This window comes from Parashewanella sp. 2210YD4-3, assembly GCF_056591735.1.
This window is the reverse complement of sequence record NZ_JBWQOG010000005.1, coordinates 1-57,671: the sequence shown is the minus strand read 5'-3', so window position 1 is coordinate 57,671 and position 57,671 is coordinate 1. Positions and strand designations below refer to the sequence as shown.

The window sequence follows — 57,671 nt, the reverse complement described above, 5'->3', positions numbered from 1 at the left end:
GTACGTGGAGTTGAGCAGCTTAAAGAGCAAATTCGCTTTATTCATTACCTAGAAAAAGAAGGTAAGTTAGACAGAGCATTAGAATTCTTACCGACAGAAGATGAGCTTTCTGAGCGTCTTGCTGCAGGGAAGTCTTTAACCCGTCCAGAGCTTTCTGTACTTGTAGCCTACGCTAAGATGGTGTTGAAAGAGCAGTTGGTAACGCCTGAAATCACTGAAGACGAGTTACTCAGTAAATTGCTGGTTGCTTATTTCCCTAAAAAGCTGCAAGAGCAATATACTGAAAAGATGACGGCTCACCCTCTGCGTGGTGAAATCATCGCAACTTCATTGGCTAACGAGCTTGTAAATAACATGGGGCTGAACTTTGTTCAGCGTATGCAAGATGAAACCGGTGCTTCTGTTGCTGAAATTGGTATTTGTTATACGATCGCCAGTGAAGCATTTGGCCTTAATGAACTGATCAAACAGATCGACGAGTTAAATTTCGTTATTCCTGCAATTGTTCAAGGTGAAATGCTACATCAGTTGCGTCGTAACTTACGTCGCGCATGTCGTTGGTTCCTACGTCACCGTAACCGTAGCCAAAGCATTCAGCAAACTATTGAGTTCTTTAAGCCTGTTGTTGATGATTTACGTGCAAACATTAATAACTACATGACTGAAGCTGAAGTTAAAGAGCTATCTGATGATGTTAATTCACTTATGGCGGAGAATGTGCCAGTTGAAGTTGCGAAGAACATTGCTTACTTAAGCACTGTGTTCTCTGGTTTAGATATTGCTCAAATTGCTGATACTAACGATAAGCCGTTAGCCTTGATTTGTGAAACATACTTCAGATTAGGCGCTCGCTTAGAGTTGCATTGGTTCTTAGTACAAATTACTAATCAGCCTGTAACAAACCACTGGCAAGCACTAGCAAGAGCTGCTTATCGTGAAGAGCTTGATTGGCAGCAGCGTTCGTTAACGTCAGCAGTATTGCTTGGTTGTGATAATGAGTGTGAAGCTGATACTATTATCACCGCTTGGATAGATGGACATCAAAAATTACTTGAGCGTTGGAATCACATGTTGGCTGATTTCAAGAGTTCGCAAGGCCACGAATTTGCGAAGTTCTCTGTAGCGTTAAGAGAGTTAAGTCTCCTAGTGCTGCAATGTGAAGGTAGTAAATAATAAATAAAAACAATAATAGCCCTGGCGATCGCCGGGGCTTTTTTTGGCTGAGGAAACCCTATGATTTACAATTTAGCTAAAAAGTTCATGTTCAATATGGATGCTGAAAAAGCGCATGACTTAGCATTAAGCTCGTTAAAGAATACAGCTAACAGCCCACTAAGCTGCTTCTATAGTCAGAGCTTACAGTCTGCTCCTGTAGACGTTATGGGGCTTAGTTTTCCTAACCCTGTTGGCTTGGCGGCAGGTTTAGACAAAAACGGTGAAGCTATTGATGCGTTTGCAGCTATGGGCTTTGGGTTCGTCGAGGTTGGTACTGTTACACCTAGGCCACAACCAGGTAACGATAAGCCGAGGTTGTTTAGAATTGAAGAAGCGGAAGCAATAATTAACCGAATGGGATTTAATAACCATGGTGTTGATTATTTAGTCAAAAATTTGATGGCTGTAAAGTCTGATATTATTGTTGGCGTGAATATTGGTAAGAATAAAGATACTCCAGTAGAGAATGGAAAAGATGATTATTTGATTTGTATGGAAAAAGTTTATCCGTATGCTTCTTATATTACAGTGAATATTTCGTCACCGAATACACCTGATCTACGATCGTTACAGTTTGGTGAATTATTGGATGATTTATTATTTTCTTTAAAAGAAAAACAATCTGAGCTCGAAAATAAATATCATAAGTATGTACCTTTAGCTTTAAAAATTGCACCAGATCTTGATGATCAAGAAATTAATCAAATTGCTAATTCATTGATCAAAAATAAATTTGATGCTGTGATCGCAACAAATACGACTTTATCAAGAAATGGTGTCGAAGGTTTAAATAATGGAAATGAAAGTGGGGGACTAAGTGGTAAGCCTCTGACTGATGCCTCAACCTTAATAGTCCAAAAGCTTGCAGTCGCTTTGAATGGGACCATGCCTATTATTGGAGTAGGTGGTATCTCATCAGGACATGATGCGATGGCTAAAATTCAAGCAGGAGCAAGTTTAGTTCAAATTTATTCCGGATTTATATATCAAGGTCCTCCATTAATTGCCGATATAGTAAAAAGATATAGATCAAGTATTTAATATGATCTTATTTTTGATCTAAATATAAAATTGCGATCAAACTAGATCTGTTTGATCGCAATTTTAAAGTTTAATTTTTTCTCATATAAATAAAAATAAAGTTTTGAAACTGAATAAAATTTAGACTAATATGTTCTCGTATATTAACCATTAGGTAATTATTATGTTATTTATGCCAAAAAGGGATTGGCAGTGGAAATATAATGATCAACATGAAGTATTAAGTGTCTTGCTTGGTGATGAGGTTGAATTTTTAACACCTTATTATAAAAAGCAATTGATACCGGATGCGCTAATGGATGTTAAATTTGATGTAAAACATGCTAAGTTCTATCTAGATCTAATAGACAGACTACAGAAGGCACTTAAGACATCAGATGCTGGTTTAGTTCAAATAGTGCTGAATGCAACCGCAGCACACTTCATGTTACAGTCACAAATGCCAAAGTCTTGGTTTTTTAAGCCAAGTAGTACCTGTGTGTTTAGTGAAAACGGTAAAGTTTTTACACTAAGAACTGAAATGAACAATGAGAAGCTATTAGTATTAGCCGTTGACGCTGGGCTACAGTCTACTTGTGTCATGGTTTTATCAGCTGAATGTGCCGTTTCTGATAAAAAAACTCTAAAACAGTTTGATGTTATTAAAGTTATGAATGACCGTTTGTCACCACTTCAAGCCCAAAAACATACTGCAGCAGCCTAATAGTATTTATAAAAGTTCCCTAGCTGCTGCATTTACTTCAATTAATCTTCTTTAATTCCTTTTATAAAATTATTTGCTTTATATTCAGTCGCTTACGAAATTTCTCTTTTTGTTTCAGCCCTCATTCAATTTACTTAATTTAATCTAGTTCCCTTTCACATAATGTAATATCAGGTTAGGAGAGCCTATGTTGTCATTTAGATTCAGTGATGCTTCAACGATTATCTGGATTCAAAGCAGTATCAACATTATGGTTAAGTTACTGAGGTATAATGCCAATGTCAGAGAGTAATCAGCAACCTGTAAGTAAAACCCGTTCTTTTGCCACAATATGTTTAATCGAAGTGTGGGAACGCTTTGGTTTCTACGGAATGCAGGCGTTAATCATTTATTTTATGATCCAACGCTTAGGCTTTGAAGATACGCGTGCCAATTTAGTTTGGAGCGCAGCAGCAGCACTTATCTATGTATCACCAGCTATCGGTGGTTGGGTAGGTGACAGAATATTAGGTACTAAACGAACCATGACCTTAGGGGCCATTATACTAAGTTTGGGTTATGGCCTAATGACTATCCCTACATCGAATACTTGGTTTCTCTTTTATTCTCTTGGCGTTATTGTTGTTGGTAATGGTTTATTTAAGCCTAACGCCGGTAATATTGTACGTATGATTTACCATGGTGATGACTCAAAAATTGATAGTGCGTTCACTATTTATTATATGGCGGTTAATGTTGGCTCTACGGTTTCGATGCTGCTTTCACCTCTCATTAAAGAGATCTTATCTAAAAAATATGGTGTTGATATAGGTTGGCACGGTGCTTTTAGTGTGTCATGTGTCGGATTGATCATTGGTTTAGCACAATACTTCGCAATGAAACCTTCATTACAACTATATGGTTCAGAACCTGATCAAAAGCCGCTTAACGTAATGAAATTACTTGCTGTTTTAGCTATGTCGTGTGTAACCGTTGTTGCATCGGCTTATATTTTAAATTACGAAACATTAGCGCGTTTATTTGTATACGGCGCCATCACGGTCATTTTAGGTATTTTCATCTACTTGATCTCAAAGAGTGATCACAAAGAAAAAGCCGGTTTAATTGTAGCCTTGATTCTTACGGTCCAAACAGTGTTTTTCTTTGTGTTTTATCAGCAAATGTCGACTTCACTGGCTCTATTCGCTTTGCGAAATGTTGATGCGAACTTTTACTTGTTTGGTTACAAATTATGGACATGGCAACCTGCACAATTTATGGCGCTGAATCCTATTTGGATAATGCTGCTTAGCCCAATACTTGCCTGGTTGTATAACTGGGTGCATCAGAAAAATATCAATTTCCCAATAGCGGTCAAATTTATGCTTGGCTTTGTTGTTGTCGCATTGGGTTTCTTTATTTTTGGTTTCGCAGGACAATATGCCGTAAATGGTAAGACAACCTCTTGGGTTATGATTTGGGGTTATGGTGCATATTCATTAGGTGAATTATTAGTGTCAGGATTAGGACTCGCAATGATTGCTCGTTATGCTCCAGCACGAATGGCTGGATTTATGATGGGAGCTTATTTTGTGGCTTCAGGCAGTTCACAGTATCTTGGAGGTATTGTCGCTAATTATGCTAGTGTACCTAAAAACCTTACCGACCCGTTGCAATCTTTACCAATTTACACTGATTTATTTACCAAGCTAGGAATCGCGGCAGTGGTTTGTACTTTAATCTCATTGGCTCTATTACCTAAAATGAACCAGCTCACAAAAGAGCATCAAGCGAATAATTAACATCCACTTGATGTCATGCTATAGCCACTTTTCTGTGGCTATTTTTTTAAGTTAAATTTGATTAGACTCCTGATTATATGAGTAAACTTGAAAAACACCGTATGATTGGGATCTGGAAAAAACTATAACTTATAGAACCAACCTGAAATTCTTATTACTAAGGCACCATCTTCATTCGAGAAAGAAATTGTGTTTTTTTTGTAACAGACGAAGAGTCCGTTATCAGTTTGTCTAAATTTTTGAATGAGTATACTGAAAAAGATCCTATTATCTGGCTAGCTTATCCCAAAAAGCCTTCTAAAAAATATCAGAGTACCATTAGTTGTGATTCGGGGTGGGAGTCTATTGGGAAATGGGTTTTGAAGGTGCTCGTCAAGTTGCTATCGATGAAGATTGGTCTGCACTTCGTTTTCGTAGAGTAGAGTGTATTAAATCGATGAAACGAGATCCAAAGGGTGCAATGAGTGTTCTAGATAAATCTAAAACTCAGAAATAGTGATATTCGCTGATAGAAACTATTGCTTAAAATATTTTAAAAAATGAATTCAGAGTGAAGAGACTTAAATAAGGAATATATAAAAGGGAGTGGTTGCGGGAGCCGGATTTGAACCGACGACCTTCGGGTTATGAGCCCGACGAGCTACCATGCTGCTCCATCCCGCGTCCGGATGTTGAATACGATTTTTTTTAAACAATTGGTTGCGGGAGCCGGATTTGAACCGACGACCTTCGGGTTATGAGCCCGACGAGCTACCATGCTGCTCCATCCCGCGACTGATTGTAAATATATATTAAAAATAATTGGTTGCGGGAGCCGGATTTGAACCGACGACCTTCGGGTTATGAGCCCGACGAGCTACCATGCTGCTCCATCCCGCGACTGATTATAAATATATATTGAAAATAATTGGTTGCGGGAGCCGGATTTGAACCGACGACCTTCGGGTTATGAGCCCGACGAGCTACCATGCTGCTCCATCCCGCGACTGATTATTTTCTAATGATACTCATTTAATTTTTTTAATTAAATTGGTTGCGGGAGCCGGATTTGAACCGACGACCTTCGGGTTATGAGCCCGACGAGCTACCATGCTGCTCCATCCCGCGACTGTATCATTGCTCTGAGACCAACATACCATTATCAGTTTCAATAAAACTTCAATTGGTTGCGGGAGCCGGATTTGAACCGACGACCTTCGGGTTATGAGCCCGACGAGCTACCATGCTGCTCCATCCCGCGTCCGTCTCTAAAGCGGGGTGGACTATAACGATGTGGTCGTTACGTTGCAAGGGGTATTTCATAAATATGAATCGCTTGCTTAAAAATGGTGCAATCTGACTTTCTTTTCTGAAAATTATTCAAATTTAGCCTTAACTACCGATTTTCTTATTAACTCTTTATGTTTTAAATGATTGAGCAGGTATAATGTTTGGCATTATTTTATGGTGTTGAAGTACCACATGTTTGAATTTTTTGCAGCGGCCCCACGAGGCTTTGAATATAGCTTAGCTCAAGAGTTAACTCAGCTAGGCGCTACTGACGTTAAAGAAAGTGTTGCAGGGGTTTATTTCTCTGCGGATTTAGAGCTTGGCTATCGCATTACTTTATGGAGTCGATTAGCCAGCCGAATCGTACTCATTTTGCAAAAAGTGCCATGTAACAATCCAGAAGAGCTTTATGACTCTGCTTATTGTATTGATTGGCCAAGTCACTTTTCTAATAGCAGTACCTTTAGTATCGATTTTCACGGGACGGGTGGTTTTATCAAAAATACCCAGTTCGGTGCGTTAAAGATCAAAGATGCAGTCGTGGATCGTTTTCGTGACGATGGCGAAGTACGCCCAGACGTAGCTCGTAGTCACGCTGATTTTCGTATTGATGCCCATTTTCGTCGTGGCAATTTGACCATTGGTATTAATTTTTCTGGTCCTGCGTTACATCAACGTGGTTACCGTGACAATACTGGCGCTGCACCATTAAAAGAAAGTTTAGCGGCCAATATGCTTGCGAGAAGCGGATGGTCAAATGAACCTACTGATTTACTGGATCCATTTTGTGGTAGTGGCACGATTTTGATTGAAGCAGCAATGATTGCATCAGATGTCGCACCAGCATTAAATCGTTTCCACTTCGGATTTAAACATTGGCGTCGCCATAAAGAAGAAATGTGGGACAGCATTTTAAAAGAAGCAGAAGCAAGAGCATCTCGTGGTATTAATCGCTGTTCAATTAAATTCTTTGGATCAGATTCTGATTCAAGAGTATTAAGTATTGCTAAGCGCAATGCCAAGAGCGCTGGAGTGAGTAGTTTAATCGAATTTACTCAAGCTGATGCGCTTGAAACGATGCCTCCAGTTGAAACGGGAACTTTAGTGACCAACCCACCTTATGGTGAACGTTTAGGGACTAAAACGAACCTTCTTCAACTCTATTATCAAATTGGCGCTCATCTAAAACAAAACTTTGGTGACTGGAAAGTTGCCATGTTGTGTAGTGAGATTGAATTACTTTCTGCGCTTAAGCTTAAAGCCGATAAGCAGCTTAAAATGTATAACGGTGCCATTGAATGTGGTTTTAACCTTTATAGCCTTTATGCCAATAGTACTCGCCGTGAAGTTGAAACACATGCAGCTGATTTTAGTAATGTTGCGCCTGATTTTAGTAATCGTTTGAAGAAAAATATTAAACAGCTAACTAAGTGGGCAAAGAAAGAAGACATCGACAGTTACCGCCTTTATGATGCTGATATCCCTGAATACAATGTAGCCATTGACCGTTATGTTGATTATATCGTGGTACAAGAATACGCTGCGCCAGCGACTATTCCTGAGTCAGTGACTAAGCGACGTATCAGTGACATCCTATTAGTATTACCGCATATTGTTGATGTTCATCCTGATAAGATTGTTGTGAAAACCCGTGAACGTCAAAAGGGCACGAATCAATACAATAAGCTACAAAAAGAAAAGGTTGAATTAACAACCGTTGAGTATGGTGCTCAGTTCAAGCTTAACTTGTCTGGTTATTTAGATACGGGTCTTTTCCTTGATCATCGTTTAACTCGTAAGTTTGTTGGTGAGCAGTCGAAAGATAAACGTGTACTTAATTTATTTGCTTACACTGGCTCAGCATCTGTGCATGCAGCTCTAGGTGGTGCCAAGTCTGTGACGACGCTTGATATGTCAAATACCTATTTGAATTGGGCGAAGGATAACTTTGCTTTAAATTCATTATTTGGCAAGCAATATCATTTTGAGCAAGCAGATTGCTTACAGTGGATAGAGCAAGGTAAAGGTGAATACGATCTTATCTTCATTGATCCTCCTACTTTCTCTAACTCAAAACGTATGGAAGATTCATTTGACGTACAACGTGATCATGTTGATATGCTCAGTAAGCTATTTAAGATGTTAAGCCCACAAGGGCAGATTATTTTCTCGAACAATAAGCGCAAGTTTAAAATGGATATTGCGATGTTTGAGAAAATGGGTATCAAGGTTCAAAACCTAGACGCTAAATTGCTTCCACAAGATTTCAAACGTAATCCTCACATTCATAATGTTTGGATGTTAACTCGTGGATAAACAAAGCAAGTCACTCACTTTGTTTCACACAGATGGTTGTCATTTGTGTGAAATGGCTGAAGCTCAATTAGTATCACTCAAGCTACCATTTGAAATGGTAGATATTTGTGATAATGAAGTACTCGCTGAACGTTATGGTATTCGTATTCCAGTATTGATGAATAACCATAACCAAGAAGAGCTAGGTTGGCCTTTTGAGCCACAAGATATTGAAGAATTTATAGGAGCATAAATTGAGTCTGGTTCGTATCAATAATGGTTCATTAGCCTATGGTTATACTCCATTACTAAAAAATGCCGATTTCACTATCGAAGCAGGCGAGCGTGTGTGTATTGTTGGTCGTAACGGAGCCGGAAAATCTAGCTTATTAAAAGTGCTTTCTGGTGATGTGTTATTGGATGATGGTGAATTTAATATCGCCAACGATGTCAAAGTAAGCCGATTACAGCAAGACCCGCCAAAGTCAGCCGAAGGGAAAGTTTATGCTTATATCGCAGCTGGAGTCGCTGAAATTGGCGATATGCTGGAGCAGCATCACGAGCTTTCGATTCAGCTTGGCAATGCCGATGAAGCTCAGATGGAACGTTTGTTAAAGAAAATGCAAACCGTCCAAGAAAAACTTGAACATAATAATGGCTGGCAATTAGACGCACGTATTAATCAATTGTGCCAAATGCTTAAATTAGATCCCGATAGGCCACTGGCAGAGCTTTCGGGTGGTTGGCAGCGTAAAGTGGCGCTGGCTAGAGCCTTAGCATGTGATCCAGATCTATTACTGCTTGATGAACCAACCAACCATTTAGATATTGATACCATTGAATGGCTGGAGCAATTCCTCGTTGGATTTAAAGGCGCAATTGTTTTTATTTCTCACGACCGTGGCTTTATTCAACGTATGGCGACGCGAATTGTCGATTTAGATCGTGGTGTCGTTACATCATGGCCAGGAAGTTATCAGAAATATCTTGATGGCAAGCAAGAATGGTTGCGAGTAGAAGAAGAGAAAAACGCGCAATTTGATAAAAAGCTGGCAGAAGAAGAAGCGTGGATAAGGCAGGGCGTTAAAGCTCGTAGAACTCGTAATGAAGGGCGCGTTCGTGCATTAAAAGCACTTCGTATGGATCGTAAAGAGCGTATTAATCGCCAAGGCAATGTTGCAATGGCGGTTTCTGATGCTGAGCGTTCAGGAAAGTTAGTCTTTGAAGCTAAAGACGTTAACTACAATCTTCCTGATAAAAACTTGGTGAAGAACTTCAACACTCGTGTTATGCGTGGTGATCGTATTGCTTTGCTTGGTCCTAACGGTTGCGGAAAGTCAACGTTAATCAAGTTGCTATTAGAGCAAATACAGCCTCAATCTGGCAGCGTTCATTGCGGCACAAAATTAGAAGTCGCTTACTTTGATCAATATCGTGAAGCCCTTGATCCTGAAAAAACAGTAGAAGAAAACGTGGGTGATGGTAAGTCTACGGTAACGATTAATGGTAAAGACAGGCACATTCTGAGTTATCTTCAAGACTTTTTGTTTTCGCCAGCAAGAGCACGAACACCCGTTAAGGCACTTTCTGGTGGTGAAAAAAATCGATTATTGTTAGCGAGACTACTTTTACGTCCAGCCAACCTTATCGTGCTTGATGAACCAACGAATGATCTTGATATTGAGACCCTAGAATTGCTAGAGTCGTTACTGGCTGATTTTACAGGTACTTTACTTATCGTAAGTCACGATAGAGAATTTATTGATAATACGGTAACCTCAAGTTGGTGGTTTGCTGGTAATGGTCATTGGTCAGAGTTCGTTGGTGGCTATAATGACGCTGTTTCTCAAGGAGCAAAATTCTTTCGTGAGGAACCTGAAGACAAAACCGTTGTCCAACCCCAAGTTGAAACAAAAGCAAAGCCGGTTGAAACCGTTAAAAAACCAGCAAAAAAGATAAGTTATAAGCTACAACTTGAGTTGAAAGAGCTTCCGGCTAAAATGGAGCAACTTGAGCAAGATATAGAGCAATTACAAGAATTGGTAAATCAAGCCGATTTTTACAGCCAACCGCAAGATTCAGTTAATGAAAAACTGGCTCAGCTCGCGGAGAAAGAACAACAATTAGAAGTCTACTTTGAGCGTTGGGAAGAACTAGAGTCGCTATAAAGTAACTGGGTGAAACAGGAATAATTAAATGAAGTTAAGCCGTAAAATCGCACTGTCTGCTGTAGCAGTAGGCGTGTTGGGAGCGTTAGGAAACGCCGTTGCTGCACCAGTTTATGAAATTATCAATTTAGATAAACAAGAATATGATTTTGTAGGTGAGGGGAATGGAACCTTACCTAACACCCGTAATGGCTACGCACAAGCGGTTAATAATAATGACCAATTAGTCGGTGTTGCATTAGGTCGTAAGGTACTAAAACCTGATGACGTGGACACTGATATTGTAGATAGTGCCGATGGTATTTCATCTTCAGTAAGAATTACTCTGAGTACTGATAAGGAAATCGAAGGAAACAATTACGCATTTTCTTCATCAGATAATACTCCTGATAATAAAGATTGGGTGCCAATCTTTGAATCATTCAATGGAGCAAAAGCGCCAGGTACGCCTGATAATACTAATTCAATCAATAGCCAATTATTTGGGATTAATGCTGCTGGTATTCAAGTCGGTAGTATGAGCGGAACTCAAAAAACGTTACCTTTTACTGGTGAAAGAAACGATAAGAACAAAGATCAAAAGTTCTGGTACTTTCGAGATTATGAGAATCGCGGTGTAATTAAGAAAGGTGATGTAGAAATACCACTGGTTCCTCCTTATCATACTTATAAAAATTCTGACAATAAAACAGCAGAGGTTGGTGGCTTATCAACTGCAACGGCGATAAATGATAGTAATTTGGTTGTCGGGTATGCCAGTACAGATATCGCTGATTCAAGTAAAGGTAATCTGGATAATTGTTTAAAATCTGATGCCAAAGAGCCAGTTGAAGTGTGTGTTCAAGATTTACAGTTTGGCGCAAGACCATTGCCAGCTTATCAAGTTAGAGCTCATGCATGGCAATTGAAGGACGATAATACGGTAACTTCGATTGATTTACCTCTTGGTTTAACTCCCGATAGCGACTCTAAGGCTATTTTCCAAGCACAAGCTGTTGGTGTTAACAATGATGGCGTAATTGTTGGGCGTTCTGATACATATCGTGGTGGCGATAAAAAGAACCTAAGATACGATGCGGCTTATTGGAAAAAAGACGCAGATGGAAAATATCAGTATCAACATGTCCCGAATGTTAGTGAAAAAGATGACAGAAATTCCATCGCATACGCTATCAATAATGCGGGAATTCTAGTTGGTTCTTATAGCGCCTTTATCGAAGGACGTATTCGCAGTAAATTCTTTTACTACGATACTAAAGTTGCTGGTGATAAAGTTGTGGTCCCAAATGATTTTAAAGATCGTTTAACGGATTTAACCAGTGCACCTAGGGATATCAATAACAATAACCAAGTTGTTGGTAGTATCGAAACTGACTTTAGTAAGACTCAAGTACGTCCTCGTGCGGGCTTCTTATTTGAAATGGACTCAAAAGATGAGACCAAATTTCATAACTTAAATAACTTACTGACTTGTCAATCCAAAGGTTATGAACCTGATGGAGATTCTTGGAAACGTCATCAAGTTGAAGTTGAAGACGGTTCAGGTAAGAAATTATCTTATTCAACTCAGATTGAAATCGTTGAAGCTAACAGTATTAATGATGATGGTACGATTGTAGGTACAGCTACTATTACTAAACCTCGTTATCAAATTGATAAAGATGGTAAGCCTGTCGTTGATCCAGATAGTAAAAAGCCGCTGTTTGAACTAAACGCACTTGGACAGCCTGTAACGGCTTCTATACCCCGAATGGTTGTGCTAAAACTAGCTGGTACTGGCGCAAAGGCTTGTGACTTTTCAGACGTACCAGGTGAGAAGCCTTACGAACGAAAAGGTGCAGCAGGTATGTTGTTATGGCTTTTGGCGTTACCACTAGCGTTTTTAAGAAGACGTAAGTTCTAATAAGTCAATTTGTGAAAGGGGAGTGAGCTTAATGCTCACTCTTTTTTTTAGCTTGGCTAAAGTCTTTATGGTCTTTCATGTATCGCAAATAACTCAGTAACTCATCCATTTGTTGCTTGTTAAAATCAAATCCACTCAACATTTTATTTCGCAGTCGGAAAGCTTTCGGATCTCGAATCCAAGCTCTTAAAAATGAATCATTGCGATATTCAGTGATATTCATAGGAATATTTAATTCAGGTCCAATTTTGCCACCAATTAAATTGATCGAGTGGCAGAATATGCAATTTTTACTAAATATTTTATAACCTGAGATTACGGATGTCGATGATTCTGGTTTTGGTGCTATAGCAACATAAGGGTCGTCGCCTGATTCAAATGTGATTGTTTTAATCGCAAATGGCCACTTAATGATGTCATGGTATGTTTTTGGGTTTGTCCATAAAAAGTAGAAAGGGGCTGGATTATACGATTTTCCGGCTCGCTCGAATAATTCAAAAGTATTACCATCTTTCGAGGTAAGATCTTCATAAGCTAGCCATGCATTCGAGTGTTTTGCAAAATCTGATACATCTAAAGATGTGTTATAACCATCAAGAGATGAAAACACGATATTCTTTGTGCTTTTAGGTAGCCCACCATAGATTTCGATAACATCTACAAATTTGAATGCCTTATATTTCCGCTTGTCTCTATAAACAGGATGATCAAATATAATTTCGTGGGAAATCAATTTACCTTTTAACTGATCAAGAGTATGTATTTTGTGCTCTCTATTACCTGAAGATTCAACTTTTATGACGGTGAGTGTAGCGGCTAAATCTATTGCTGCATGTGCAAAAACGGATAAGTACAAGTATGAAGAAATGCAAAATACCACTAAAATACTCTGTAATTCAGTGAGTTTTTTTATCATTTTAAAACCCCTAATAATCAACATGTTGCAAAATAATTGTTAATTATAGGTTAATAATTAATCAAAAAGTTCTTGCATTTCGGAAACAAACCCTTTATTTCTAAAGTAGCACTGTTACTTTTCTCTTTTCTCTCTTGTTCTTTGTTAATGCAGTGCAAAATAACCAAAATATTCAAGCGCTACTTGGAATAAAACGTATTTACTGTGCTGTATAAAAATAAATCTGCTTTGTTTATACAGCCGTGAGGACGAAGATTATGAAAAGAAGGAAACGAGATAAACTTGACCGAGCTTTTTCAAAAGGATATCAAGCTGGAATGGGTGGTAAATCTAAAGAGCAATGCCCTTATATGAGTTTAGAGTCAAGGAGTCAATGGCTAGGTGGTTGGCGAGAAGGAGTCGATGAGAGATTCACTTATTTGCCAATGAAGTAATAATATTAAGCCCTCAAGTTTGAGGGCTTTTTTCATAATTTCAAAGAGTTATCTTTAGAAAGTAGAAGTGTCTTTGAAAATTCCAACTTTTAAATCAGTAGCAGTGTAGATTTCACGGCCGTCAACTTCTAGTGTTGCGTCTGCAATGCCCATTATCAGCTTACGGTTGATTTTACGTTTAATATTAAGCTTGTAAGTTACCTTTTTGGCTTCTGGAAGTACCTGTCCAGTAAACTTCACTTCACCAACGCCTAGAGCACGACCTTTACCTTCAGCACCTTCATAGCCAAGGAAAAAGCCAACAAGCTGCCACATAGCGTCAAGGCCTAAACAGCCCGGCATTACTGGGTCAGTAACAAAATGGCATCCAAAAAACCAAAGATCAGGGTTAATATCAAGCTCTGCTATGATTTCACCCTTACCATACTCGCCACCATCACTATTAATCTCAGTAATACGGTCGATCATCAGCATATTCTTAACTGGCAACCTTGGAGAGTCTGCTCCAAATAGATCACCGTGCCCACAGGCTATTAATTCTTCTTTTGTGAAACTGCTTGGCTTTGTCATTTTAGTAACTATCTTTTTTGAATGTGCAGCAAGATTAGCGAACAGGTGTACGCTAAACAACTCCGATCAGCTAGATAGTGATAATAATTTGCGCTAAATCAAACCTAATCTGCCTAGAATTCTTTGAAATAAGGTTCTTTCTTCAACAAATTCACCTGCTAACTCATCTAGTCTGACCTGTACCTTTCCATAAACGGTTTCGGTTGGGAATCGGTTGTTATCATCAGCTTTACCTACAACTTGTTGCAATAGCAGTTCAATTACTTCATCAACATGTTCAACTTGATAAATATGAAACTTTTTGTCTTCTACGGCCTGAATAATTTTTGGCTCGAGATTAAGCTGAAGAACATTAGTAGCAGGAATGATAACTCCTTGCTCGCCTGTGAGGCCTCGGCGTTGACATAAGTTGAAAAATCCAGTGATTTTTTCGTTTACACCGCCAATAGCTTGAACATGGCCAAATTGATCAAGTGCGCCAGTAACCGCTAGACTTTGGTTTATAGGTAATTCACTAATTGCAGAGAGTAAACAGCAATATTCAGCAACCGAAGCGCTGTCACCATCAATTTCTTGATATGATTGCTCAAATACAATATTGGCATTGAGGTGCAGTGGTGCATCACGTCCAAAAATACGATATAGGCAAGATGAAAGAATCATCATGCCTTTTGCATGTATGTTACCACCCAGTTCTGATTTTCTCTCAATATCAGCAACTTCACCGTCACCATAGTGAGCCGTACATGTAATTCTTGCTGGCTCTCCATAGCTGTAATCGCCAGTATCAATAACAGTTAAGCCATTAACTTGCCCAGTCATTTTCCCTTTGGTCGGGAGTTTAATAAATTTATCGTCAAAGTTTTGGGCCGAATAAACTTCTGAGAGGTTATGACGCTCATTCTTCTGAGCTATGGCCTTGCTGATAGAGTCTTTATCTATATCTGATTTTGTCGTTAATGCAGCGGCTTGAGCTAACAAGTGTTTCATTTCTGACATCGAAAGTGATAAACGTTGTTGGTGTTCAACCAGAGATGATGAGTAACTTAGTAGTTGCTGGTAGCCGTTTTTTGTTATTTGCTTTAGGGTAGGGTTGAGTTGTTTTAACCAAACAAGATAGTCATATTCAGAATGTTCAGTTATATCAATTTCACTATTTAACTCAGCAAGCAGCGGAAAATGACGTGAAAAGCGATGATCACTGTTTTTTAAATATGTGTAATAACTGATAGAGCCTACTAGGACAATCTTCGTTGCTAATGGCACTTTTTCTAATGAATGGTTGGCGCGATAATAACCATCATTAATTATATCGAGCAATAGTTTCCATAATCCCTCACGCTCTACGATCGACTCAATGCAGATATATACAGTGTGGTATTTGGCTAATGCACCGGGTTGGTAATTTATAGTGCCATTGTTGTTCTTAGTTGTTCCAATTAAATCAGACCGTTTGATCACACCACTTAAGTAGCAGTGGCTTTTATCTTTATTGGCAAGAACACCGATTTTTTCTTTAGCTGGAGCAGGGTGCCATAGAAGCGATATTTCATTATCTTCATTTTTACTAGCCGCTAGAAACTGATCTTGGGGTGCTTTGATGGTTTGGTGTAACCCATCAATTAACATCTCTCGTTCAATGCCTATGAAATCGGCAATAAACAAATGTTGTTCAGTTAATTTGTTACTTAGCTGAAAAGTATTAGTTAGCCTTTCTTGTCCTAACAATAAACTTTGAGGTAAAGCATTTGGTAATTTATCGATATCTATGGGAAAGTCAGGAGCAAGTTGTTGGATTGTGAGTTTATTTGGCGTCATACTAGTTTGCAGCTATTTAAAAGTACAAAGATAGTAACACAAATTCATTATTTGGACGCTTGGGCGCTTAATTTTTAAAAGAATTGATGGTTTAGGCATCATTCAAATTCAAATCTCCAATTTTAGGTTTACATGGTGAACTCAAATCCTTATTATTCACGTCGTTCGGAGGGGTGGCAGAGTGGTCGAATGCACCGGTCTTGAAAACCGGCAACGGTTTATCCCGTTCCAGGGTTCAAATCCCTGCTCCTCCGCCATCATTCAGAAAAGCCGTTCAATTGAGCGGCTTTTTGCTTTCTATTACTTTTCGTCTACCTCGTCACATTTTTGCTAACGCCATTAATGCTATTTTTCCCAGATTAGTTTTCCTTGGCTCAAAATACAATTATTCAGAAACTATGAATTGTTTATGGGTAGAGTATAAAGATTAGAAGGTATGGCTTATGGGGCATTTAACTTCATGGTTTGAAAATAACTATGAGAAAATATTAAGCTTTTCCGGTAATGTTTTGGTTGCCTTATTTATCCTTTATGTGGGTTTTAAGGTCGCTAAGTTTTTAAAAAATAAACTAATTGCTTATAACAACAAGCGCAATATTGATGCTGCAATTGGTAACTTTTTAGCTGACGTGGCTTTTGCAGTTATCGTCATTTTAAGTTTTATTACGGCTCTTTCTAACTTAGGAGTGCAAACTTCAACGTTTCTCACCGTAATAGGTGCATCAGGTTTAGCCATTGCATTAGCTCTCAAGAACTCGTTAGCAAATCTTGCATCTGGAGTTCTTATTTCTGTTTTGAGGCCGTTTAGATCGGGTCATTATATTGAGACCGCTGGGCAGGCGGGAACAATAAAGAAAATTGAGCTTTTTTATACCGTGCTAAATACCCCTGATAACAAAGTTGTGCTTATTCCAAACTCTCAAATTTGGAACTCTCCTATAGTTAATTACTCCCAACAGCAAACCAGAAGAGTTGATTTGGTTTTTGGCATTGGTTACGAAAGTGACCTTTTGCAGGCGAAGCAAATATTGTCACAAATCATTGCTGAGGATTCTCGAATTCTAAAAGAACCAGAGTGCAATATTGCCGTTTTAGAGCTTGCTGATTCTTCTGTCAACTTTATGGTTCGGCCATGGGTGAACTCATCGGATTATTGGACAGTTCGAGCAGATTTATTAGAAACAGTGAAGTTAGAATTTGATAAAGCAGGCATTTCGATCCCTTATCCTCAGATGGATGTACATTTTACTAAAAAAAATAGTTAGCTTTGGTTAATGCTAGTAAGAAGTAGGGACTTAACGAATACTGAACAATTGATAACTTATGCCCAATTTTAGAGTTTAATTGTTACTATTTGTTGATTCGCGCCTCTATTTAGAACGTATTGAGATGAGTCAGTCTGTTGAAGCTGTAACATCAAATAACCATGAGCTAATGGAACTAACTCAAAATCATACCGTTTCAACGGTTTCTGAACTGGCTCTTCAAGATTCAGCGTTTACGGTTACGACTCAGCCACCTGCAAAGAATATTTCTAAATTTTATGTACAGGGCAAATGTGTTTATTTAAAACATTTAAGCTCATTACATTGGGATGAGCGAATCAGGTCTGAATATAATCAGTGCTTTACGAATCTATCATTCTCGGTATTTATTGGTTCTTCTATTTGTTGTGCAATTTGCAGTTGCTTGGTGTGCACTTGCATTTCAACATCACGCCCAGCAACTGCTACAGGAGTACTTTTTGTCTTTTCTTCGGTTTTGTCTAGCTCTTTGTCGGCCACAGGCTACATTTCGTTAAAAATCAAAAAGCATGAAAAGTGTGAGGGAGCCTTAGACAGTTACGTAGAGTTAGACAGTTATTTGAATTCGCTTGATCGAGAGTTGGATAGCATTATTGAGCAATTTAAACTTGATAACGGTATGAATGCTGAAGAGCTAGAAGAACTCGAGGAGCTTGCTGAATTGTATTTAAGCTCATCTGCCAATACCCAGTACCTAAGAGATCCTATGTTTATTAAAGACTATGTCCAACCTATATCAGCAAGAGAAGTTGCGAAAACAGCAGAAGTAGGGTGTCGCTTACCAAACGGAAAAACATTTGATTCAAAAGAAGTCATACCTATATCTAGATATAGTATTAAACAAATGCATTATTTAAAGCTGATGAGTCAATGTTTTTATGCATTGGAAAAAAGGACTTTAGTCCAGCTTTATTGTCAATGAGAAAACTAAAGCAGGCAAGTGAAAAACTAAACACTAATAGAACAGAAAGCTGGCTCAGCTTCTTTGATTTGTCTAAATTATGTTTTAGTTGATGATTTCACGAACAAACGGACTTGGAAATAAAAATTTTAGTTTACAACAAAGGCTCACATGGGTATCTTTGTCGGCGTTCGGAGGGGTGGCAGAGTGGTCGAATGCACCGGTCTTGAAAACCGGCAACGGTTTATCCCGTTCCAGGGTTCAAATCCCTGCTCCTCCGCCATCATTTAGAAAAGCTGCTCAATCGAGCGGCTTTTTGCTTTTCTAGATTCAGGTTTCTGCTAGCTAGCAGCTTAATGCCAATTTTTAACCAATTCAAAATATTCAATGAATCCTCAAGATTTGCTGAGGGAGTATCTAATCTTTACTTATCGGAAAGAATTGAGTGAAATTACTCTTTGGTTTCGAACGTTTTGAAAGCTTGGTGCTGGTTTTGTAGTCAGATAGTCAAAAATATGAAATTTATCGTTTACAAAGGAAATCGTTATAGGTATCTTTGTCGGCGTTCGGAGGGGTGGCAGAGTGGTCGAATGCACCGGTCTTGAAAACCGGCAACGGTTTATCCCGTTCCAGGGTTCAAATCCCTGCTCCTCCGCCATCATTCAGAAAAGCCGCTCAATCGAGCGGCTTTTTGCTTTTTAGTTTAAAGCTATATTCTAAACATTAACGTGATAACACACTATTTTTCCATCAAAGAAATCATCAGAGTAGTGTGTTGTTTTCTCGTATTCCATACCCAGCTTTTGCATTATCTTAATTGATGCGTGGTTCTCAATACTGGCAATAGCACTGAATTTATCCACTTTATTAGCTTGGGTTAATACGTTTTTAATATGGTTTGCGGCCTCGGTTGCAATACCTTTACCCCAATAAGATCGTTTTAATCGCCAGCCTATTTCAAGATTTCGAGTGTCAATTGATTCTTCAAAAAACGCCATTGGACGGATCAAAATCCAGCCGCAATATTCATTTCTCTCTTTGAGGGAGACTTTCCACATTCCCCAACCTTGCTCGGGATTGCTAAAGGCTTTGACTCTTGGCAAGACAAAGTTATTGATCCGCTCACGACTTGATGGAACGCCATTAGTAATATGACGCATCACCTCAGGATCTTGATCAAGTTCCCAAAAAAGATCGGCGTCCGTATTCGTCATTAACTCAAAGCTCAACCTTGCTGTGTTATCTATTGTTATCATTTTTGCCTAAATAATCCTTTAGTTGTTGCCCTGGTATAGATGTTTCACTCGTTACAGCGCAGGCGGCCCAATGAGCAGCCTCCGTCATAGCATCAGTGATTGGTAATTCAGATGTTAAACCATGGATTAATCCTGCCGCGTAGGCATCACCAGCGCCAGTAACATCGACAACTGTTGTTTTACAAGCAGCTACTCTTTGCTCTCCTTGAGCAGAGTAAACAGTTGCACCATGTTCACCATTAGTGACGACAAAATATTTTAAGCTATCGCCAGCAATGAGTCTGCCATACTCCCAACATGGAAGGTGGCTTCGGCCTAACATGTCAGTTGCAGAAGCTATAAGTACATGACAAGGGCGAATTCTTTCATCCTTACCTAATTGAGCCACAACTAAACATTGATTTAATGCGCTTTTACACCAACTGCTTGCTCCTTGCGCAGACGTGTTGATATAAAGTACGTCCCATTGCTGCCAATCAAGTGGCATGCCAAGTTCAAATAAGGGGCGATTAGGTCGGACAATGGTTCTTTCACCATCAGGAGTAACCATTAGCAGCAACTCGTTAGTCTGTAAGGAATGCCTATGTATATATCGACAGTCGATAGCGTATTTTTGAACTTGCTGAACTAACCAATTGCCAAGATGATCATTTCCTACTTCGCTCATTAGTGAAACATTGTGACCACCGAAGACTAAACTGATCCCAGTGTTTGAACCACCTCCACCGAGTCTTTGGCCATGATCTTGATATAAAAAACGTCCACCAAGATGTATAGGTTTATCTAGATGCAATACGCGGTCGCAGTTGAGATTGGCAATCAATAAAATGTTAGCCATTTCTGATGTCTTTTGAATGAATGAGAGTCATAGGGAAATAATGACATTTTTAAGCAGCAGAGATAAGTCTATAAAGTAGCATTTTAAGAAGAAATTAAGACTTTAGTATATAAGTGCCAATATATTAACCAATTATAGGGAGTTAGAGCTAATTTTCACTTTGATTATATTAGCTTATAAGATAAATTGGACACGCCTAATAATTCCTAAAAGGTATAGAAGTTGATAAGGGTATACTTGGTCGATGATCATGAAATAGTGCGTACTGGGATCCGAAGAATCTTGGAAGATGAAGAGTCTTTTAAAGTTGTTGGAGAGGCGCCAGATGGAGAAACTGCAGTTCAATGGTCAAGAAATAACGAAGCTGATATTATCTTGATGGATATGAACATGCCTGGAATGGGGGGCTTAGAAGCCACCAAAAAGATTGCACGCTATCAACCACATGCCCGTATTATAGTGTTAACCATCCAAACTGAAGATCCTTTTCCTACCAAAGTCATGCAGGCTGGAGCTTCTGGGTATTTAACCAAAAATGCATCGCCACCTGAAATGATTAATGCTATTCGCCAAGTAGCGCATGGTCAGCGTTATTTGTCACCTGAAATTGCCCAGAAAATGGCACTTAACCAAGTAACTAATCATGAGGAAAATCCATTTTCTGCTTTGTCTGAACGAGAATTGCAGATTATGATGATGATCACCAATGGAGAGAAGGTGAATGACATTTCGGTAAAGCTGAACTTGAGCCCTAAAACCGTTAATAGTTACCGTTACCGATTGTTTTCAAAGCTTGAAATTAATGGTGATGTAGAGCTAACACGTTTGGCTATTCGGTATAAAATGTTAGACACCACTCTGTTCTAATGGATTATTGTTTTGCCAACCAGTAATGAATTTGATCCAAAAAACTTTCTAAAAACCGTCTCGAATCAAGCTGGCGTCTATCGAATGTACGATTCGTCAGCAATGGTGATATACGTTGGCAAAGCAAAAGATTTAAAGAAGCGTTTAAGTTCATACTTTCGTAAAAATTTACCTAATGTAAAAACACAAGCGCTTGTGGCGAGTATTGCCAGTATTGATGTCACAGTTACTCACAGTGAAACTGATGCCTTGATATTGGAAAATGATTACATTAAGCAATATATGCCCAAATACAATGTATTGCTTAGGGATGATAAGTCTTACCCTTACATCTTTCTTAGTGGTCATAAACATCCCAGGCTTGCATACCATAGAGGGGCAAGACGCGAAAAAGGGCAATACTTTGGTCCATATCCAAATGGCGGTGCGGTAAGAGAAAGCCTGCACTTATTGCAAAAGATATTTCCTATCCGTCAGTGTACAGATATTTATTATAAAGCGCGTTCTCGGCCTTGCCTTCAATATCAACTTAAGCGTTGTAATGCACCTTGCGTTGGTAAGGTAAGTGATGAAGAGTATCAGCAGCAGGTAAATCTTGTTGAGTTATTCCTAAAAGGAAAAGATCAACAAGTGATGAAAACCCTTGTTAATAACATGGAGCAAGCGGCTGATAATTTTGAATACGAGAAAGCAGCTCAATATCGAGATCAAATCACTGCATTAAGCAAAGTCAGTGAGCAGCAAGAAGTCTCAAAGACAAGTGGCAATATGGATGTTGTTGGAGTGAACTATCAATCTGGTATTGCTTGTTTCCATATTTTGTTTATTCGTGATGGTAAAATTTTTGGAAGCAGAAGTTATTATCCTAAAGTGCCAACACACACCGAGCTTGCAGAGGTCTTAGCTTCTTTTGTTGGTCAGTTTTACTTAAATGCAGATATTCAGCGAACTATGCCATCAGAAATCTTGATCGAAGAAAAATTTGAAGGTTTGAGTGACATTGAACAAGCTTTAGCTGAATCGCATGGGAAAAAAGTTGTATTTAGATCCAATATAAGAGGTGAGCGAGCTAGTTTTTTGCGTTTAGCGCAAACCAATGCTTCTAATTCGGTAGCGACACGTTTAGCCCATAAGAATACTGTTGAGCAGCGGTTTATATTGTTGCAAGAGGTCCTTGAACTCAATAAACCGATACAAAGAATGGAATGTTTCGATATTAGTCACACAATGGGTGAAAGCACCGTAGCATCTTGTGTCGTATTTAATAGAGAAGGACCACATAAAGCAGATTATCGTCGATATAATATTTCAGGTATTACGGGAGGTGACGATTATGCAGCGATGAAGCAAGCCATTAGTCGTCGTTTCGACAAAATAACTAATTCGGGGAAAGTACCAGATATTTTATTTATTGATGGTGGTTTAGGGCAATTACGTATTGCTCAAGAAGTAGTTGATGAAAAGTGTGTTGCTCTTGATGTACCTCCGATCTTAGTTGGTGTGGCTAAAGGCGAGGGCAGAAAACCGGGGTTAGAAACTTTGATTTTAGGAGAAAGTGAAATTGAATTTAACCTCAAGTCTGATTCACCGGCCTTACATTTAATTCAGCATATTCGAGATGAGTCTCACCGCTTTGCGATAACTGGTCATCGAAATAAACGTCAGAAAACACGAAATACTTCAACTTTAGAAAGTATTCCAGGCGTTGGCCCTAAACGACGTAAAGCCTTACTACAATTTTTAGGTGGTTTACAAGAAGTTAAGAGTGCAAGTGTTGCCCAGTTAGCGAAAGTACCCGGAATTAGTTCAGAAATGGCGCAAACTATATATGACTCGTTGCGGGGGTAGTAAAAATCAGGCAAGATTAACTCAGAAAAAGCAATGAGATGCATAATTGAATCGCAATTGACTCATTTGTGGGTCATGAACCACATTACGCAAGCCTTTTAACTGGGGCTCTTATAAATAAGAACCCAAAATTTAAAGTGATAAAAAGATGCCGTTTAATCTTCCTATAGCCTTGACCTTATTTCGCCTACTTTTGGTCCCAGTTTTTATTGTTTTGTTTTATCTTCCCTATCCTTGGGCTAATTTCGCCGCTGCATTTGCATTTTGGCTTGCAGCTGTAACGGATTTTTTTGATGGCTATGCCGCTCGCAAGTTGAAACAGTCAACTCGATTTGGGGCTTTTCTTGATCCTGTAGCTGATAAACTCATGGTGGTTCTAGCATTAGTGCTATTGGTACAAGAGTACTCAAGTGCTTGGTTGACCGTACCAGCGATTATTATGATTGGCCGTGAGATCGTCATTTCCGCTCTAAGAGAATGGATGGCGGAGATAGGTAAGCGTGGAGCTGTTGCTGTAGGTTGGGTTGGAAAATATAAGACCGCCGTACAAATGGTGGCGATTATCGGGCTTATTTGGCAGCAAAGTAACTTTATGGTGTCTTTAGCCTATGTACTTCTTTATATTGCTGCAATTCTAACTTTATGGTCGATGTTTGTTTATATTGGCGCTGCATGGAAGGATTTAACCGCAGAAGAAAACCAATAAACTAGCAAATAGAATATAAAATGTTCAAACGATTGGTATTACGATAAAGAGTGGTTGACAGCTTCAAGCAAATCCGTAGAATGCCAATCCGAAGTCAAGGGGAGCTACCGCAAACCAAGACTGATTAAGAAACGCGACATTAGCTCAGTTGGTAGAGCGATACCTTGCCAAGGTATAGGTCATCGGTTCGAACCCGATATGTCGCTCCAAATTTCTTAATTATCGGCGCGATGGCAGAATGGCTATGCTGCGGATTGCAAATCCGTCGATCTCGGTTCGACTCCGGGTCGCGCCTCCACAATTTAACTAGCAATGCTAGTTGCACTCAAGATGCCCGAGTGGTGGAATCGGTAGACACAAGGGATTTAAAATCCCTCGCTGGTAACAGCGTGCCAGTTCAAGTCTGGCCTCGGGTACCATTTTATATGTCCTGCAATTGAACTAAATTCCCTCGACTGCTAATAAGTCTTAAGTATTCAATAAAACTTATAATTTCATTCCCATATTTTTTTGACTGAAATAGCTGCAAAAGTGACCCTTCAAAACAATCATCTGCAATTAATTGCAACCGATGGGGAACACCTGCAAGCATTTGGAATGTCATAACTTTCTCTTCAAACTCTTGTTTTACAAGCGCTATATTGTGAGATTGATCGTCAACAAAAATTATTTGATCACACTTGGGACAAACAGTGTCAAGGTAACACTTTAATTGCTTTCCTTTATTAGCTTGTCCCGAGTGTCTGAAAGGGTACTCATTATTTCTTTTAGATAATACTGTTTTAAAAAAATCAGAATCAAGATCTCCCTTTTGAAGAGATTTGAGTTTAGTTCGCAGTACTTCAATTGGAGAGTGAGTGATGACCACAAAGAATGCGTCTTTAAAGGTTGATTTCAGTCTTTTAAGAATTTCACCGATATTCGGTTCTACAGGTGAAAAATAAAGGCTTTGGTGTATCAAAGTTGGTTTTATAAGCACTTCATCTAAATCCAAAGCGAAGCAGGTTTTTTTGTCAACACTAAATCGCTGGATAGCTTTATCATGCAGTTCATTGAGAGAAAGAATAGAGTGGTCTACGAATGCATGGGTATTTGTGGCTGTAGACCTCGCACGTTCGCTTTTAACTACAAAGTCCATGAAATCTTTTTGCTCAAATTCATGAAATATCGTTGGTGGACTTATAGCATTATTGAGCACTGTAATTACCCAACCCATCAGTTTTTTTATTGTTGTTTCACCTTTCAGTTCGTCAATACAATCTGTATATTCAAATGAAACAGGATCTATTTGGTATCGTACTAAGTCAAAAGTAACAGTCGCAGAGCACGATATTATTTGACGCTCATAGGGATCACCTTTAGTTAAATATGAAAGAGTGAACTGGCAATCGTATTGTTTAACTTGATACTTTTGATATGCGAGCAGCTTAGTTAACGTTAGAGTGGTAAGTGCAGTAGGTGAACAATGTTCATGCGCAATAACTAAGTCTTCATTACTTCCATCATCATGATGCTCTGCGGCGTCACAATGAAAGTCAAATTTCAAAATTGGTTCTTTGGGTTGTATGGCCAAAAGTCATCTTTATTTTTTGAATGATTGGCCGATCATATGCGAGCATTTAACATTCTGATAGTTAAATTATTTTAACCAATTTATTGAACATAAAAATAAAATGAAAGGGAGTTTATAAAGCAAAACTCCCTCTTGTTTAAGTGCTTAGCTTAAGCGAATGCCATCCGTATCGATGCTGATCAGTTTTTGTTTAAATAATCCGCCTAAGGCTTTTTTAAAGACTTTTTTACTGACACCAAAAGACTCATAAATAACTGCAGCATCGGTTTTATCATTAAACGGTAAAAAGCCGTCTGCTTGCTTAAGCTTGAACAGTAATGTTGTCGAAAACTTATCCATTTCCTGCTTGTTACCTTGTTGAAGTACAAGGTCAATTTTTCCATCTTTACGGATTTGCTTAATAAAGCCTTTAGTTTTCTGACCAACTTTTAACGCTTGGAAAACGTCGCTGTCATGAAGTAAACCCCAATGCTCATTATTTATGATTGCTTTGTAACCTAGGTCGGTTTTACCCGCAACAATCAGCTTAACTTCTTCACCGCTTTTATAATGAGCCGGTGTTTTATCTAGATAGCGATCGATTTTAGTGCTGGCCACTATTCGCTCGTCAGCATGGTTTACATACACATAAACTAAATATGAACGTCCTTCTTCTGCAGGGCGTTTTTGTTCAGCAAAAGGAAGCAATAAATCTTTATCCAGTCCCCAATCTAAAAATGCACCAACAGGGCTGGTGGCAATTGCTTTAAGATAAGCAAATTCACCTACTTGCGCACGAGGTCTTTGTGTCGTTGCGATCAGCATGTCTTTAGAATCTAGATACAAAAAGACTTTTACTTTGTCGCCAATTTCGCAATTATTAGGTTGATACTTCTTAGGTAAAAGAACTTGCCCAAAATCTTGAGCGTCAAGATATACCCCGAAATCCACAATTTTTACGATTTCTAGAGTGGAATGTTTTCCAAGTTGTGCCATGTAATGCTCTGAATTTAACGTTAACTATGGCGCATTATACCTTTATTTAGATGTTGTTTGCGGAGAGTTTTTTACCTTTGCTAAAACACTGTTAGTATGACGATATTGATACATACCCGTGATACCTCGAGATGCAACTTTTCAGTGCCTCTCAGCGCATCATTATTCGAGGTGTGAAAGTGAAGGACTAGCGGGTCTAATTCAAACTTTCACAACAAAGAAGAATGTTCGCTGAGAGTCACACACAGTGCGAGTTTAATTGCCATTTATGCTTCGTTATTTATCTTTGAAATAGAACCACTATTACTTCAGATAAATACCTTGACTAAATGGCAATTAATTCTCGCTGAAAGAGTGCATCCCGAGGTATCACGGGTATAGTTTAAACAATTGATAATTGCGGTGTTAAATCGTGCTTGCATTAGCATGTTAAGCAAGGTTTAATTGCGCGTTTTATATAAAAAGAACTGATAATTTACTGATTATCGCGAAGTTACCTCAGGTTGTTCCTACAGATAGAATAGCCACCTTTGCTAGGCAATAAAAGATGAAAAATTGGTCAATTGATAGCGCGCGTGACAGTTACAACGTAGCGTATTGGAGTCAAGGTTTTTACGGTGTGTCAGATGAAGGGGAAGTAACAGTTTCTCCCGATCCAACACGGCCTGAACATACGATTGGCTTAAATCAATTAGCAAAAGATATGGTGAAAGCAGGTGTTTCTTTACCTTTGTTAGTCCGTTTTCCGCAAATTCTGCATCATCGCGTTCACAGTTTGTGTAATGCGTTTAATCAAGCAATCCAAAAATATGAATATGAAAATGATTACTTGCTTGTTTATCCAATTAAAGTAAATCAGCAGAAAACGGTAGTAGAAGAAATCCTCGCCAGCCAGCAGCAAAAAGAAGTTCCGCAACTTGGGTTAGAGGCGGGAAGTAAGCCTGAACTAATGGCTGTATTGGCGATGGCTCAAAAAGCCAGCTCTGTGATTGTATGTAACGGTTACAAAGATAACGAGTATATTCGTTTAGCGTTGATTGGCGAGAAGCTTGGACATAAGGTTTATATCGTTCTGGAAAAAATGTCTGAGCTTAAGATGGTGCTAGAAGAGGCTGAACGTCTAGGCGTTACACCTCGCTTGGGTATTCGTGCGCGTTTAGCTTTCCAGGGTAAAGGCAAGTGGGAAGCCAGTGGAGGTGAGAAATCTAAATTCGGCTTATCTGCTGCTCAGGTTTTGCGTGTCATCGATGAACTCAAGCAAGCCGACTGTTTAGAATCACTGCAATTATTGCATTTTCATTTAGGCTCGCAAATCGCCAATATTCGTGATATTCGCCAAGGTGTGAGTGAAGCTGCACGATTTTATTGTGAATTGAGACTACTTGGCGCTTCAATTGATTGCTTCGATGTAGGTGGTGGTTTAGCCGTGGATTACGATGGTACTCGTAGCCAAAGCAATAACTCAATGAACTACGGGCTGACCGAATACGCCAATAATATCGTGCATGTGCTTACGGATATCTGTCGTGAATATCAACAGCCGATGCCACGCATCATTTCAGAATCTGGACGCCATTTAACAGCACACCACGCCGTTTTACTCACAGATGTAATAGGTACAGAAGCTTACCAAGCTGAAGAAATTGAACCGCCAGCGGACGATGCGCCTCAGTTACTGCATAATATGTGGCTATCATGGAACGAAATCAGTGGTCGTACAAATAGCCGAGCGTTAATTGAAATCTATAACGATACTCAAAGTGACTTGGCAGAAGCACATACACTGTTTGCGTTAGGCCAGCTTAGCCTTGCCGATCGGGCATGGGCAGAGCAAACCAACTTACGTGTTTGTCATGAAATCAAGGGATTATTAGACAGTAAATATCGTTATCATCGTCCTATCATTGACGCGTTGAATGAAAAGTTAGCAGATAAGTTCTTTGTAAACTTTTCCCTATTCCAATCGTTGCCAGATGCTTGGGGCATCGATCAAGTGTTCCCCGTATTACCTTTGTCAGGATTAGACAAACCTGCACAACGTCGTGCAGTAATGTTAGATATTACCTGTGATTCAGATGGTATTGTTGATCAATATGTCGATGGGCAAGGTGTGGAGACAACGTTACCAGTACCTGCATGGTCAGCCGACAGCCCATATTTAATTGGATTCTTCTTAGTTGGAGCTTACCAAGAAATCTTAGGTGACATGCACAACTTGTTTGGTGACACCCATTCAGCTGTAGTCAAAATGGACGATGAAGGAAATCCTGTAATTGAGTCTGTATTGGCAGGTGATACGGTTGCAGATGTTCTTGCTTATGTAAATCTTGATGCGCTTGGGTTTATGCAAACTTATGAGGATTTGGTGAATAAGCACATCGATGAACATGAAAGGGAAAGCATTCTTGAAGAGCTGCAAGTAGGTCTTGAAGGCTATACATATCTTGAGGACTTTAGGTAAAGCAATGTTTTTTGAAGGCTCAGAAAAAAAAGTTGAAGTCATTATGACTTCAAATTCCGATTCACTTAGAAGCTTGGATAAAGTTTTCTGGGAGAAACTGGTGAGCCTTTCAAATGCAGAAATACTCTCAAGCATACATAATGAGCAATGTGATGCTTATTTACTGAGCGAGTCTAGTCTGTTTGTTTGGCATGACCGATTTCTAATGATGACTTGCGGTAATTCCACGCTAGTAAACTCTTTATTGAGTTTTATACAAAAAGTGGGAATGGTGAGTATCCAATCCATAAAATATCAACGCAATAAAGAGTATTTAGGGTATTTGCAAACCAGTTCGTTTGCTGAAGATATTGATCAGTTAAGACAAGCTGTAGACGGAAAAGCGTATCGTATTGGTCACTTGGATATGCATCATCATCATGTGTTTTATTTTGATAATGGGTTGATTGAAGATTCAATCAGCTCTGAATTGTTGATGTATCATATTTCGGGAAATACAGCAGCATATTTAAGAAGTGATTCGCAAGAAAAAACTGAAATTAGAACGCTTTTACAACTTGATGCTTTATTTCCAGATTTTGAAATTGATGACCATTTATTTGAACCTTTGGGCTATTCAATTAATGGGCTTAAAAAAAATAAATACTTTACGATTCACATTACCCCGCAAGAATCGAGCTCCTATGTGAGCCTTGAAACAAATTTAGACATAAATTCTTATCAATCTGGGCTATTCATTAGATTATTAGACATTTTACAGCCTGGCTCATGGGATACGATTTCTATGAATACGCAGGTTGAAAGGCAAGCCCTCGCTGACAGTTATTGTATCGGGAGCTGTGAATTATTATTAAACCAAGGCAAAAGAATTGCAGTAAAACAATACCAACAGCCTTGGCATAAGCACCTAGTTGCTGAGAAAATTTAAATTAATTTTGGAGTGTGTATGACCACTTTAGCAGATAAACCAGACTACTCATTGTATTCCAATGCCTTTGGTTACTTACGTCAGCCATTGGATTTTAAGCCAGTGGAAAGCGATGCGGATCTTGTTGTTTTAGGGTTGCCCTTTGATATGGCCGTTACCGGTCGTTCTGGCGGAAGAATGGGGCCGGGAGCGATACGCAGTGCTTCAACGAACTTAGCTTGGGAAGCAAAACGTTGGCCATGGAATTTTAACTTAAGTAAGCACATTTCTATGGTTGATGCGGGTGATTTGGTCTACGACTGTGGTGATGCGGCTGATTTTACACAACGCGTTGAAGAGTTTGCTACTAAAATCGTCAACTCAGGCAAAGGCTTATTGAGTTTTGGTGGCGACCACTTTGTCACCTTGCCGCTGTTAAGGGCGCATTTCAAAAAGCATGGAAAAATGGCGCTGATTCATTTTGATGCCCACACTGATACTTATAGTGAAGGTAGTAAATATGATCATGGCACTATGTTCTACCATGCACCGAATGAAGGGATTATTGATCCTGAACATTCTGTGCAAATTGGCATTCGTACTGAGTACAGCAAGAAAAATCACAAGTTCAAAGTCATTGATGCGGCTACCGCCAATGATTTAACGGCTGCAGATATTGTTGCTCAAATTAAAGAAAGAGTAGGTGATTTACCCGTTTATCTGACATTCGATATTGATTGCTTAGATCCTGCGTTTGCTCCAGGTACAGGAACACCTGTTTGTGGTGGATTAACCAGTGACAAAGCTTTAAAAATCGTTCGTGGATTAGAAGGTTTAAACATTGTTGGTATGGATGTTGTCGAAGTTGCTCCTGCTTATGATTCGGCCGAAATCACCGCATTAGCTGGTGCAACTTTAGGTCTCGATATGATACATGTTTGGGCTAAAGGCCAAGGGTTGATTAAGGAGTAACCTTTATGTCAATGGATTTAAGTGATCTAAGAAGAGAATACACAAAAGGTGGGTTACGTAGAGCCGATTTACCTGAAAAGCCAATGGTTTTATTTGAAACTTGGATGCAGCAAGCAAAAGAGTCAGGTATCACCGACCCAACGGCTATGGTTGTAGCAACTGTTGATGAAAGTGGTCAGCCTTTTCAGCGTATCGTACTTCTTAAACGCTTTGATGAGCAGGGATTTGTATTTTTTACAAATCTAGAAAGCCGTAAGGCTCAGCATATAAAGGAAAATGCTAAGGTTAGCTTGTTGTTTCCTTGGCATCCATTGGAGCGTCAAGTAGCGATAACGGGTCGTGCAGAACCACTTTCAACGACTGAAGTAATGAAGTATTTTCTTACTCGCCCTAAAGACAGCCAAATTGCTGCTTGGGTTTCTGATCAATCTAGTAAACTTTCTGCCCGCCAGGCATTAGAGGCCAAGTTTAATGAGATGAAAACCAAGTTCTCAAAAGGTGAAGTTCCATTACCTAAGTTTTGGGGCGGATACCGAATCTCGCCAGAAAGCATTGAGTTTTGGCAAGGTGGGGAAAAGCGTTTGCATGATCGTTTCTTATACTCGAAAGTAGATAATGATTGGGAAATTGATCGCTTAGCGCCATAGAAGCATATATAAAAAGCACCAGGTAAATGGTGCTTTTTGTTTAGAAAAGAGTCGATGGTGAATTTTAATGATCAAAAAGTTATTAAAAGTTCGCACCATCTTTTCAGAATCGTCTTAACTAATTAATTATCATAAATAAATTTATATTGCAGTGGAGTAAATATTTAACTAATGACAAAACCAACCATTTGGATTGATGCTGATGCCTGTCCTGTTCCTGTAAAAGAAATGATTTTTCGTGCAGCAGATAGACGTCAAGTCAAAGCTATTTTTGTAGCAAATCAATTATTGCGTGTACCACCATCTCCTTATTTACAATGTATCAGAGTCTCGTCAGGGTTTGATGAAGCAGATAATTATATTGTTGAGAAGTTAGAAACAAATGATCTGGTAATTACTGCCGATATTCCTCTGGCTGCTGATGCCATCAAAAAAGGAGCATTAGTGGTAACACCAAGAGGGGTGGTCTATAACACGGGTAATATCGGACAAGCTCTGTCGATGCGAAACTTTATGGATGAGCTCCGTGGTTCAGGTGTTCAGACGGGAGGGCCTGCAGGGTTCAATCAGGCGGATAAGCATAAATTTGCTCAAGAGTTTGATCGTTGGCTAGCGAAACTTTAAACTGTTATCCCTTCCATAGATTGAGTAAATACAATGAAACATTGGGTACTCTTTATCTTACTCTGTTTGACAACTCCATTTAGTTTTGCAGCCAATTGGCAACTTGATTCATCTAATTCAAATCTAAATTTCTTTAGCATCAAAAAATCTACTATTGGTGAGAACCATAGTTTTAGTTGTTTTGAAGGCAATTTAAACGATAAAGGAGAGTTTGAACTTTCTATTTCGCTTACTAGTGTCAAAACGGGTATTAGTATTCGTGACGAACGAATGAAGAAGCTTTTGTTTGACGTTGCGAATTTCCCTAAGGCTATAGTCACTGCAAAAATTCAACAGAGTCAGATAAACAATTTAGCGATTGGAATGCATAAAAAATTATCTGTACCAATGAAACTTCAGCTTCATGGTCATACAAGCAGGCTTACCGCTAACGTAACGGTTGCTAAGCTATCAGATAAAAGCTTTTTACTTACCTCTGTTCAGCCCATAATCATCAATGCTAAAGATTTTAAATTAGTTGCAGGGATAGAGAAATTGGTGAAAATTGCTGGGTTACCAAGTATCGGTGAAGCGGTGCCAGTTTCTTTCACTTTGCTATTTAATAAAAAGTGAATTTGCATCAATAACTTGATTTTAAAACAATAAATCTACAGCATATAGCAATTACTCGTTTTACTTTAGGCAGGAGGCCATGATGAGAGTAAGTGTTTTGATCATTTTGTTACTGGTAGTTGGCTGCACCAGTTACCAAGAGCCGACACCCAAAAGTTATGTGGGTAAGGTTGCGGTTATTAAGAGTAGTGTCGGTAACAAAAAATCAACGTCTGCAGATTTATTCTATTTATCTGAAATCAATGGTCGAAAAGTTTTTAGCTCAAAGCAAGCGACAGCAGAAAATGACAACGGTTTCTTTTTGAATGTTAAGCTAATTGATATAAACGTTCCTGAGACTATGACAACTTTGACTTTGGTTGGAGAAAGAATTAACGGTGCATTAATTCAGTCGATGTTTACTAAAAGTTATCTTGTTAGCGGTAAAGTAACATTTACTCCAGATCCACAAGAAACTTATGTGGTTAAAGGAGAGCTTGGCGATACGTCGAAGGTATGGCTTGAGGCGCAATCAACGGGTAAGCCTGTGATGGGACAAGTGTTTATTTATAATGACTAAAAAAAGCTCATACTTTCACTGTACTCCCCTAGAAAATTGACTTTTGTCATTAAGACTTGAGAAAAGTCAATTACACTCCCTTGCTTTAGCTATATCTTAAGAAAAAAGTTAGCGGAAATCAGTATGGGTGCATTATTACTATTACATTTTATCGGTGCGACAATTTGGGTTGGAGGTCATCTCATTCTTTCCATCGCCGTTCTCCCAAACGCTCTGAAGCACAAAGATGTTGATGCGATAAGAAACTTTGAGAACAAGTTCGAGAAAATCGGAATCCCAGCTTTGCTATTACAGATAGGGACGGGCATGTATATGGCTTATAGCTACCTACCTGATTTTTCGCAATGGTTTGATTTTTCAAATCCAGTGTCGAAAGTAATTAGCTATAAAATCATCCTATTGGCGGCGACATTTTTATTAGCCATCGACGCCAGACTACGCATTATCCCAAAACTCTCAAAAGATAATTTAAGCAGTTTAGCCATGCATATTATTCCAGTAACACTCATTTCAGTGCTGTTCGTTTTTGTAGGGTTAGCGTTCAGAACGGGTTGGCTTTATTAATTGTTTGAGACGGATTTCAGTTGAGATAATAAAAAAACCGCTACGAGAGCGGTTTTTTTGCTGGTAAATTCGATTTATACGCGCTTTTTAAACTCATCAGTACGTGAGTCAATTTCAATCATGTCGCCAGTTTTTACAAACTCAGCAACAGTTATAACACCACCACCAGTGATAGTTGCTGGTTTCATTACCTTACCTGAAGTATCACCACGAGCTGCAGGCTCAGTATAAATCACTTCACGTACGATTGTGTTTGGAAGTTCTACCGCAATTGCTTTGCCTTCATAGAAAGTCACTTGGCAAACTTCTTCCATACCATCAACAATATATTTTGCCGCATCACCTAGATTTTCAGCTTCTACGTCGTATTGGTTGAATTCTTCATCCATAAATACATACATAGGATCTGCAAAGTATGAATACGTGCAGTCTAAGCGATCAAGGATGATGTCTTCAATTTTGTCTTCAGCTTTAACAGCGGTTTCAGTAGAAGTGCCTTGAAGTAGGCTTTTTAACTTCATCTTAACTACAGCAGCACTACGACCTGATTTGTGAAAGTCAGTTTTCAGTACGACCATTGGGTTGCCATCAAGCATAATCACATTGCCAGTACGAATTTCCTGAGCAGTTTTCATTATTTCTATTCCTGTTTTGCGGGCATCCCAAAAAGGTTTGATGCCTATTTTTTTTCAATAGCCAGATTTTATCGGTTTTTAACAAACTCCACCAGTCGAGAAACTAAATCTGAGCCATTAAGTGCCTTTTGAGCCCAGATTCGGCTGAGATTTTGAATTTCTTCCATGACGTTTTGCAGGTTTTGCCACTTTTTCTCAATATCATTTTGAAGATCTTGATTAAAGGCTAGACTGATGTCTTGATAAGCTTTTGAAGCCTCTGCACTTAAATTTTTTGTATACAGAGTGTTAAAGGCGGAAAGCTTTTCAATATGCGTATTTTCTTCTTGTGGGTAAATATGCCATAAAAAAGGCTTTTGAGCCCATTGAGCACGTAGAAATGAATCTTCTCCACGGACGATATTAAAGTCACAGCAAGCCAATAATTTGTCGTAACCTTCTTGATTGGTCATGGTTAATATATGCATGTGCAAATTACCAGCTTTTAAGCTTTCACCTGCATTTACAGTATTAAGCTGTTTATTGAATATTGGTAATAGGCTGCTCAGACTTCGCCCAAAAGGAACCAGTAAATGAGTCTCTTGGTCCTGCTTTATCCAGTATTGGCATAAGTCGGTGAGAACTACTGATTCATAACTGAATACACTAATCACTTGAGTTTTATTTTCGGTCAGTTCGATGTTGAACTGCTTAAAAAATTCTTGGCGGTTATTATGCTGGTTGATAGACGTTTGTAGTTGATGCTTTTCACAAATCAAGCCGCCACTTTTTGTCGAAAATCCGGGGAAATAGAAGTACTTTCGTGCACCAGAGTGATGCATTGAAATTAGCCCATGACAGTCATCAATCCAATTTTCAGCGCTAAGATATTCCAGATTTATCCATACTGGAGCTTCAGTTTTAGTTGCTGAAAGTTGCTGGATAATAATTGGAGGTAGCTCGCAAGCAAATGCTTCAATCAGCGCTTCACCTGTTTTCCAATGTTGAGGTGTGAAATCATTCCAATGAATGATTGTGATGTCATTTATCGTTTGTCGCTCAAGGGTAGGGTCTAGTTGCGGGAGTATATGTTTAAAACTATTAAGATCATCTACCCATAATTTAATACTGATTCCATGCTCATCAGCTAATTGTTTTGCTAAACGCCATGTCACACCTATGTCGCCATAGTTGTCGACAACACAGCAAAAAATATCCCAATGTTTTGATGATGTCATAAAGGCCTTACTTTACAAACAAAAAGCGGTGCATATAGCACCGCTTTAGTGAATCATTAGAGTGAATTAATCGGCAAATTCAGCCATGCACATTTCTTCGTAAATCTGCTTAACCCATTTGTCGACACGCTCTTCGGTTAGTTCTGGCTGACGATCTTCATCAATACCTAGTCCAATAAAGTGGTTGTCATCTGCCATACCTTTTGAGGCTTCGAAGTCATAACCGTCTGTAGGCCAGTGACCTACAATGATACCACCACGCTCGGAAACGATATCTCCAACCATACCCATAGCATCTAGGAAATATTCAGCGTAATCTTCTTGGTCACCACAACCGAAAATAGCAACTAATTTGTCCGTGAAATCAATTTGCTCTAGCTCTGGGAAGAAATCGTCCCAGTCACATTGTGCTTCACCATAATACCAAGTAGGAATACCAAAAAGGAGTAGATCAAACTCAGCAATTTCTTCTTTGGTACTTTTGGCGATATCTTTCACACCTACCATTTGCTTACCAAGTTTCTTTTGGATCATTTTGGCTACGGCTTCAGTATTACCTGTATCACTGCCGAAAAATAGACCTACAGTTGCCATTGTTTTTCCTTGTATATCTTGAACTTAAATCAAAAATGCCTGATGTACTTTCGTTGAGTCAATTTAAATCACTTAGTTGTGCGGTCAACATAGACTCAATGAGTTGACTCCGGCTGATGTTATTTTCTTCTGCGAGTTGATTAAGTGCATCAAATAATTCTTGAGATACTTTTAACTCGATACGCTTTAGGCCTTTGGCCTTATCTCTGAGGACTTGATTCCTCTTGTTAACCTTTAATTGCTGCGATCTCGTCAGTGGGTTACTTCTTGGTCTACCACGGCGTTTTTCGGTTGCAAAAAGGTCAATCGTTGTTCTATCAGATTGTTCTTTTGCCATGTTACCCAATCCCAGAGGATTCCCAGTAGAATTGGATTATACCTTTTGCAATAAACCCAGCACAGCCCGTAAATAAAACCAACCAAACCATATAACGTCCAAATTTCGGCACTTGACCTTGTTTTAAAACGTCATGGATAGCCATGCCTATGAAGAAAAAGATTGCAGCGAAGAAAAAATTAAGACCTACAGCTTCAAGCTGCTCTATATACTGCGTTAACATTTTCTCTCGCTTTACTTTTGTTTCACCGTAATTAAACGGTTTCAATGTTGGCGGAATATACCATATTGCCCACCATTGTAAAAATGGATATTCAGATTAATTAGTGGTTTTGACTGTCAATAAATTCTTTCACAATCCTATTAAATACCATAGGTTTTTCAGCATGAAGCCAATGTCCAGTTCCATGGATAGTTTTTGCTTGGACTTTTGGAAATTGACTTAGAATGTCTTGACGGTGCTCTTGAGTAATGTAATCGGAATTTCCACCACGGATAAATAAGCATGGGCCTGTGTATTGCATTCTTTTATATGGCCAGTCTATTAACGTTTCATAGCTATTTAATAGACCTTGTAAATTCATTTTCCATGTAAAACCAGTGTCGGTTCGTTGTAGGTTTTTTAGCAAAAATTGAGCGGTAGGTGTTTCAATACCTGATGTTATCAGATGTTGCAGGGCCGCCTTACGATCAGAGCCTTGATTTAAAGGTAAGCTGGTAAGAGCATTAAACACGTTATCATGACGTCTAGGATACTTAGTTGGAGCTATGTCAGCGGCAATAACACTTAAACATTTGCTTGGTTGATTAAGTGCAAAGGCTAATGCGGCTTTACCACCAAGTGAGTGACCAACAATGTGAGCTTTTTCAATCTGTAGTTCAGTCAATACTGTCAATAATTGTTGACTGATGATGTCGAAGTTCAAATTATCAATATGCGGGCTTGCCCCATGGTTAGGCAAATCAATTCTTATCACTTGATAATCAGTTTCTAGGTATTGGGCTAGATTTTTGAGGTTATCTAGATTACCAAAAAGGCCATGAATTAAAATTATGCTCGGGCCTTGCCCTGAAACTATATAGTTCATTTTGTTTTGTTGGTGTAAATGCAATTTGTGCCATTGTCCTAAATTTTAATACTTTGTAAAAGCTCATTGTAGTTTGAATTTTAATCAATCAAACCTATAGAGTTTTTTCTGTCGTATTTTTTAAGCAAATATCAAATTCAAACGGGTGACGATTGATCGAAAAATAGGTATCTTTGATCTATTGGGATCTATAGACGTTCAAAATTAAATTGGAATGCGAATTCATGATCCAAAGTCATAACTGAAAAGGAATAAGAACATATGAAATATATTGAGGTAGATGAGGAGCTCTATCGTTTCATCGCTGGAAAAACTGAACGTATCGGTGAGAGTGCTTCTGATATTATTCGTCGTCTTATTGGCTTAGATGTAAATTCAGTGGAGCCAGTGAAACCTCAGCAAATTGCAGAGCCTAGTCTAGAAAATGAAACCAAAGTAACTCAAGAAGATGTTATCTCTACAGTCGATTTCGCTTCTTTATTTATTACCGATGAAATAAGTAGTCAAAAAGGGGCTGTTGGTCGCTTTATCTATGTTTTAGAGCAATTACATTCAGCATTACCCAATAAGTTTAATGAAGTTCTACAAATTCAAGGCCGTGGTCGTTTGTATTTTGCTACTTCCAAGAAAGATTTACTTAAAGCCAGCAAATCATCAAACCCTAAGCAGATTGGGCAAAGCAGTTATTGGGTAACGACCAATAACAATACGGCTAAGAAACAAGCCATATTTGCAGAAGTTTTGGTTCGTTTAGGCTGCTCAGCTGAAACAGCGCAAGAATTAGTACACCATATTTAACGGAGCGGGTTGTGGCGATACATGAAAGAGCTGGGCAACCGGCTCAACAACAGGATTTAATTAATATTCCTAAACTAATGAGTCAGTATTATCGACTCATTCCTGATGCTACTAATCCTGAACAACAGGTTAGCTTTGGTACCTCTGGACATAGAGGAAGTTCATTTAAAGTTAGTTTTAATCAAAATCATATCTGGGCAATCGTTCAAGCTGTAGTCGATTATCGAAAGCAACAGAATATTAATGGCCCACTTATTCTTGGTATGGATACCCATGCTTTGTCCCATGCTGCATTTATGTCGGCGGTAGAAGTATTGGTTGCAAATAACATCCAAGTTATTGCTCAAATTGATGAAGGCTATACACCAACTCCAGTTGTATCTCATGCCATCATTACCGCTAATGCAAAATCTGATCAATTGCATGATGGCTTGATTATCACTCCATCTCATAATCCTCCTCAAGATGGTGGGATCAAATACAATCCACCTCATGGCGGGCCTGCTGAAGGTGAAATAACCTCTTGGGTTCAAAATCGTGCCAATGGTTATTTGCTTAATCAACTTGATGGTGTAAAAACCTTAAATTATGGCATCGCTTCTAATTTAGATTTAGTCGATTGGCGCGACTTAGTAACACCATACGTTAAGGATTTAGCTTCAGTTATTAACTTTTCTGCTATTAAAGATGCAAAAGTTCGTATCGGTGTAGATCCTCTTGGTGGTTCAGGTATTCATTACTGGAAACCGATTGCTGAGGAATTCGGAATTGATATCAAATTGGTTAATGAAGCGATTGATCCAAACTTTGGTTTCATGACTTTGGATAAAGATGGAAAAATCCGTATGGATTGTTCATCTCCTTATGCTATGAAAGGGTTGCTTGCACATCAAGAAAAGTTTGATATTTGCTTAGGTAATGATCCGGATTACGATCGTCATGGTATCGTCTGTCCGAATTATGGTCTTATGAATCCAAACCATTATCTAGCCGTTGCCATTGATTACCTGGTTACCCATAGACCTGAATGGAGTAAGTCTCTAGGAATAGGTAAGACCCTTGTTTCAAGTGCTATGATAGATAAAATTTGCGCTAAACATGAACGTAAATTGATTGAAGTACCTGTTGGTTTTAAATGGTTCGTTGATGGATTAGCTCAAGCTGAATTAGCTTTCGGCGGTGAAGAAAGTGCAGGCGCAGCGTTTTTAAGAAAAGATGGCACGACTTGGTGTACGGATAAAGATGGTTTTATTTTAGCTCTACTAGCGGCAGAAATTTATGCTGTTACTGGTAAAACGCCTGCTCAACGCTATCAAGAACTTGAGCAAGAGTTTGGTGAAAGCTTTTATCAACGAATAGATAGTCCGATTAACGCTAAGAAAAAAGCCAAATTTGCTCAACTGTCTTCTGACTCATTAACGGCGAAAACTTTAGCTGGTGGAGAGATAACAGCTGTTTTATCTCACGCTCCTGGTAATAAAGCTGCTATTGGTGGCATCAAAGTTACTACTAAAGATGCTTGGTTTGCAGCACGTCCATCAGGAACGGAACCATTATTCAAACTTTATGCAGAAAGCTTTGTATCAGAGGAACATTTACAACAAGTACTACAAGATGCTCAAGCATTAATTGCTGAAGCTCTCTCTTCGCTATAATTTGTTTCTAAAAGGGTTCAATTTGAACCCTTTCTTCATCCATTATATGTAAAGTGATCTCACCGTTTAACTGAAATGATTTTCCGAGAATACGCTTTAGTCTTTGTTTCATTGTTTCTCTGGATTCATTTACCACTAGTATTTCAAAAATCTTTTCTGCTGGAAGTTCTGTTTTTTTCTTGATCAAATCAAATAAATCATTCTGAAATAGTTCTTTATAGAAACCCACATTTTCATTGGTGAAATCTGGATCAGAAAACAAGTAATTGTTGAACGCAGTTGTATTAAAGTTTGTTTCAACTCGTTTGTGGCCAGTTAGCAGCTTAAAGGCCAGTTTAGCTTTGGCAATATCGATTAGATTTTGATAGTTGTTCGCAATTTGATCTCTTGAGCCTATAGCAGCGCTTGGTAGATTCAATTGTTGCTGCAACCAATTTTGTAGCCAAATAGAGCCTAAGTTTGCAGTGTCTGAACTATCCATTGCTTGGCTTGATAAATAATATTCAGGTGAATCAGCGATTATTGTTATGGCTTGAGAAAAAGCATGTAAAAATTGTTTAGCTTTTCTCTGGCTTGATATGGCTTGAGGTACAAGTAAACGAACATCCGCAAACTGTTGGCTGATCACAGGATAGCGCATCACTTGTACCTGAGTTTTAGCCTTGGTGGTTTGTAGATACAAATGGCCGAGAAGTCTGTCTTTTAACCATACTCTATATACGTTGGGTGTAATTTGTTGATGGGTTATACCCAGTTGCGCTAGTTGTTTGAAGCTATTAATAATAAGAGTTTTTGACTCTATTCTCGTGAAAGGTGTTTTTTTGGCTTCTTTTAACGTTTGCCCAATATTCCAAGGTGAAATAAGGTGAGTTGATTTTTGTTTCAAATAAACTGATATTTTTTGGGGATCAGTCAAAATATTGTTGACTAGTTGTTGTTCTAGATAGTTAGTAAAACCTGCTTGTTGCGCTATCTTATTTTTCAATTGGCGCCAGTTCTGAAATAATCTTGTTGATTTTTGGTAATACTGATTCCAAACCTGCTTGCGACATTTCTCTTGCGGCTGATTCAGCAAGTAATAATGTAAGCTTGAAGTGCTCGAAATTTCAGATTGATTAGCGATTAAACATGAGTGGTTTGGTTTAACTGGAGATTTAACTTTTGCCCAATGGCGTATTTCTGCTTCAATAATTCGTAATCTAGCGATTTGGTTTTTTGAAGCTTGACTGTATTTAGCTTGACTCAGTCTAAAACCTAGCTGTTGATACTTAGGTGAAGGGCTGTGAGTTAATTGTTGAATAAGCGTGGTAACTTCAGTGCTATCTACTAAAGCTCTCCATGAATCACTTAGTTTTATCTGGCAATTGAGAATGTCATCATAAAATAAATGGCCCTCAGATAGTGATAGAAAATTGGTAAGGGCATTATTCAAGTTATTAATTCTGAGGCTTTGTTGTGTAAGTGTACTTACAGAGTGGCTAAGTTTTTCTTTAATTGAAAATGGCTTTATTTTTAGAGCGTTGCATTGCTCATGTAATATTTGGAAGGTGATACTGGCTCTTGGGTCTATTTGATGTTTAGATATTGGTGTTTTTGAGCTTGCTGCGAAAGTAAAAGACGCAACAAGCACTAATAATAAAATATGATTCATCCCTGAAAGTTTGTTCATACCAAGTCGTGATTAGGTTCGTTTTTAACGGCAATTATGGTTGCGCGTTTCGGAGCAGGGTAGCCTTCAACCGTTTTAGTTATGTCATTTGGGTCAAGGTAATCAACTAATGATTCGTTACGCATCCAAGGTGTTTTCCGCTGCTCAGCTAAAGACGTTACATCTTCATCCACACAACGAATATCGATAAAGTCACATTTTTCTAACCACTTTATTAAGGCGTTGACTGAAGGTAAAAACCAGACGTTATTCATTTTTCCATAACGTTCGCCGGGTACTAATACAGTATTCTCATCGCCATCGACTACTAATGTTTCAAGTACCAATTCACCACCGGTTCTTAATTGATCACGTAATTGCAATAAGTGATCAATGGGAGAACGACGATGATAAAGTACACCCATAGAAAATACCGTATCGAAAGCATCCAGTGGCGGAAGCTCTTGAATGCCGAGAGGAAGCAAGTGAATTGGTAAATCTGGATCAGTTAGACGCTTAACGGCTTCAAATTGACATAAAAATAATGTAGATGGGTCAATGCCTACTACACGCTTAGCGCCAGCACCAAGCATACGCCACATATGATAACCGCTACCACAACCTACATCTAAAACCGTTCGATTTTTAAGCGAACTAATGTGTGGGCTTACTCGATCCCATTTCCAGTCACTTCGCCACTCTGTATCAATATGGATGCCATGAATGTGGAATGGACCTTTTCGCCAAGGGTGGAAAAGCTGTAATAGGTTTTCTAACTTTTCTTTTTCACCTTTAGATAATTGGTTTCCTGTGCCAATAGTGACGCTATTTTTCAGGTCTAGATGATCTGGTGCAGGGTAATTTAACTTGTTAAGTACTTTTTCCCATTTAGGTAAATTACCGTGTTTGTGGGCGCGTTGCCACTCCCCAAGTAATGAAGGAATCGTCTCTAACCAGTGCTGTAAATTTGAGTCTGAGATTTGCTGATAAAAAGAGCTGAAATTGATCACTTAATTGCCACCATGGATGCAAAGTTAAAACACTGGAACCAAATATTAAAATGTTTAAAGCCTGAATCTTTAACACGCTGCGTATGAATTTCTAGAGTGTCGGTACGCATTACGTTTTCGAGCGCTGTTCGTTTTTGACTGATTTCTAATTCACTGTATCCGTTTGCTCGCTTAAAGTCTAAATGCTCACTATCGATAAATTCTTGGATAACTTCATCTTCAAAATACAGTTTTTCCGATAAAACCAATACGCCACCAGAATTTAGTCCATTATATATTGTTTTTAATAAAGTAAGCCTCTGTTCAGGAGCTAAAAATTGTAAAGTGAAGTTTAGGACAACCATTGAAGCATTTGTTATTTCGATATTACAGATATCGTCACAGATAAGTTCAACCTGAGTCTGACTTTTGTAAGCGCCTATATTCTCTTTGCAACGTTCAAGCATTGATGGGCTGTTATCAACAGATATAATTTTGCAATTATCTTGCTCTATGTTTCGCCTTATACTGATCGTCGCAGTCCCTAGTGAACAACCAAGATCATAGACATTCGAGTTGGCTGTAACATATTTTGCAGCGATATCACCAATGGTGGTAATAATTTGGCTATAACCTGGAACAGAGCGGCGGATCATGTCATCAAAAACGCCTGCTACGTTATTGTCAAAGCGAAATTCTTCTATGCGATTTGAAGGTTTCGCATAGATTTTATCTTCATCGTAATTCATTTAAGCCAGTAATATTTGGACAGAACAGCTTATTTTACAAAATTCAGGCTAGTAATTTGAAGCAAAATTTTGTCTAATAAAAGTGTAACGCCATAGAAACATGTAGTTAACAAGATAAGGATTAGTCTTGAATAAACAAATAAGAATATGTTTTATTTTGCTATGTTATATAAGCTCATTTTTTGTAAATGCAGCTGAAAAGCCTGTTTCTATTGCTGTTACTGAAGATGGATACCCTTATTCTTTTAAGAATGAACAAGGTCATGCAGATGGCTACTATGTTGATTTATGGAAAGCATGGTCGACTGTCGTAGGGCGTCCTGTACAATTTGTTTTATCAAGTCAAATTGACGCCATAAAAAGCCTAAGAAATGGTGGCGTCGATGTTCATGCTGGATTAACAAAGGCAAGTAGGCATAAGAATGTTTTTCAATATTCTCAGCAGATTGGCAGCCTAGATATTTACCTCTATAGCCATAAAAAAAATAACATTGGTTTTAATCTAAAAGAAGTCACCCCTTATTCAGTTGGCGTCGTAAGAGGTTCATTGCTCCCATCGCTTTTAAAACAACATGGTAGTAAATACAGTTACAAGCGATTTCCCAATCAAGCATCCCTTATTGATGCTGCACTTGATGAAGACATCTTAGTGTTTGCCGCGGCAAAAATAGACTTTCAAGATGCTTCAGAGCTTGTTGTTTTTAACAGGAATTTTCCTCCTGAGAAACAATTAAAACTAGGTCGTCTGCCCATATTTGCAGCTGTATTAAATGAGAATACACAACTGTTAGCGAAAATTGATGAAGGCTTTGGTTTAATCAGCAATGAAGAAAGGAAAAATATTCATCAAAAATGGTTGGGTAAAAATAATCACAGAATTGAATTAAAAGTAGTTTTGTCAGGTGACAGCAATCCATTATCGATGAAAGGTGATGATAATTTGGCTCACGGAATGTACATAGACATGTGGAGGAAGTGGTCTGAAAAAGTAAATAGCCCAATTACCTTTGAATTTATGGATAAGCAACAAGCTATGTCTGCCTTGAAGGAAGGACGAGTTGATATTGCATTATTTGACGAAAACTATGATGCTGAAATATCAGAGGCTTGGCGTTTATATGAAGTAAAGCATAGATTGTTTACTTTCGAAAAAAAGGCGTCATCATTAGCTAGTTTTAACAAGTCTGCAATCGGAGTAATTGGTCAAATAAAGTTTATTGATGCATTACAAAGAAAGTTACCCAATACAAAAATTATTGAATATCAAGATATAGAGTCAGCTTTAGAGGCAGCTAAACAAAATAAGATTGCTGGTTTTATTGCTCCTGCGTCTTGGACTCAGCAATTTTTACTAAAAAATAAAATATGGTCGGAATTTGTACAAGACCCTCGTATTGAATTTGTAACTCCTGTTTATGCATTAGTTAATAAGAGTAACCTTGGTTTAGCTAATAAAGTCAGTATTGGCTTTAATAAGGTCAGTTATCAAGAGTTAGCAGGCATTGAGCAGAAATGGATTTTAAATCCAGCTGATCATTTTTATAGTTCTGAGGGTAATGTTCTGAATTTGTCCTATGAGCAAAAAGAATACCTTACTTCTATTAATGGTTTGAAATTTGGTTATTTAAAAAACTGGGCTCCAATGGAGTTTGTTGATAAAACAGGAACATTTAAAGGCATTAATGCCGATGTGGTTTCATTGATTAATCAGCAATTAAATGTACCTATTGAAGCTGTTGCTTTTGATGATTGGGCGTCACTATATAAAGCATTGCAATCGAAACAAATAGATTTTGCTGGGAGTATGGCTGCTAGAAACAAAGGAGAAACCCGCCTACATTTTTCAAACGATTATTGGCCTTCCCCTTGGGCTATTACCACAAAATCCGAACATTCAGGGTTACTTAACATAGAGCAACTTCAAGGAGCTAAAGTTGCAATAGTAGAAGGCTACGCCCTTAGCTCTAAACTAATTGCAAACCGGCCAAATTTGAATTTAGTGTTAGTTGCTGACAGTGCGCAAGGAATAGATCTTGTCGAGCAAGATAAAGCCGATTATTTTATTGATAAATTGATTAGTCTGTCCTCACTAATAACAGAAAAAAAATATTATGATTTAAAGATTTCGTTAATCCCTGGGTTAGAGGTTCAAAGAAGCCATTTTGGTGTTTCTGAAGATTTCAAACCATTAGTGCCTTTGATCAATATGGTTATTGCTCAAATGGATCAAGGTACAAAAAATACAATTTATAAACGATGGGTTCCAGATGCCAATCTATCCAACGCTCAAATCTATCGTCGTTGGGTAATTTTGCTTTCCATTATATCGATTCTACTAACTGCCGCCTTCTTAATATATTGGCTAGCCAACAAGCGAATACAAGCCGAAATAGGTCGCCGTGAAAAAGTCGAGAAGAAGATTCATTTTCTGAACAACCATGATAATTTAACCGGCTTGGTTAACCGCAGATTACTAGATGACAGATTAACCAGTACCGTGTTAACAAATAGCCGAGAACAAACCCGCTTTGCGGTGATGTTTATTGGAATCGGTAATTTTAGAATGGTTAATGATGTGCTTGGGTATAGTGCTGGTGACAATTTACTTGTAGGGCTGGCTAACGCATTATCTGGCACAATCAGACGCTCAGACACGCTAGCTCGCTTCAGCAGCGATGAATTTGTAGTTATTTTAAATCGTGCTCAAGAGTTTGAAGCGGTTTGTCAGGTTGCAGAGAATATCTTAGCTGCAGCAGGGCGCGTCACTGATGCACAAGTGCCTGATCTTCCACTTACAGTTAATATAGGTATTGCTTTTTATCCAAATGACTCAGACAACCCAATTGAGCTGTTAAAGCAAGCTGATCGCTTAATGAATCTAGCTAAAGAAAGCAACGAAAGCGGTTATATGACTAGCTAAGTCTACAATTGAAGAAATCTTAAACAACCAATGTGATAATTGCTTTGGTTGTTTGATTTTATTCCCTATAATGGCTGACATTTCTTACGATTAATAGTCTTATATAGGATAAAAGCTCAATGCGCAGTCATTATTGTGGAGACGTGAACAAAGCTCACGTTGGGGAAGAAGTAACCTTAGTTGGTTGGGTTAACCGTAGTCGCGATCTTGGTGGCGTTGTGTTTTTAGACTTGCGTGACCGTGAAGGTTTAATCCAAGTTGTTTACGACCCTGATTTGCCTGAAGTATTTGAAGTTGCCAGTTCACTTCGAGCAGAGTTCTGTGTTCAAGTTAAAGGTCTTGTTCGTGCTCGTCCTGATAGCCAAATCAATAGCGACATGAAAACCGGTGAAATCGAGGTTCTAGGCAAAGAACTGACCATCATCAACCGTGCTGCTCCATTGCCATTAAGCATGGATAATCATCAGAATAACAGCGAAGAAGCACGTTTAAAGTACCGTTACTTAGATCTACGCCGCCCTGAAATGACTGAGCGTTTGATTTTCCGTTCTAAAGTGACCAGTGCTGTTCGCCGTTTCTTAGATGACAATGGTTTCTTAGATATTGAAACCCCAATTTTGACCAAAGCGACGCCTGAAGGTGCTCGTGACTATCTAGTGCCAAGCCGTACTTACAAAGGTCAATTCTTTGCGTTACCGCAGTCACCACAAATCTTTAAACAGCTACTGATGATGTCTGGTTTCGACCGTTATTATCAAATCGTGAAATGTTTCCGTGATGAAGATTTACGTGCTGACCGTCAACCTGAATTTACTCAAATTGATATTGAAACTTCATTTATGACGTCTGAGCAAGTAATGCAAAAGACGGAAGAAATGGTTCGTAAATTGTTTAATGAACTACTAAACGTAGATTTAGGTGACTTCCCACGCATGAGCTACGACGAAGCGATGACTCGTTACGGTTCAGACAAGCCTGATTTGCGTAACCCACTAGAACTTGTAGATGTAGCAGATATCGTTAAAGATGTAGAATTTGCGGTATTTAAAGGTCCTGCAAATGATGCCGAAGGTCGAGTAACGGCTCTTCGCATTCCTCAAGGTGCGAAGCTTTCTCGTAAGAATATCGATGAATACACTAAGTACGTAGGTATTTACGGTGCGAAAGGTTTGGCTTGGATGAAGATCAATGATCTTGATGCTGGCATTGAAGGTATTCAGTCTCCTGTATTGAAGTTCCTAAACGAAGATATCGTTAAACAAATCATTGACCGCACTCAAGCCGCTACCGGCGACATCATTCTGTTTGGTGCCGACAAAGCTAACGTTGTAGCAGAATCAATGGGGGCTCTTCGTCTAAAAGCAGGCGAAGATTTTGATTTATTAGAAGGTGAGTGGCGTCCACTTTGGGTTGTTGACTTCCCAATGTTTGAGAAGCACAACGACAGCCTACACGCGGTTCATCACCCGTTTACCGCGCCTCGTGGTATCACTCCTGAGCAACTAGAAGCCGATCCTGCTAACCAAGTATCGGATGCTTACGATATGGTATTGAATGGTTGTGAGCTAGGTGGTGGTTCAGTGCGTATTCACGATGCGAAGATGCAAGCAGCAGTATTCCGTATCCTTGGTATCTCTGATGAAGAAGCAGAAGAGAAGTTTGGCTTCTTACTTGAAGCACTTCGTTATGGTACACCACCGCATGCAGGTTTAGCATTTGGCCTAGATCGCATCATCATGTTGATGACAGGTACGCAATCCATTCGTGATGTTATGGCATTCCCTAAGACCACTACTGCGGCATGTCCATTAACCAATGCTCCTGGTTTTGCTAACCCTGAGCAATTGAAAGAACTTGGTGTAACCGTTGTTGCAAAAGAAGAAACAGCAGAAGATGCTTAATCAATAAGTAGATTTCTAAGTATCAATTACCGAGGCTATATGCCTCGGTAATCGTTTTAAGACTGACTATTTGAATATGTAGAAGTCGCAACGTTGTGAACCCAACTGAAGGGTGCGTCAACGTACTCATGACCTTTACATCCTGTAAAAGACGGTTGTCTTATCACAACGTTACCCCACTAATTTCGGTAAATATGGGTTATTCATTATCTCAGTTTATCGCTCAGATTAAGGAGACGACATGGCCGGACACAGTAAATGGGCGAATATTCGTCATAGAAAAGCTGCTCAAGACGCCAAACGTGGCAAAATTTTTACTAAGCTTATTCGTGAGTTGACAGTTTCAGCTCGTGAAGGTGGGTCTGATCCCGATTCTAATCCACGCCTACGTTCTGCAATGGATAAAGCGCTTGGTGCGAACATGACTCGTGACACCATGGAGCGTGCTATTAAGCGAGGTGCTGGTGAATTAGAAGGTCAGCAATTAGAAGTGATCATTTACGAGGGCTATGGTCCAGGTGGTACAGCAGTAATGGTAGAAACCATGACGGATAATCGCAATCGTACCGTTACTGGTGTACGCCATGCATTTAATAAATCGGGCGGTAATTTAGGCACTGATGGTTCAGTTTCTTACCTATTTACTAAGCAAGGTATTATGTCATTCACCTCTGAAGTGGATGAAGATGCGTTGATGGAAGCAGCATTAGAAGCTGGAGCTGATGATGTTGTCACTCATGACGATGGTTCAATTGATGTGATCACTGAGCCTTCTGAGTTTTATCGCATTGTTGAAGAAGTAAAAGCTGCCGGTTTTGAGCCTGATCACGACGAAGTGGCATTAACGGCTTCGACAAAATCAGAGCTAGATGCAGACACTGCAGCGAAGTTTATGCGTTTGATTGATATGCTTGAAGAGCACGATGATGTGCAAGAAGTGTATCACAATGCTGAAATCTCTGATGAGATAATGGAACAATTGCATTAATCTGATTGATTTGACTTTTTAAAGTGTTGAGTCTGTCTGTCAGCAACTTTGAAGAGTTTAGGATAAATAGGAGCAATAGTGTGATAAGGAAGCCGTATGTGACAGGATGTCACGGTCGTTAGCACATGGACGTGCGCTTCTGTTTCCGTTCACACTATTGCTCTTATACGATGACATAAAGGCGGGATATGCCAATTATATTAGGAGTCGATCCCGGCTCCCGAATTACTGGATACGGTGTTATTCAAATTCAAGGTAGACAGCATCAATACATTGCCAGTGGCTGTATTCGCACCAGTGGTGATGATCTAGCTATGAGGCTCAAGCAAATTTTTGATGGTTTGCAAGAGATCATTCGTCAATACAAACCTGATGAATTTGCCATTGAGCGCGTGTTTATGGCGAAAAATGCTGACTCGGCGTTAAAGCTTGGGCAAGCCAGAGGTGCTGCCATTGTAGCCGCCACAGCAGCGGATTTGTCCGTGGCTGAATACTCGGCGACTCAAATTAAAAGTGCTGTGGTAGGAACAGGGCGAGCTAAAAAAGAGCAAGTTCAGCATATGGTTCAGCATTTATTGAAATTACCTGCCGCGCCGCAAGCCGATGCAGCAGATGCACTTGGAGTAGCTTTATGCCATTATCATACAATGCAAAGTTTGGTCGCTTTGGCTGGTCAAGCAAAATCAAGAACATACGGAAGATATAAATGATAGGTAGAATTGCCGGAGTATTAATCGAAAAACAAGCACCAGAAATTTTAATTGATGTACAAGGCGTAGGCTACGAGCTTCAAGTGCCGCTAACTTGTTTTTATGAATTACCAGAACTGGAACAAGCTGTAAGTTTATATACGCATTTTGTGGTTCGTGAAGATGCACAATTGCTTTATGGTTTTACGACTAAACAAGAGCGCGCTTTGTTTCGTTTACTTATCAAAACCAATGGTGTTGGACCCAAACTGGCATTAACCATTCTGTCAGGTATGTCAGCAGCTGAGTTTGTGGCTTGTGTTGAGCGTGATGATATTGCGACCTTAGTTAAACTTCCGGGTGTAGGTAAGAAAACAGCGGAACGCTTATTAGTCGAAATGCGAGATAAGCTTAAGAGCCTTATGGAAGCTTCTGCTGGTGGCGAGCGTGAGTTTGTTCTTAAATCTGATTATACGCCTAAACCAGAAGAGAACGATGCTGAAAAAGATGCGATTGCCGCATTGGTTGCTTTGGGTTACAAACCTACTCAGGCAAGTAAAGCGGTGTCTACTGTATTCCAAGATGGCTTGGGTTCAGAGTCACTCATTAAAGCTGCATTGAAGTCGATGCTGTAACCATTAAAGGACTAAGGAATGATTGAAGCAGATCGACTCATTGAGCCTAAGGGTAGCCCACAAGAAGAAGCAATCGATCGCGCCATGCGTCCGAAGCTGCTTGATGAATACACGGGCCAAAAAGAAAGTTGTGAACAGTTAAAAGTCTTTATTCAGGCAGCAAAAAACCGCAATGAACCATTAGATCATATGTTGATTTATGGTCCTCCGGGGTTAGGTAAAACCACATTAGCCATGATTGTGGCGAATGAAATGGAAGTAAACATTAAAACGACTTCTGGCCCAGTATTAGAGAAAGCAGGGGACTTAGCTGCGCTACTGACCAACCTTGAGGAAGGTGATGTTTTATTTATCGATGAAATCCACCGTCTAAGCCCTGTGATTGAAGAAATATTATATCCGGCGATGGAAGACTATCAGTTGGACATTATGATTGGTGAAGGGCCGGCAGCACGTTCAATTAAGCTGGATTTACCACCATTTACACTAATTGGTGCGACAACCAGAGCTGGTGCGTTAACCTCACCACTTCGTGCACGTTTTGGTATTCCACTGCGATTAGAGTTTTATAATAATCAAGACCTTGCAAAAATCGTTGCCCGATCAGCAAAAGTAATGAATTTAGGCATTGACGATGAAGGTTCATTAGAAATCGCTCGTCGTTCTCGTGGTACTCCTCGTATTGCCAACCGCTTATTACGTCGCGTACGTGATTATGCAGAAGTAAAACACGATGGTTCAGTATCACTAGATATTGCAGCACAAGCGTTGGACTTACTTGATGTAGACAGTGAGGGTTTTGATTATATGGATCGAAAACTTTTGTTTGCAATTATAGATAAGTTTTCTGGTGGTCCAGTAGGTCTAGATAACTTAGCCGCGGCTATCGGTGAAGAACGTGAAACCATTGAAGATGTGCTTGAACCGTTTTTAATTCAGCAAGGGTTTATTCAACGAACGCATCGAGGGAGAATTGCTTCCCCAAGAGCTTACCATCACTTTAATATGGATTTGCCTGAAAGCTAAATTTTATAATATTCAGGAGGATATAACATTGGCTGTCTGTTGATTTTGTCATTACTATGAACATATAAACCACCAATAGACAGCGTTAAACTCACCTTATAAGCTGCTGAAATTGTCCAATTCAAATCAGAAACTATAAAGCCAAAATCGTGACAAATTTTTAAAAGAAGATCCCCTTGTGGACATGAAAAATAGACCTGCATCTTTTGCTCGATAGGCAAATTAAGAGGTAGTTGTTGCAGCCAAACAGCTAACTTATCATCGTCAAAGTCACTTGTTGTTATTGTTTTGGGACATCTGATATTTAAATCGTGTTCTTTCCCTTTGCTAGCTGCTTTCGTATAGGCAAATCGAAATAGGTCTGTGATTGAATAAAGAAGTTGCTCTTGGGACTTTGAGTTGGCCTGAATTCTATTTATTGTCCATTTATCTTGACCAAACAGTGCAACTACACAACTTGTGTTTGGCATTGAATTCGGTCCCGACCAGCATATTCTCTGATATGAAGAATAACTCACCATGTAGAAACTTATTCCTGTTCCATTGTCCTCATCGTCAATATATTTTACTTCTGATGATAAGTTATCTCTATCGTTGAGATGATAGAGCGCTTCAAGTTGCTGTGAAGCTTGTATATGATTTTCTAGTTGTCCATAAAGATAAAAGTCACTTTTATGTCTGGCATTTACGTCTTTATCATGTTTCAAGTTTTTGAAAGGTAGAGCTTCTGGTAATGATTCAGTGCTGCTGGTAGCTGTTGAGCAATTTAACCCTAACTTCTTTGGGGGTTCTTCTGGTATTGCCTTTAAAAATGGAGGAATAGAAGTGGTATCTTTTGGTTTATGGAATCTTGCATCTAGGGTTGAGGTAGGTTCACATTCAGTAGTGGTAATGCAGCAAAATAAATCATTTAATTCTGCTAACGCTCTATTCGTGAATTGTTTTATACGAAGCGGAATATGAAATGGAGTCGACTGTGTTGCTTTTTTTAACAGATGAAATGAATTTGAAGAATTAGACATTGCTAATGGTTTTATGTGCCATGATTTTTGAGTAAATGTTTGTTGCCGAGATGAAGTGAATGGTATACCTGATTTACAATCAACTGGATTTAAAAGTGAAGTTTGTGGCTCTACTCTAAAAGATGACATAAGTTTCAGAAAAAGATAAGGAAATAATAGCTAATGCTCTCATAAGCAGATGGTTGCCAATAGTTAATTTAATTTAATCCATCAGCTTCTATCCATTGCTTATACCGTTTAAATTTCGTAGGTTTTTGAGGATCCAAATTTAGGATTAAAACCCTCTATTAATTCTAATTCACTAGCATAACTGACTACATATAGTGTGATTTTTATATATCCCAAGATTGATTGCTCCCACTCGAACTTATAGATGAACAGACCATTGTCATCACAAATCCGATGCAGTAATTCGCCTTGCGGAAATGTTTTTAACGCTGAAACAATTACTTGAGGTCTAAGGAAGTCGGGTATGCTATCAAGTCTAAGGTTAGTCATTTTAGTTTTTATAACCTTTGCTAAAGCAAGATCCCGTATTTCAGGGACAAGAATTTTTTTAGGATTCTTTATATCAAGTTCATGCTTAGAGCTTTCTGAAATTGCTTTAGCGAGAGCGAATTGAAACAAATCATGGGTGGAATAGCTTAGCGTGTCAACTTCTCTGAGTCTCAGACAATAGATGGTCCACTGACGTTTACCAAATAATGCTACGACACTTTTTTCATTTGCCATGCTTTTCATGCTCGTGCAGAACAGCTGTTGTACAGGGAGGCTATTTGTCATTTTCACTTTAATTCCCTTACCGTGATTTTCATCTTCAATCAAACTTACATCTGATTTTAAGTAATTATTGTCGTTCAAATGAAATAACACGTTAAGTTGACGCAATGCGTTGATATTTACTTTGCGGGTTCCGTAATAGTAAAGCCTCGTGTGACAGGTTGGTTGAGGAACGGTTAATACCTCAACTATAGGTGCAGTTGGTGTCGTGCTGCATAGAGATATTGGACTACTTGGATTGCGATCAAGTTTTAATAAACCACAGGCTTCATCATATGACGGTGGCGCAGGTGGAATTAATTTACTAAATTCGAAGCCTAGGGTGTCATTATTTTCTGATCAATTGATAGGCGTTTTGTGGAGAAGTCTCTGATTAGAAACTCTGGATTGTTTAGCTTCAATTGGTTTTTGTAATTCTTGGGGAGATTGATAAAGTGACGCAATACATTCTGAACCTGTCTCAATCGGTTCAACGGCCGAATTCGAAGTGCAACAAGAGATCTCACTCAAATTGTTTCTAACATACCGACCTAACCTACTTAAGTTAATCATTACTGTTGACGGTTGCTGATTAGGTATGCTTGGTTTCCCGTGAAAGCTTTGGTATTGAAAAGCTCTACTGCTTTGAGTTGCAACCCATGGTCGTTTGGTTTTATGAGGTTTGTTAACTTGTTTTGACTGCGAATAGGGTGAAGAGTTTGAAGAACAAAGCACTTTAGGATAAAACATTGAATATTGAGAGCAATCAAGTGATTTCTTGATGCTCTCATAAAGGCTTACTTATTATAAGTTAATATATTTTAATCAACTTATAGTGAAATTAATTTTATCCCAAGCCTTTAGTTGCTGATTTAAGCTGAATCAACTCAATCTTATAACCATCAGGATCTTCTACAAAAGCAATTTCAGTTGTACCACCAGCAACTGGACCTGGTTCACGGGTAATTTTTCCACCGGCCTCAGCTATTGTTTTACATTGGGCATAAATATCATCAGCACCAATGGCTAAATGGCCAAAACCTGTGCCTAGATCGTAATTATTTGTATCCCAGTTATAAGTCAGCTCAACCACTGCATGGCCTTCAGATTCATCTCCATAACCCACAAAGGCAAGAGTATATTTGTATTCTGGATTTTCAGATTTACGCAGTAATTTCATTCCTAGAACTCGAGTATAAAAATCAATACTCTCATCTAAATTACCGACTCGAATCATTGTGTGTAACAGTTGGCTCATAATGCGTTCCAAAACAATTGTTAGTGTAAGTCAATGATAACAATCAATTGTTATAAGCACCACTTGAGTAGGTCAGTTCATAACTGTGACTATAAATTTCTAGAATATTGCCAAAAGGATCTTCCATGTAAATCATTCGATATGGCTTTTCACCCGGATAATAATACCTTGGTTCTTTCATTCTTCTCTTACCGCCAGCAGCTACAATTTTTTCAGCAAGACCTTCGACGTCTGGATCTTGTACGCAGAAGTGGAAGAACCCTGTTTTCCAATATTCAAAATTGTTTTCAGGGTTTTGCTGGTTTTCGAATTGAAACAGCTCAACACCAATCCTGTCTCCAGTTGACATATGGGCAATTTTAAATTTTTTCCAACCAGCACCAAACACATCAGTACACATTTCACCTATGGCACTGGTGTCTTCAGTGATTTCAGTAGGTTCCATTATGAGGTACCAACCAAGAACTTCTGTATAAAATTTCACTGCTGCTTCAACATCCGGAACTGAAATGCCAATATGAGAAAATGTTCTAGGATAAGCCATGATTTAATCTCTTAGTTATGAATATGGCTTCATCATAATTTTTTTATTACAAAAACTTAAATTATGATAAATTGGCTAAACCATAAATTCTATTTATACCTAATGCTTAATCCACTTTGGTTGAAAACTTATAAAGCGCTTATTGACACAGGTAATTTCACTAAGACCGCTGAAAAATTATTTATGACACAGCCAGGTGTCAGTCAACATATACAAAAACTAGAAGAAATGTGTGGATATGCTTTGATCAAAAGGCAAAAGCGCAGTTTTGAAATTACCGAACAAGGTAAGCTTGTTTATCAATATGCTATCGAAATTACACAAAGTGAAAAAAACTTATTCAGCAAATTAAGTTTTGATGAACCCTATTCAGGGCAATACAGCATTGCTTGCTCTGGCGCTTTTTCATTACTTTTGTATCCACATCTTGTTGAATTACAAAAGCAGCATTCGTTGCTTAAGCCAAGCATTGAAGTGGCACCAAATCATAAAATTTTTGAAGCAGTTTCTATGGGTACAGTTGATTTTGGCATAGTGACACAGCAACCCGATCCCATTTATTTTGAATTCGAAATTATCGGTAAAGAGCAGTTATGTTTATTTATTCCTGCGACAAGCTCAAATGAATTAAGCTTAAATGAGTTACGTAAGCTTGGGTTCATTAGCCACCCAGATGCTGCTCACTATTTGAAATATTACATGTTGGAATGTGGAAGTGACCAGCTTTCAAAATTTAACTTTGAAGACTTTCCTATATCTGGGTATATCAATCAATTAACTCAAATTCTGACCCCAATTGCTAACGGCATTGGATTTACGGTTTTGCCAAAATCAGTACAGCAAAGTTGCATCGATGCAGAAAAGTTGATGATTTGGCAAGTTGGTAAACCTGTATATGAAGTGGTGTATTTAGTTAGAAAGAAAGATTATGAATTGCCTGCAAGGTGCAAGACAGTCATTGAAATCATAAAAGGGTTAGATGACTTAAAAATATAACTGAAAGACGAGTAAAGTTACTCGTCTGGATACACTTTGTCTTTGAAATGCACATTATATACACTAAAAGAAACCTTAATAAGCGAGTGAGTGAATGAATGAGGTGTCTGTGTTGCACAGGCTTAGATTGCTTTTTTTTGTAAATTACTTTTCAAAACCAAGCGAATTATTTCAGGTAATTGCTGAAAAAAGCAAAAACGGTGAGTTCATTATTGAAGCGCTAACCGATGTGCTCATCCACATTGAACAAAGCACTATGGGTACGGTCAATGAGGATGACTTTAACGACTTGTTCGATGACATCGATTTAACCTCAAATAAACACGGTAAAAGTAGAAAAGAAAAAAATGAACTGAGATAGAAAGTATTAGGTCACTTAGATGAAATCGATTTCTGCCTAGATGACACTAAAATAGACGTACTAGGGGATGCTTACGAATATCTTATTAGTCAGTTTGCCAGTTGTGCAGGTAAATATTTATGTGTGTTTTATACCTCATCTATGGTGTCACAACTGCTTGCAAATTAGTAACTAAAGACAAAACACAATTAAAGTCGGTATACGATCTACCCTGAGGTTCAGGTTCTCTATTGTAGCAAGTTACGAAAGAAATCCACCGTAAAGATGCTTAAGTAATCGGATATTACAGACAAGAGCACCTATAACTTAGCTCGTATAAACATGATTCTGTATGGCTTACATTATCGCAGTAGGGTATAAACGTTATCGTAGAGGTAAAATAATCAAAGAACCTATAATCAAAATGCCATGTTTATTGATGAACGAGCTTTTGTTGTTAATGAACACTAACGAATTGGCGATTGGGAAATAGATATAGTTTTAGGCAAACATGGTACTGGAGCAATTGTCACTATTATTGGAACGCAATACTCGATTCTACCTTGCCAAAAAAGTGTCCTCAAAGTCCGTTTAAGATCTGACTAAAGCGACGGTTGAATTACTTCGTGCCTATAAAAAATACGTGCATACAATTACGGCTGATAATGGGCGAGAGTTTGCAACGGCTCTAGAGGCGAATGTGTATTTTGCACATCCATACACCTCTTGGGGAAGTGGTGCCAATGATAATGCCAGCGGGTTTTTAAGGCAGTATGTAAAGAAAGGCACTAATTCAAGGTTGATTAACGATTACCATACAAGTTTTTCTTTAAATCGAATTAATTTGAGATAAAAGAAGCTGTTAAGCAACCATCCGTTGTATCTCATCGAGAAGTGACGGCTGCTTAAGTTGGAAAGTGTCGCATTTACTACTTGAATTTATGCTGTTTATTGAGTAAATTCCCCCCCCTTTATTTAGTGGCTTCCTTATCGCTCCTCCAAGGCTGTTTATTGACGAGTTAAAAAGCAGTCTTTTTTAACGGAATTATTTGATTATGAAAAAAATATTAATTGCCTGCTCAGTTGGAATGCTGTCAGCATGTGGTGGGGCAGATAAATCTTCTTCGCCATCGCCGAGTACACCCGAACAACCAAT

Annotated in this window: 54 protein-coding genes, 12 tRNA genes and 1 pseudogene (1 of these 67 running past the window's edge); 41 read left to right on the top strand and 26 right to left on the bottom strand. The window is 38.8% G+C overall.

Annotation, left to right across the window (positions count from 1 at the left end; translation table 11 throughout):
* From AC1EU0_RS09185 to AC1EU0_RS09165, 5 genes are all read left to right on the top strand, one after another.
* Positions 1–1,173, top strand: partial view of an NAD-glutamate dehydrogenase gene (locus AC1EU0_RS09185; RefSeq protein WP_480302100.1) — the 3' end only. Its footprint begins 3,660 nt before the window's first position; the window shows 1,173 of its 4,833 coding nt (coding positions 3,661–4,833); its start codon lies beyond the left edge, outside the window; its stop codon occupies positions 1,171–1,173.
* Positions 1,174–1,233: 60 nt separating this feature from the next.
* Positions 1,234–2,256 (top strand): quinone-dependent dihydroorotate dehydrogenase, encoded by a 1,023-nt coding sequence (pyrD, locus tag AC1EU0_RS09180; RefSeq protein WP_480302099.1) that lies wholly within the window; start codon positions 1,234–1,236, stop codon positions 2,254–2,256.
* A gap of 163 nt (positions 2,257–2,419) precedes the next feature.
* Positions 2,420–2,959 (top strand): cell division protein ZapC, encoded by a 540-nt coding sequence (locus AC1EU0_RS09175; RefSeq protein WP_480302098.1) that lies wholly within the window; start codon positions 2,420–2,422, stop codon positions 2,957–2,959.
* Positions 2,960–3,237: 278 nt separating this feature from the next.
* A complete protein-coding gene (locus tag AC1EU0_RS09170; RefSeq protein WP_480302097.1) occupies positions 3,238–4,740 on the top strand; it encodes a peptide MFS transporter in 1,503 nt (500 codons plus the stop codon).
* A 352-nt stretch (positions 4,741–5,092) separates the two neighbouring features.
* On the top strand, positions 5,093–5,236 hold the full coding sequence (locus AC1EU0_RS09165) for a hypothetical protein (RefSeq protein ID WP_480302096.1): 144 nt from the start codon (positions 5,093–5,095) through the stop codon (positions 5,234–5,236).
* A gap of 90 nt (positions 5,237–5,326) precedes the next feature.
* On the opposite strand, the gene AC1EU0_RS09160 is transcribed toward AC1EU0_RS09165, so the two are convergent.
* The 6 genes from AC1EU0_RS09160 to AC1EU0_RS09135 all read right to left on the bottom strand — a co-directional run bounded on the left by AC1EU0_RS09160 (position 5,327) and on the right by AC1EU0_RS09135 (position 5,980).
* Positions 5,327–5,403 (bottom strand) — tRNA-Met (locus tag AC1EU0_RS09160).
* Between the two features lie 33 nt (positions 5,404–5,436).
* A tRNA-Met gene (locus tag AC1EU0_RS09155) sits at positions 5,437–5,513 on the bottom strand.
* A gap of 29 nt (positions 5,514–5,542) precedes the next feature.
* A tRNA-Met gene (locus AC1EU0_RS09150) sits at positions 5,543–5,619 on the bottom strand.
* Positions 5,620–5,648: 29 nt separating this feature from the next.
* Positions 5,649–5,725: transfer RNA gene (locus AC1EU0_RS09145), tRNA-Met, on the bottom strand.
* A gap of 45 nt (positions 5,726–5,770) precedes the next feature.
* Positions 5,771–5,847, bottom strand: a tRNA-Met gene (locus AC1EU0_RS09140).
* 56 nt (positions 5,848–5,903) lie between these two features.
* A tRNA-Met gene (locus AC1EU0_RS09135) sits at positions 5,904–5,980 on the bottom strand.
* Positions 5,981–6,201: 221 nt separating this feature from the next.
* On the opposite strand from AC1EU0_RS09135, the gene rlmKL reads away from it, so the two are divergent.
* The 4 genes from rlmKL to AC1EU0_RS09115 are packed head-to-tail and all read left to right on the top strand — an operon-like array spanning position 6,202 to position 12,375.
* Entirely contained in the window at positions 6,202–8,325 is a 2,124-nt protein-coding gene (rlmKL, locus tag AC1EU0_RS09130) for a bifunctional 23S rRNA (guanine(2069)-N(7))-methyltransferase RlmK/23S rRNA (guanine(2445)-N(2))-methyltransferase RlmL (RefSeq protein ID WP_480302095.1), read from the top strand.
* Positions 8,318–8,557, top strand: a complete 240-nt coding sequence (locus AC1EU0_RS09125; protein WP_480302094.1) for a glutaredoxin family protein — start codon at positions 8,318–8,320, stop codon at positions 8,555–8,557. Before rlmKL ends, AC1EU0_RS09125 begins: the two co-directional genes overlap by 8 nt.
* Position 8,558: 1 nt before the next feature.
* Positions 8,559–10,472, top strand: a complete 1,914-nt coding sequence (locus AC1EU0_RS09120) for an ABC transporter ATP-binding protein (RefSeq protein ID WP_480302093.1) — start codon at positions 8,559–8,561, stop codon at positions 10,470–10,472.
* Positions 10,473–10,500: 28 nt separating this feature from the next.
* The gene (locus tag AC1EU0_RS09115; protein WP_480302092.1) at positions 10,501–12,375 is read left to right on the top strand and encodes a DUF3466 family protein; all 1,875 of its coding nucleotides are present in this window, start codon (positions 10,501–10,503) and stop codon (positions 12,373–12,375) included.
* Between the two features lie 28 nt (positions 12,376–12,403).
* Here AC1EU0_RS09115 and AC1EU0_RS09110 read toward each other — a convergent pair whose 3' ends face one another.
* Positions 12,404–13,291 (bottom strand): c-type cytochrome, encoded by an 888-nt coding sequence (locus AC1EU0_RS09110; protein WP_480302091.1) that lies wholly within the window; start codon positions 13,289–13,291, stop codon positions 12,404–12,406.
* A 257-nt stretch (positions 13,292–13,548) separates the two neighbouring features.
* Between AC1EU0_RS09110 and rmf the strand changes: the two genes are divergently transcribed.
* Complete coding sequence (rmf, locus tag AC1EU0_RS09105) at positions 13,549–13,725, top strand: ribosome modulation factor (protein ID WP_480302090.1); 177 nt, start codon at positions 13,549–13,551, stop codon at positions 13,723–13,725.
* 54 nt (positions 13,726–13,779) lie between these two features.
* On the opposite strand, the gene fabA is transcribed toward rmf, so the two are convergent.
* Positions 13,780–14,295 (bottom strand): bifunctional 3-hydroxydecanoyl-ACP dehydratase/trans-2-decenoyl-ACP isomerase, encoded by a 516-nt coding sequence (gene fabA, locus AC1EU0_RS09100; protein ID WP_480302089.1) that lies wholly within the window; start codon positions 14,293–14,295, stop codon positions 13,780–13,782.
* A gap of 93 nt (positions 14,296–14,388) precedes the next feature.
* Positions 14,389–16,113, bottom strand: coding sequence for a S16 family serine protease (locus AC1EU0_RS09095; protein WP_480302088.1), 1,725 nt, complete (start codon positions 16,111–16,113; stop codon positions 14,389–14,391).
* Between the two features lie 167 nt (positions 16,114–16,280).
* Here AC1EU0_RS09095 and AC1EU0_RS09090 point away from each other — a divergent pair.
* The 5 genes from AC1EU0_RS09090 to AC1EU0_RS09070 all read left to right on the top strand — a co-directional run bounded on the left by AC1EU0_RS09090 (position 16,281) and on the right by AC1EU0_RS09070 (position 18,976).
* Positions 16,281–16,370, top strand: a tRNA-Ser gene (locus AC1EU0_RS09090).
* A 186-nt stretch (positions 16,371–16,556) separates the two neighbouring features.
* On the top strand, positions 16,557–17,378 hold the full coding sequence (locus tag AC1EU0_RS09085) for a mechanosensitive ion channel family protein (RefSeq protein WP_480302087.1): 822 nt from the start codon (positions 16,557–16,559) through the stop codon (positions 17,376–17,378).
* Between the two features lie 124 nt (positions 17,379–17,502).
* Positions 17,503–18,339 carry a hypothetical protein gene (locus AC1EU0_RS09080; RefSeq protein WP_480302086.1) on the top strand — a complete coding sequence of 279 codons (837 nt, stop codon included), beginning with the start codon at positions 17,503–17,505 and terminating at the stop codon, positions 18,337–18,339.
* A 172-nt stretch (positions 18,340–18,511) separates the two neighbouring features.
* A tRNA-Ser gene (locus tag AC1EU0_RS09075) sits at positions 18,512–18,601 on the top strand.
* 285 nt (positions 18,602–18,886) lie between these two features.
* Positions 18,887–18,976 (top strand) — tRNA-Ser (locus AC1EU0_RS09070).
* 58 nt (positions 18,977–19,034) lie between these two features.
* On the opposite strand, the gene AC1EU0_RS09065 is transcribed toward AC1EU0_RS09070, so the two are convergent.
* Both AC1EU0_RS09065 and AC1EU0_RS09060 read right to left on the bottom strand, forming a co-directional pair.
* Positions 19,035–19,574: a GNAT family N-acetyltransferase gene (locus AC1EU0_RS09065; protein ID WP_480302085.1), complete on the bottom strand. Its 540-nt coding sequence runs from the start codon at positions 19,572–19,574 to the stop codon at positions 19,035–19,037.
* Positions 19,558–20,412, bottom strand: a complete 855-nt coding sequence (locus AC1EU0_RS09060; protein ID WP_480302084.1) for a PfkB family carbohydrate kinase — start codon at positions 20,410–20,412, stop codon at positions 19,558–19,560. Before AC1EU0_RS09060 ends, AC1EU0_RS09065 begins: the two co-directional genes overlap by 17 nt.
* A 222-nt stretch (positions 20,413–20,634) precedes the next feature.
* On the opposite strand from AC1EU0_RS09060, the gene uvrY reads away from it, so the two are divergent.
* The 6 genes from uvrY (at position 20,635) to AC1EU0_RS09030 (ending at position 24,252) form a co-directional block, all read left to right on the top strand.
* Positions 20,635–21,279 carry a UvrY/SirA/GacA family response regulator transcription factor gene (gene uvrY / locus AC1EU0_RS09055; protein ID WP_480302083.1) on the top strand — a complete coding sequence of 215 codons (645 nt, stop codon included), beginning with the start codon at positions 20,635–20,637 and terminating at the stop codon, positions 21,277–21,279.
* A 12-nt stretch (positions 21,280–21,291) separates the two neighbouring features.
* Positions 21,292–23,127 (top strand): excinuclease ABC subunit UvrC, encoded by a 1,836-nt coding sequence (gene uvrC, locus AC1EU0_RS09050; protein ID WP_480302082.1) that lies wholly within the window; start codon positions 21,292–21,294, stop codon positions 23,125–23,127.
* Positions 23,128–23,275: 148 nt separating this feature from the next.
* Positions 23,276–23,833: a CDP-diacylglycerol--glycerol-3-phosphate 3-phosphatidyltransferase gene (pgsA, locus tag AC1EU0_RS09045; RefSeq protein WP_480302081.1), complete on the top strand. Its 558-nt coding sequence runs from the start codon at positions 23,276–23,278 to the stop codon at positions 23,831–23,833.
* 133 nt (positions 23,834–23,966) lie between these two features.
* Positions 23,967–24,042, top strand: a tRNA-Gly gene (locus tag AC1EU0_RS09040).
* Positions 24,043–24,057: 15 nt separating this feature from the next.
* Positions 24,058–24,131, top strand: a tRNA-Cys gene (locus tag AC1EU0_RS09035).
* A gap of 34 nt (positions 24,132–24,165) precedes the next feature.
* A tRNA-Leu gene (locus AC1EU0_RS09030) sits at positions 24,166–24,252 on the top strand.
* Positions 24,253–24,254: 2 nt separating this feature from the next.
* Here the strand turns inward: AC1EU0_RS09030 and AC1EU0_RS09025 are convergent.
* Positions 24,255–25,379 carry a DUF2608 domain-containing protein gene (locus tag AC1EU0_RS09025; protein ID WP_480302080.1) on the bottom strand — a complete coding sequence of 375 codons (1,125 nt, stop codon included), beginning with the start codon at positions 25,377–25,379 and terminating at the stop codon, positions 24,255–24,257.
* A 171-nt stretch (positions 25,380–25,550) separates the two neighbouring features.
* Positions 25,551–26,381, bottom strand: coding sequence for a CvfB family protein (locus AC1EU0_RS09020; RefSeq protein WP_480302079.1), 831 nt, complete (start codon positions 26,379–26,381; stop codon positions 25,551–25,553).
* A 547-nt stretch (positions 26,382–26,928) separates the two neighbouring features.
* On the opposite strand from AC1EU0_RS09020, the gene speA reads away from it, so the two are divergent.
* The 8 genes from speA (at position 26,929) to AC1EU0_RS08980 (ending at position 33,727) form a co-directional block, all read left to right on the top strand.
* Entirely contained in the window at positions 26,929–28,842 is a 1,914-nt protein-coding gene (gene speA, locus AC1EU0_RS09015) for a biosynthetic arginine decarboxylase (protein WP_480302078.1), read from the top strand.
* Between the two features lie 4 nt (positions 28,843–28,846).
* A complete protein-coding gene (locus tag AC1EU0_RS09010; protein ID WP_480302077.1) occupies positions 28,847–29,770 on the top strand; it encodes an adenosylmethionine decarboxylase in 924 nt (307 codons plus the stop codon).
* Positions 29,771–29,788: 18 nt separating this feature from the next.
* Complete coding sequence (speB, locus tag AC1EU0_RS09005; protein ID WP_480302076.1) at positions 29,789–30,721, top strand: agmatinase; 933 nt, start codon at positions 29,789–29,791, stop codon at positions 30,719–30,721.
* A gap of 11 nt (positions 30,722–30,732) precedes the next feature.
* Positions 30,733–31,368: a pyridoxamine 5'-phosphate oxidase gene (gene pdxH, locus AC1EU0_RS09000; RefSeq protein WP_480302312.1), complete on the top strand. Its 636-nt coding sequence runs from the start codon at positions 30,733–30,735 to the stop codon at positions 31,366–31,368.
* Between the two features lie 171 nt (positions 31,369–31,539).
* Positions 31,540–31,992: a YaiI/YqxD family protein gene (locus tag AC1EU0_RS08995; RefSeq protein WP_480302075.1), complete on the top strand. Its 453-nt coding sequence runs from the start codon at positions 31,540–31,542 to the stop codon at positions 31,990–31,992.
* 33 nt (positions 31,993–32,025) lie between these two features.
* A complete protein-coding gene (locus AC1EU0_RS08990; RefSeq protein ID WP_480302074.1) occupies positions 32,026–32,604 on the top strand; it encodes a YceI family protein in 579 nt (192 codons plus the stop codon).
* A gap of 79 nt (positions 32,605–32,683) precedes the next feature.
* Positions 32,684–33,163 (top strand): hypothetical protein, encoded by a 480-nt coding sequence (locus AC1EU0_RS08985; protein WP_480302073.1) that lies wholly within the window; start codon positions 32,684–32,686, stop codon positions 33,161–33,163.
* A gap of 123 nt (positions 33,164–33,286) precedes the next feature.
* Positions 33,287–33,727 (top strand): CopD family protein, encoded by a 441-nt coding sequence (locus AC1EU0_RS08980; RefSeq protein ID WP_480302072.1) that lies wholly within the window; start codon positions 33,287–33,289, stop codon positions 33,725–33,727.
* Positions 33,728–33,801: 74 nt separating this feature from the next.
* On the opposite strand, the gene efp is transcribed toward AC1EU0_RS08980, so the two are convergent.
* The 6 genes from efp to AC1EU0_RS08950 all read right to left on the bottom strand — a co-directional run bounded on the left by efp (position 33,802) and on the right by AC1EU0_RS08950 (position 37,598).
* Positions 33,802–34,362: an elongation factor P gene (efp, locus tag AC1EU0_RS08975; protein ID WP_480302071.1), complete on the bottom strand. Its 561-nt coding sequence runs from the start codon at positions 34,360–34,362 to the stop codon at positions 33,802–33,804.
* 68 nt (positions 34,363–34,430) lie between these two features.
* A complete protein-coding gene (gene earP, locus AC1EU0_RS08970; RefSeq protein WP_480302070.1) occupies positions 34,431–35,579 on the bottom strand; it encodes an elongation factor P maturation arginine rhamnosyltransferase EarP in 1,149 nt (382 codons plus the stop codon).
* A gap of 66 nt (positions 35,580–35,645) precedes the next feature.
* The gene (gene fldA, locus AC1EU0_RS08965) at positions 35,646–36,173 is read right to left on the bottom strand and encodes a flavodoxin FldA (RefSeq protein WP_480302069.1); all 528 of its coding nucleotides are present in this window, start codon (positions 36,171–36,173) and stop codon (positions 35,646–35,648) included.
* 58 nt (positions 36,174–36,231) lie between these two features.
* Entirely contained in the window at positions 36,232–36,510 is a 279-nt protein-coding gene (gene ybfE, locus AC1EU0_RS08960) for a LexA regulated protein (RefSeq protein ID WP_121839794.1), read from the bottom strand.
* A gap of 1 nt (position 36,511) precedes the next feature.
* Positions 36,512–36,733 (bottom strand): DUF2788 domain-containing protein, encoded by a 222-nt coding sequence (locus AC1EU0_RS08955; protein ID WP_480302068.1) that lies wholly within the window; start codon positions 36,731–36,733, stop codon positions 36,512–36,514.
* A gap of 100 nt (positions 36,734–36,833) precedes the next feature.
* Entirely contained in the window at positions 36,834–37,598 is a 765-nt protein-coding gene (locus tag AC1EU0_RS08950) for an alpha/beta fold hydrolase (RefSeq protein WP_480302067.1), read from the bottom strand.
* A gap of 261 nt (positions 37,599–37,859) precedes the next feature.
* Here AC1EU0_RS08950 and seqA point away from each other — a divergent pair, with 261 nt between their 5' ends.
* Entirely contained in the window at positions 37,860–38,396 is a 537-nt protein-coding gene (gene seqA, locus AC1EU0_RS08945) for a replication initiation negative regulator SeqA (protein ID WP_480302066.1), read from the top strand.
* 11 nt (positions 38,397–38,407) lie between these two features.
* Complete coding sequence (pgm, locus tag AC1EU0_RS08940; RefSeq protein ID WP_480302065.1) at positions 38,408–40,051, top strand: phosphoglucomutase (alpha-D-glucose-1,6-bisphosphate-dependent); 1,644 nt, start codon at positions 38,408–38,410, stop codon at positions 40,049–40,051.
* Positions 40,052–40,058: 7 nt separating this feature from the next.
* Here pgm and AC1EU0_RS08935 read toward each other — a convergent pair whose 3' ends face one another.
* The 3 genes from AC1EU0_RS08935 to cmoA are packed head-to-tail and all read right to left on the bottom strand — an operon-like array spanning position 40,059 to position 43,437.
* Positions 40,059–41,720, bottom strand: coding sequence for a hypothetical protein (locus AC1EU0_RS08935; RefSeq protein WP_480302064.1), 1,662 nt, complete (start codon positions 41,718–41,720; stop codon positions 40,059–40,061).
* The gene (gene cmoB / locus AC1EU0_RS08930; RefSeq protein WP_480302063.1) at positions 41,717–42,709 is read right to left on the bottom strand and encodes a tRNA 5-methoxyuridine(34)/uridine 5-oxyacetic acid(34) synthase CmoB; all 993 of its coding nucleotides are present in this window, start codon (positions 42,707–42,709) and stop codon (positions 41,717–41,719) included. Before cmoB ends, AC1EU0_RS08935 begins: the two co-directional genes overlap by 4 nt.
* A complete protein-coding gene (gene cmoA, locus AC1EU0_RS08925; RefSeq protein WP_480302062.1) occupies positions 42,706–43,437 on the bottom strand; it encodes a carboxy-S-adenosyl-L-methionine synthase CmoA in 732 nt (243 codons plus the stop codon). Before cmoA ends, cmoB begins: the two co-directional genes overlap by 4 nt.
* Positions 43,438–43,564: 127 nt before the next feature.
* On the opposite strand from cmoA, the gene AC1EU0_RS08920 reads away from it, so the two are divergent.
* The 6 genes from AC1EU0_RS08920 (at position 43,565) to ruvB (ending at position 51,596) form a co-directional block, all read left to right on the top strand.
* Entirely contained in the window at positions 43,565–46,357 is a 2,793-nt protein-coding gene (locus tag AC1EU0_RS08920; protein WP_480302061.1) for a transporter substrate-binding domain-containing protein, read from the top strand.
* A gap of 119 nt (positions 46,358–46,476) precedes the next feature.
* Positions 46,477–48,258 (top strand): aspartate--tRNA ligase, encoded by a 1,782-nt coding sequence (gene aspS / locus AC1EU0_RS08915; protein WP_480302060.1) that lies wholly within the window; start codon positions 46,477–46,479, stop codon positions 48,256–48,258.
* Between the two features lie 241 nt (positions 48,259–48,499).
* On the top strand, positions 48,500–49,246 hold the full coding sequence (locus tag AC1EU0_RS08910; protein WP_480302059.1) for a YebC/PmpR family DNA-binding transcriptional regulator: 747 nt from the start codon (positions 48,500–48,502) through the stop codon (positions 49,244–49,246).
* A gap of 188 nt (positions 49,247–49,434) precedes the next feature.
* Entirely contained in the window at positions 49,435–49,956 is a 522-nt protein-coding gene (ruvC, locus tag AC1EU0_RS08905; RefSeq protein WP_480302058.1) for a crossover junction endodeoxyribonuclease RuvC, read from the top strand.
* Entirely contained in the window at positions 49,953–50,570 is a 618-nt protein-coding gene (gene ruvA, locus AC1EU0_RS08900; protein WP_480302057.1) for a Holliday junction branch migration protein RuvA, read from the top strand. Before ruvC ends, ruvA begins: the two co-directional genes overlap by 4 nt.
* A gap of 18 nt (positions 50,571–50,588) precedes the next feature.
* Complete coding sequence (gene ruvB / locus AC1EU0_RS08895) at positions 50,589–51,596, top strand: Holliday junction branch migration DNA helicase RuvB (RefSeq protein WP_480302056.1); 1,008 nt, start codon at positions 50,589–50,591, stop codon at positions 51,594–51,596.
* Here ruvB and AC1EU0_RS08890 read toward each other — a convergent pair.
* The 4 genes from AC1EU0_RS08890 to AC1EU0_RS08875 all read right to left on the bottom strand — a co-directional run bounded on the left by AC1EU0_RS08890 (position 51,593) and on the right by AC1EU0_RS08875 (position 55,179).
* Complete coding sequence (locus tag AC1EU0_RS08890; RefSeq protein WP_480302055.1) at positions 51,593–52,747, bottom strand: hypothetical protein; 1,155 nt, start codon at positions 52,745–52,747, stop codon at positions 51,593–51,595. The two genes, ruvB and AC1EU0_RS08890, sit on opposite strands and share 4 nt — an antisense overlap.
* Positions 52,748–52,855: 108 nt before the next feature.
* A complete protein-coding gene (locus AC1EU0_RS08885; RefSeq protein ID WP_480302054.1) occupies positions 52,856–53,443 on the bottom strand; it encodes a hypothetical protein in 588 nt (195 codons plus the stop codon).
* Positions 53,444–54,224: 781 nt separating this feature from the next.
* Entirely contained in the window at positions 54,225–54,635 is a 411-nt protein-coding gene (gene gloA / locus AC1EU0_RS08880) for a lactoylglutathione lyase (RefSeq protein ID WP_480302053.1), read from the bottom strand.
* A gap of 43 nt (positions 54,636–54,678) precedes the next feature.
* Positions 54,679–55,179 (bottom strand): lactoylglutathione lyase family protein, encoded by a 501-nt coding sequence (locus AC1EU0_RS08875; protein ID WP_480302052.1) that lies wholly within the window; start codon positions 55,177–55,179, stop codon positions 54,679–54,681.
* A 63-nt stretch (positions 55,180–55,242) separates the two neighbouring features.
* Between AC1EU0_RS08875 and AC1EU0_RS08870 the strand changes: the two genes are divergently transcribed.
* The 4 genes and pseudogenes from AC1EU0_RS08870 to AC1EU0_RS08855 all read left to right on the top strand — a co-directional run.
* Positions 55,243–56,175, top strand: coding sequence for a LysR family transcriptional regulator (locus AC1EU0_RS08870; protein WP_480302051.1), 933 nt, complete (start codon positions 55,243–55,245; stop codon positions 56,173–56,175).
* A 94-nt stretch (positions 56,176–56,269) separates the two neighbouring features.
* A complete protein-coding gene (locus tag AC1EU0_RS08865) occupies positions 56,270–56,536 on the top strand; it encodes a hypothetical protein (RefSeq protein ID WP_480302050.1) in 267 nt (88 codons plus the stop codon).
* A gap of 24 nt (positions 56,537–56,560) precedes the next feature.
* A complete protein-coding gene (locus AC1EU0_RS08860) occupies positions 56,561–56,704 on the top strand; it encodes an N-6 DNA methylase (protein ID WP_480302311.1) in 144 nt (47 codons plus the stop codon).
* 184 nt (positions 56,705–56,888) lie between these two features.
* Positions 56,889–57,424 (top strand): annotated as a pseudogene (locus tag AC1EU0_RS08855) (IS30 family transposase); the annotation flags it as partial.
* Between the last annotated feature and the right edge of the window lie 247 nt (positions 57,425–57,671).

Coding starts and splice junctions, on each gene's coding strand:
- earP (WP_480302070.1), bottom strand. CDS start 35,579: ATGACATCATCAAAACATTGGGATATTTTTTGCTGTGTTGTCGACAAC.
- cmoA (WP_480302062.1), bottom strand. CDS start 43,437: ATGAATTACGATGAAGATAAAATCTATGCGAAACCTTCAAATCGCATA.
- AC1EU0_RS08980 (WP_480302072.1), top strand. CDS start 33,287: ATGGGTGCATTATTACTATTACATTTTATCGGTGCGACAATTTGGGTT.
- AC1EU0_RS09115 (WP_480302092.1), top strand. CDS start 10,501: ATGAAGTTAAGCCGTAAAATCGCACTGTCTGCTGTAGCAGTAGGCGTG.
- AC1EU0_RS08990 (WP_480302074.1), top strand. CDS start 32,026: ATGAAACATTGGGTACTCTTTATCTTACTCTGTTTGACAACTCCATTT.
- rmf (WP_480302090.1), top strand. CDS start 13,549: ATGAAAAGAAGGAAACGAGATAAACTTGACCGAGCTTTTTCAAAAGGA.
- AC1EU0_RS08995 (WP_480302075.1), top strand. CDS start 31,540: ATGACAAAACCAACCATTTGGATTGATGCTGATGCCTGTCCTGTTCCT.
- AC1EU0_RS09080 (WP_480302086.1), top strand. CDS start 17,503: ATGAGTCAGTCTGTTGAAGCTGTAACATCAAATAACCATGAGCTAATG.
- seqA (WP_480302066.1), top strand. CDS start 37,860: ATGAAATATATTGAGGTAGATGAGGAGCTCTATCGTTTCATCGCTGGA.
- AC1EU0_RS09095 (WP_480302088.1), bottom strand. CDS start 16,113: ATGACGCCAAATAAACTCACAATCCAACAACTTGCTCCTGACTTTCCC.
- AC1EU0_RS09060 (WP_480302084.1), bottom strand. CDS start 20,412: ATGGCTAACATTTTATTGATTGCCAATCTCAACTGCGACCGCGTATTG.
- gloA (WP_480302053.1), bottom strand. CDS start 54,635: ATGAGCCAACTGTTACACACAATGATTCGAGTCGGTAATTTAGATGAG.
- pyrD (WP_480302099.1), top strand. CDS start 1,234: ATGATTTACAATTTAGCTAAAAAGTTCATGTTCAATATGGATGCTGAA.
- rlmKL (WP_480302095.1), top strand. CDS start 6,202: ATGTTTGAATTTTTTGCAGCGGCCCCACGAGGCTTTGAATATAGCTTA.
- AC1EU0_RS08950 (WP_480302067.1), bottom strand. CDS start 37,598: ATGAACTATATAGTTTCAGGGCAAGGCCCGAGCATAATTTTAATTCAT.
- speA (WP_480302078.1), top strand. CDS start 26,929: ATGAAAAATTGGTCAATTGATAGCGCGCGTGACAGTTACAACGTAGCG.
- AC1EU0_RS09010 (WP_480302077.1), top strand. CDS start 28,847: ATGTTTTTTGAAGGCTCAGAAAAAAAAGTTGAAGTCATTATGACTTCA.
- AC1EU0_RS08865 (WP_480302050.1), top strand. CDS start 56,270: ATGAATGAGGTGTCTGTGTTGCACAGGCTTAGATTGCTTTTTTTTGTA.
- AC1EU0_RS09065 (WP_480302085.1), bottom strand. CDS start 19,574: ATGATAACAATAGATAACACAGCAAGGTTGAGCTTTGAGTTAATGACG.
- pdxH (WP_480302312.1), top strand. CDS start 30,733: ATGGATTTAAGTGATCTAAGAAGAGAATACACAAAAGGTGGGTTACGT.
- AC1EU0_RS09175 (WP_480302098.1), top strand. CDS start 2,420: ATGTTATTTATGCCAAAAAGGGATTGGCAGTGGAAATATAATGATCAA.
- AC1EU0_RS08935 (WP_480302064.1), bottom strand. CDS start 41,720: ATGAACAAACTTTCAGGGATGAATCATATTTTATTATTAGTGCTTGTT.
- AC1EU0_RS08985 (WP_480302073.1), top strand. CDS start 32,684: ATGATGAGAGTAAGTGTTTTGATCATTTTGTTACTGGTAGTTGGCTGC.
- fldA (WP_480302069.1), bottom strand. CDS start 36,173: ATGGCAACTGTAGGTCTATTTTTCGGCAGTGATACAGGTAATACTGAA.
- AC1EU0_RS09085 (WP_480302087.1), top strand. CDS start 16,557: ATGGGGCATTTAACTTCATGGTTTGAAAATAACTATGAGAAAATATTA.
- ruvC (WP_480302058.1), top strand. CDS start 49,435: ATGCCAATTATATTAGGAGTCGATCCCGGCTCCCGAATTACTGGATAC.
- AC1EU0_RS09165 (WP_480302096.1), top strand. CDS start 5,093: ATGGGTTTTGAAGGTGCTCGTCAAGTTGCTATCGATGAAGATTGGTCT.
- fabA (WP_480302089.1), bottom strand. CDS start 14,295: ATGACAAAGCCAAGCAGTTTCACAAAAGAAGAATTAATAGCCTGTGGG.
- efp (WP_480302071.1), bottom strand. CDS start 34,362: ATGAAAACTGCTCAGGAAATTCGTACTGGCAATGTGATTATGCTTGAT.
- AC1EU0_RS08875 (WP_480302052.1), bottom strand. CDS start 55,179: ATGGCTTATCCTAGAACATTTTCTCATATTGGCATTTCAGTTCCGGAT.
- AC1EU0_RS09110 (WP_480302091.1), bottom strand. CDS start 13,291: ATGATAAAAAAACTCACTGAATTACAGAGTATTTTAGTGGTATTTTGC.
- pgsA (WP_480302081.1), top strand. CDS start 23,276: ATGCCGTTTAATCTTCCTATAGCCTTGACCTTATTTCGCCTACTTTTG.
- speB (WP_480302076.1), top strand. CDS start 29,789: ATGACCACTTTAGCAGATAAACCAGACTACTCATTGTATTCCAATGCC.
- AC1EU0_RS08870 (WP_480302051.1), top strand. CDS start 55,243: ATGATAAATTGGCTAAACCATAAATTCTATTTATACCTAATGCTTAAT.
- AC1EU0_RS09020 (WP_480302079.1), bottom strand. CDS start 26,381: ATGGCACAACTTGGAAAACATTCCACTCTAGAAATCGTAAAAATTGTG.
- ybfE (WP_121839794.1), bottom strand. CDS start 36,510: ATGGCAAAAGAACAATCTGATAGAACAACGATTGACCTTTTTGCAACC.
- AC1EU0_RS08955 (WP_480302068.1), bottom strand. CDS start 36,733: ATGTTAACGCAGTATATAGAGCAGCTTGAAGCTGTAGGTCTTAATTTT.
- AC1EU0_RS08890 (WP_480302055.1), bottom strand. CDS start 52,747: ATGTCATCTTTTAGAGTAGAGCCACAAACTTCACTTTTAAATCCAGTT.
- AC1EU0_RS08910 (WP_480302059.1), top strand. CDS start 48,500: ATGGCCGGACACAGTAAATGGGCGAATATTCGTCATAGAAAAGCTGCT.
- ruvB (WP_480302056.1), top strand. CDS start 50,589: ATGATTGAAGCAGATCGACTCATTGAGCCTAAGGGTAGCCCACAAGAA.
- aspS (WP_480302060.1), top strand. CDS start 46,477: ATGCGCAGTCATTATTGTGGAGACGTGAACAAAGCTCACGTTGGGGAA.
- AC1EU0_RS09170 (WP_480302097.1), top strand. CDS start 3,238: ATGTCAGAGAGTAATCAGCAACCTGTAAGTAAAACCCGTTCTTTTGCC.
- ruvA (WP_480302057.1), top strand. CDS start 49,953: ATGATAGGTAGAATTGCCGGAGTATTAATCGAAAAACAAGCACCAGAA.